Raw genomic sequence first — 42,564 nt, forward strand, 5'->3', positions numbered from 1 at the left:
TGCTGAATTTGGTCACATCAACTATCTTGTCGTTGGCATCGGCATCAACGTCTGCGTTCCCCAAAGCATGGTCCCTGAAGCCCTTCGGGAGTCTGCCGTTTCCATCGATGATGTGGCAGAAAAACCAACGGATCGGGTGGCCCTCTTGGCTAAGGTCCTCGATCATCTGGAGACTTGCTATGAGACGGTCCTCAAGGAAGGTTTTGGCCCCATTCTCGATGAATGGCGCCGCTATTCCGTGACCTTGGGACGTATGGTGAAGGTCATCGCCCCGGACACGACCTATACAGGAAAAGCTGAGGACATCGATGAAGAAGGGGCCCTTTTGGTGCGCCGCGAAAATGGGCATGTGGAACGGGTCCTAGCCGGTGATGTTTCCATTCGCCCCGCTCAAGGAAAGGGCAAGTATCAATAAGAGGTTAACAATGATAGGCAAAGCAAGTGCCGAAAGGCGCCGCTTTTGCCTATATTTTTGCCAAGGCACTGAATCGCTTCTTGCAAAGTTCCTTATCTTTGGTATAATGTAGTCGTTTATGCGGCAGGCGGTACGGCGCGAAGGACCCCTGCTGCCATATGCACAATTCCATCAAAACCCGCAACTTTCCAAGGAGGAAACTCATCTCATGTTAATGGTAATGGATATTGGCAACACAAACATCGTCGTTGGCGTGCACGACGGAAAGGAATGGATTGCTCACTGGAGACTGTCCAGCAGCCGTTCTCGGACAAGCGATGAATTCGGCATTATCCTGGGCAGCATGTTCCAGGCTGGCGGTGTCGATATGAAGGCCGTCAAGGACATCATCGTTTCCACCGTTGTTCCGCCCCTTCTGGTGCCTCTCTGCAATATGTGCAAACGCTATTTCGGCATTACGCCCTTTGTTGTTACCAGTAACTGCAACACGGGCCTTAAGCTTGACTATGACCATCCCAATGAAATTGGTGCGGACCGTATCGTCAATGCGGTGGCTGCCCACCATATGTATGGCGATAAAGGCAACCTCATCATTATTGACTTTGGTACGGCAACGACGTTCTGTGCCCTCCGTCCTGATGGGGAATATCTGGGCGGTGCCATTGCCCCGGGCATTGGCATTTCAACGGAAGCCCTTTTCCAAAAAGCGGCCAAGCTGCCCCGCATTGAACTGATCAAACCGAAAATGGCCATTTGCCATGATACGATCCATGCCATGCGCAGCGGTGTCATCTTTGGTTTTGTTGGCCAAATGGACGGCATCATTACGCGTATGAAAAAAGAATTGGGCGGGCAGGCCTTTGTCGTTGTCACGGGCGGCTTTGGCAAGCTCATGGCTTCCGAATCGGAACTTGTCGACGTCGTCGAACCATTCCTGACCTTGGAAGGACTCCTGATCCTTCACAAGATGAACCGCAAACAATAGAGCAAGTTCTGGCGGCGTTTTTCCATAAGCGGAAACGCCGCTTCTTTTATCCATGGAGGAAGGTATGTTTTCTTTCAAAGTGCCCCCTTTCCCTGTCGTCCTGGCGCCCATGGCAGGAGTGACGGACCTGCCCTTTCGCGTCATCTGCCGGGAAAATGGAGCGGACTATACGGTATCTGAGATGGTGAGTGCCAAGGCCCTTTTATATAAGAATCAAAAGACCTTTGCCATGCTCACCATCGATCCCAAGGAGCATCCGACGGCGATTCAGCTTTTTGGTTCCGTTCCGTCGGAACTTGCCGCCGCAGGAAAGATTGTTGAATCACGCGGTGCCGATATGATTGATGTCAATATGGGCTGCCCCGTCCATAAGATTGTTTCAAATGGCGAAGGGTCCGCTCTCATGAAGGACCCGGATAAGGTCTATGCCATTCTCGCCGCCCTTGTGGACGCCGTTTCGGTCCCCGTAACGGTTAAGTTCCGGGCCGGTTGGGATGAGGCCCATAAAAATGCCGTTGTGATTGCCCAAATGGCAGAAAAGGCCGGCGTCAGCGCTGTTTGTGTCCACGGCAGGACGCGGGCCCAGTTCTACCAAGGAAAGGCAGATTGGGACATCATCCGCGCCGTCAAGGAAAGTGTCGGAATTCCCGTCCTTGGCAACGGTGATATCTTCCACGCCGAAGATGCTCTGCGCATGAAGGAAGAAACGGGCTGCGACGGTGTCATGATTGCCCGTGGCGCCGAAGGCAATCCCTGGATCTTCCGGGACGTGAAGGCCCTTTTGCATGGAAAAGCGATTTCTCCTGTTTCCGTTCAGGAACGCTTTGCCATGATTCGCCGCCACCTCCACGACCTCATTCTTTTTAAAGGCGAGCGCGTCGGCGTCCGGGAAATGCGGCACCACGGTGCCATGTACCTAACAGGGCTGCCGCACAGCGCCTATTACCGCAATACCATCAATCAGGCCCAGACCGAGGAGGCACTGCTTGCCATCCTTGGGGAATATGAAGAAAAGCTCCTGCAGGCATGACCTGGCAGGACTTTTTCTTTTCCTTTTAGTTAGTCATGACAAATTTCTAGCAAAAAAGTAGTCTTTCCCATTGACAAATAGGGACCTGTCGAGTAAGATAAGGATGAAAACAATACCATGGTAGGGTATAGTGGATGAGAATCAAAGGAGGAATCCTCAATGAAACAATTCAAGGTCGAGGGCATGACCTGTGCTTCCTGTCAGGCCCACGTAGAAAAGGCCGTTGCCGGCGTGCCCGGCGTAACAAGTGTGTCTGTCTCCCTTTTAACAAACAGCATGGGCGTCGAAGGGGACGCGACGAATGAAGCCATCATCAAGGCTGTAGAAGATGCAGGGTATGGTGCGTCTCCCAAAGGGATGGACGGTACGAGCGCAAAGCCTGCTTCTGATGACGCCTTACAGGATACGGAAACGCCTAAACTGAAGCGGCGTCTCGTCTATTCCATTGGTTTTCTGCTCGTCCTCATGTATCTGACCATGGGGCACAATATGCTCCATTTTCCGCTGCCAGCCTTCCTTGATGGGAACCTTTACGGCATGGGCATTACGCAGCTGCTCCTTGCTCTCATCGTTATGTTCATCAACCGCGCCTTTTTCATCAGCGGTTTCAAGAGCATGAAGCATCTGGCCCCCAACATGGATACCCTTGTTGCCTTGGGCTCGGGTGTATCCTTCCTGTGGAGCCTCTATGTCCTGTATGATATCACGTACCTTGGCACGCATGGTGCGGCGCAGCAGGAACTCATGATGCGTTATATGCAGGACCTTTACTTCGAATCGGCCGCCATGATTCCTGCCCTCATTACGGTGGGCAAGACCTTGGAATCCATTTCCAAGGGCCGCACGACAGACGCTCTCAAGGGCCTCATGAAGATGGCGCCTAAGACAGCCACCTTGCTTATTGATGGCAAGGAAACGACCGTTCCCATCGAGACAGTGAAGATTGGCGATGTTTTTGTTGTTCGTCCGGGGGAAAACATCCCCGTTGATGGGGAAGTCATCAAAGGGACCAGTGCTGTCAACGAAGCGGCCCTGACGGGGGAAAGCCTGCCCGTTGACAAAAAGCCCGGTGATAAGGTGCAGACGGCCACAACAAACCAATCGGGCTACCTGGAATGCCGTGCCACTCGCGTCGGTGAGGACACGACCCTGTCCCAGATCATCAAGCTTGTGAGCGACGCGTCGGCGACGAAGGCACCTATAGCCCGTATTGCCGATACAGTTTCCATGTACTTTGTCCCGACCATCATTACCCTTGCCGTGATTGCCACCGCAGGCTGGCTTTTTGTCGGAGCTTCCTTTGGAGAGGCGATTGCCCGCGGCATCGCCATTCTCGTGGTGGCCTGTCCTTGTGCCCTGGGTCTTGCAACGCCGGTTGCCATCATGGTGGGAAATGGTGTCGGCGCCAAAAATGGCATCCTCTTTAAAACCAGTGAATCCCTTGAAATCGCGGGGAAAGTGAGCATTGTGGCTCTTGATAAGACGGGAACCATTACCAAGGGACAGCCGAAAGTCACAGACCTTGTTCCCGCTGCAGGCGTAACGGAAAGGACCCTCCTCCAGCTTGCCTATGACCTGGAACAAAAATCCGAACATCCCCTTGCCAAAGCCGTTGTGGAAGAAGCCCTTTCCCGGAAGCTTGCCGCAGAAGCCGTCGATGACTTTTCCATCCTCCCCGGCAATGGCCTGACGGCAAAAAAAGGAGACTCTGTCCTTCTTGGCGGCAGTCTTAGCTATATAAAAGGAAGTGCCCGTCTGGATCCATCTTTGGAAAGGCAGGCTGAAGCGCTGGCCGAAAAAGGCCGGACACCGCTTCTTTTTGCCCTTGATGGGACTGTTATCGGTATGATTGCTGTCGCTGACGTCATCAAGGAAGATTCTCCCAAGGCCATCAAGGAATTGCAGAAAATGGGCCTTACCGTAGTCATGCTAACAGGGGACAATGAAAAGACGGCAGAAAGTATTGGCCGCGAAGCCGGTGTGGACCGTGTCATTGCCGGTGTGCTGCCCGATGGAAAGGAAACGGTCATCCGTGAGCTCCAGAAATATGGCAGGGTTGCCATGGTGGGTGACGGCATCAACGACGCGCCGGCCCTTACCCGTGCTGATATTGGTATTGCCATCGGTGCCGGTGCCGATGTCGCCATTGATTCGGCCGATATCGTGCTCATGAACAGCAAACTGACCGACGTTTCCGCCGCCGTGCGTCTTAGCCGCAGTACCGTCAGGAACATCCACGAAAATCTTTTCTGGGCCTTCTTCTACAATGTCATCTGCATTCCTCTTGCCGCGGGTCTCATCCCCGGCATTAAGATGAACCCCATGGTGGGCGCCGCTGCTATGAGCCTGTCGAGCTTTACGGTCTGCATGAATGCCTTGCGCCTGAACCTTACGAAGATCCATGATGCTTCGGGAGATAAGGCAAAGTACCATGTAGAAGTGGGGCCTGTCTCCGTTCAAAAAGCCGCTTCCCAGAAGAAAAAAGCGGCGGAACAAGTGCCGAGCGCTGCCCTGAAAGAAGATCTTGTCGTGACAGGGATGACCTGCAGTCACTGTGAGGCTCATGTGAAAAAGGCTCTTGAAGCCCTGCCCGGCGTAGTAAGTGCTGTGGCGGACCATACGCAAAATAAGGTCCATATTGTACTTTCGGCGCCCCTTGACGAAAAAGCCGCCGAAGCAGCTGTAATAAAGGCCGGTTATCGCTATGGAGGAATCATGAGTGCAGGAGAGGAAAAAGAGACCCTTCATGTAACGGGCATGATGTGTGCCCACTGTGAAGGCCGGGTGAAAAAAGCCCTCGAAAGCCTGCCTTCTGTAGTAAGTGCCATGCCTTCCCATGAAACGGGTGAAGTTCAAGTTGTCCTTTCTGCTCCGCTTGACCATGAGGCTGCAAGGGCCGTCATCGAAAAAGCCGGATATGAACTGAAATAACGGATAGCTCGTAAGGAGCCGCCTCGTGCGGCTCTTTTTTTTCATCATTTCTTCATAAAAATGGTTGACGGAACGAAAAAGACACGCTATAGTATGCAAGGTTAGTTATAACTAACTATGAAGCTAGTAAAACGAGAGGAAACAAGGAGACTCTTATCGGCTTATATTAGTATAAACTAACTATGCCTTTTTGGTGTTCCCTATAAAGAGGGAACGAGCGCGACCTGCAGCGCTTTTTACAGATGATGGAAGATGGAGCAGGTAAGAACAATCATTCCAGGATGGAGGAGCCTTTGATGCAGAACCAGTATAAAATGAACCGGATACTCACCCTTGGCGTCTTATTTTCCTTGCTTTTTGGTACGTATCGTACGGCTTGTGCAAGTCAGTCCCTGCCGACCTATGACCTAGGAGAAACAGTTGTTACGGCGACCAAGACCAAACTTGAAGAAAAGAAAGTGCCTATGTCGACGGAAGTCATCACCCAGGAAGAAATGAAAGAAAAAGGGGCTTATAATGTCCGCGATGCGTTAAAGCTCGTAAACGGGCTTGACGTGCAGGAAGCCGCCATGGTCGGCAACAATGTTTCCCTGCGCGGCATGGGTACGAATGCCACCCTGATCCTTGTGGATGGGCGGCGCCTGGCAAGTGAGGATTCAGGGCAAACCATGAATGTCTATGAGCTGAACCGCATGAACATCCATGCCGTTGACCGCATTGAGATTGTCCGCGGCTCTGGCTCCGCTCTTTATGGGAGTGACGCCATGGGTGGCGTCATCAACATCATCACGAAGAAAAACCAGAAAGCCGGCGGTTATGTCGGAACGGACTTGGGCGGCCGGGAACAATCCGTTTATGGCGGCGTTTCCACGGGCAACGTGGGTAAGTTCAATATGAATGTGGACTTTAACGTGCGCGATGTACGCAAAATCGATACGGACGGCAGCACCAACATGTATGGTCCGCGCCGGTATCTCAATTTCAACAGCACCTATCGTTTTGACGACCATTCCGGGATTGAAGCAGGGGTTTCCTTCCTGAAGGAACAGTATCGCACCTTTACGTCGGGGACGCCTGATTCGACGACTTGGTACGACAATAACCGTCAGGACTATCATGTGAAATACTTTGGCTTTGATGATAAAAACGACTATGAATTCCAGGTCTACTATGACCGGCTGGGTAAGGAATCCCGCACGTCGCGGGGCGGCAACTGGACGGGCTTTGACCATGCCAAGTATGAAACGACCGTGACGGAAGCAAAGAACACCTACCGTCCCAATGAGGACCATGCCATCACCTTTGGCGGCGAATACCGCCATCAGAAAGTTGGCGGAACGCGTCTTGGCACCATTGAAGGTCACAACCGGGTAGAAAACTATTTGGGGCTTTCCAGTATCTACTCCGAACAGAGCATGGATTCCTATGCCGCCTACCTCCAGGATGAATGGCAGCTGACGGAGAAGCTCTTCTTCGTTCCTTCCGTGCGCTGGGATCATTTCGACAGCTTCGGCGCCCAACTTTCCCCGCGGGCCGGCCTAACTTATGAATTTAGTGATGCGGCACGGGTCAAACTGAACTATGGTCTCGGCTACCGCGCACCGACCATCTTCGAACTTTATTCCCGCATGGAACACAATTTCGGCCGCTTCTCCTATCAGGTCTGGGGGAATGATGCACTGGAACCGGAAAAATCCCGCACCTTTGATATTGGCATCGAAGCGGAAAAAGGCAAGAGCAGCGGGAAACTCTCTTACTTCCACAACAAGATTGATAACCTCATCGATACCCAGCTCATCGGGCGCTTTGGGTCGACCACGCGCTACCAATACGTCAACGTGAACAAGGTGGAAATGAATGGGATTGAAGGCGAATACAATTACCGTTTTGATGATCACTGGAGCGCCAGAGCAACCTATACCTACCTCGATGCGAAAAACAGTGAAACCAATACCCGCCTGACGGGCCGGGCCCGCAACAATGGCATTGTCGAACTGACCTATCTGTCGGGTAAGGAAAAACCCTGGAGTGCCACCCTCTACAATACGTGGTATCGGGATTATCTAAGCGGTGAAGGAAAGAACTATACCTACAGTACAACAAACTTTGTCGTTACCAAGGATCTTAATCGGAACACGCACCTTTATGCAGGTGTGGACAACATCTTTGACAAGCAGTTCCCTGATACGGATGCTTATTCCATCAATGGACGCACGTGGCGGGCCGGCGTGGAATTCACTTTCTAACAAGACCAAAGGACTGGGACTTTTCCCGGTCCTTTCCCTGTTTCTCATCGCGGTGAATGTTGACGAGCGTTGAATGACTATGCTATACTAGCTTAAGTTAGTTACAACTAATTTAAAATCAAGGTAGAATTTGATAATTAAAGAGCTAATTCATTTTATAGTTAGGAGAAACTAATTAATGAAACGAATCATAACCCTCATTTGCTGCCTCTGTACCTTTCTTTTTGCTGGCTGCTCCTTAAAGGAATCCGTTTCCGAATCCTCAAGCGGAAGAGCCCCCTTCGTCCTTTCCTATCCGGAAAGCCTGCAGAAACAAGGCTTTCCAGATGCCTTGTGCCTTGAAAAGAGGCCCAAACGGGTTGTGACGCTGACCAATTCTCCTGTCCTTGCCCTTTATGAACTGGGCGTAAACCAAGTTGGTGTCCCTGATACAAAGATCCTGGCTTGGCCCCAGGCAATCAAGGAAAAGGCCACGCTTTTCCAAACCGGTATGCGTTCCCAGATTGACCTAGAGTCTGTCATCGCCCTTTCACCAGATCTTGTCATTGTTGGCGTCCATGCTAAAGATACGTATGGAAAGCAGCTCGAAGCAGAAAAGATCCCTGTCTATTATGTCGATGCCGGGCCGACCGTCACCTATGAAGATGTGAAGGCCATGACCCTTATCCTGGCCAGTGCTTTTGACGATGGTTCAGGCAAGAAGGACGCCATCCGGAATCGCTTTGAAAAAGCAGAAGAAATGATGAAGGAAGCCCGCAGTCGCTATGACGGGAAAAAGGTCCTCATCCTCCAAGGGGCACCGCCTCGCTTTTACGTGCAGAACGAAGCCGGCACGGTGGGCTCCATGTTCTCCCTATTGGGCTTTAAGAATGTCGTCGGTAAGGGCGCCGGTCCCATGGTTCCGCTGAAGGAAGAAGAAGCCTTGAGCTATGAACCTGATCTCATTGTGTTTGTGAGCGGCATGGGCGGCGGAGACGAGACAAAAGTCCTCATGGAAAAAGAATTTGCGGCCCGACCCTTTTATTGGAACGAATTCCGTGCTGTCAAAAACGGTCAGCTGGTCTATTTACCACGCCGCTTTGCTGTTTCTGGCGGCCTTGAAGAAGTGGAACAGATCAAAGACCTTGTGAGTCTGCTGGATGCAGTTCCGGGAGCGGGCAAATGAAGAAACGGACTGGTTTCGTATTTTTGGCGCTTCTCATCGCACTTGGCATTCTTGCCGTTCTTGCCTTGGGAATTGGCAGCACCTATATTCCGCCTGGACAAATCCTCGAAGGCTTCTTTAAAGAAAATCGCATGGCCCGCGTCATTGTTGTTGGGCTGCGCCTGCCTCGTGTCCTTCTAGCCATCATGATTGGCATGGCCCTCTCCCTTGCTGGGGCCCTGCTTCAGGCTGTTATGAGAAACCCCTTGGCCGATCCAGGCATCATCGGGGTCTCTGCAGGGGCAGCAGCGGCTGCAACGTCGGTCATGCTCCTTTTCCCCCGTTGGCTTTCTCTTGTGCCGCTTGTAGCTTTTGTGGGCGCCCTTTTTGCCTGCGTCTTGATCTACCTTATGGCCTGGCGCCGCGGCATCGACCCGGTGCGCATTGTTCTTTCCGGCGTTGCCGTGAACACCGTTCTTGGTGCCTATACGTCTTTTCTGCAGCTCCTGAATTCCGATAACCTTGCAAACGTTCTGGGCTTTTTGAATGGGAGCCTTTCGGGACGCAGTTGGGGGCACGTGGAAACGGTGGTCATTTACGTGAGCATCGGCACCGTCCTTGCCTTTTTTGCCATACGCGGGGCCAACCTCCTGCAGCTTGGCGATGACGTGGCGCGAAGCCTTGGCGTCGATGTGAACAAGACCCGCATCCTGCTTTCCGCCTTAGGCGCCTTTTTGGCGGCGGCTACGGTTGCTGTCGCCGGTATGATTGGTTTTGTTGGCCTTGTCGTGCCTCATATGGCCCGCATGCTTGTCGGCCCGAACTATAAGGACCTTGTGCCAGTGGCGGCCGTCATGGGAAGCGTGACCTTGCTTTTGGCTGACACGGTGGGGCGCATGCTCGTGCCGGGCATGGAGATCCCTGTCGGGGTCATCATGGCCATGACAGGGGGACCCTTTTTCCTATACATGCTTCGGAGGAAACGTTTCTAATGTTTGCTATCAGTGGAACCAAACTTGATATTGGGTATGAAGAGCGCCTTGTTCTCAAGGACTTTGACATGACCGTAAGGAAGGGAGAAATCACAACTTTCGTTGGTCCTAATGGATCAGGCAAATCCACCCTTTTAAAGACCTTGACTCGCCTCATTTCTCCCCAAAAGGGCCGCATCACCTGCTGCGGCAAGAATCTTGATGAGATTCCAAACAGCGAATTTGCCCAGATGGTGGGCGTCCTGCCCCAGCACCATATCGCACCGCCAGGCTTTGTCGTAAAGGATCTCGTGAGTTTTGGCCGCGTGCCTTATCAGGCGTGGCACCAAACGATTACGGAAGAAGACGAGAAGGCCATCTGCCGCGCTATGGAAGCAACGGGCGTTTGGGACCTTCGGGATAAACCTCTTGTGAGCTGCTCCGGTGGGGAAGCCCAGCGCGTCTGGATTGCCATGGTCCTTGCCCAGGAACCGGATCTGCTTTTTTTGGATGAACCAACGACTTTCCTTGATATTTCCTACCAGCTTGAAATCCTGCGCCTTGTAAAGGAACTTAACAGGACCCTTGGCATGGGCGTCGTCATGGTTCTTCACGACCTGTCTCAGGCCATGAATGTCAGCGATCGCATCGTCGTGCTGAAGGATAGGAAAAAATACGCGGAAGGACCGCCCCAAAAAGTCATTACGGAAAAAATGATGAAGGACGTCTATGAAGTGGATTGCCGCCTTGTTCCCATCAAAGGAAAAGCCTGTCCCGTCCTCGTCTACGAAGATCTGCTGTAAGGAGTCTATCGTGATTGTCTATTTTATTCGCTCTCTTACGGCATATAAGGGCTGGTTTTTCTTCCTTGTCATTATTTCCGCTTTGGGCGGTCTTTTGGAACTTGTCTTTCCTCTGGGGGTTCGGGACCTTCTTGAAGAAGGGGTGTTCCTGCAAAGCTGGCCTGTTCTTTTTCGAAAGATTGGCTTTCTTGCCCTTGTGGAAGGGGCGGTCTTTCTCTTTTCCCTCCTTGGTTCCTATTATGGGGGAAAGCTCAGCGCCCGTGTGGAAAATGACCTGCGTATGACCCTCTTCCGACATCTGACGCACTTATCTTTTGCCTTTTTTGATTACAGCCGGACGGGAAAACTTATGGCAACCCTCATGGGAGACATCAGTGAAGCCGGTGACCTTGTAAGCCGCATTCCCGGCGATTTTGCCGTGAGCCTTGTGACGGCCGTAGGGACGATCATCCTTCTCTTATATCTCAATCGCCCCTTGGGCCTTGTCGTCATTGTCCTCATGGCCTTTAAGGTCGTCCATACCATCGTCATTAGCGGAAAGCTCCGGAACCAATATGGACGGAACCGAAGGGAATTTGGACACCTGTCCGCCTTGGGCGAAGAAAACCTGAGCGGTATCCGCATGATCCGCGCTTACAGTGCTGAGCATCATATCATCGAGGCTTTCCAAAAGGTGGCCGATGCCTACCTAAGGGCCCGGGAACAAACCTTTTTTCTTGGTGCTTATTTTGGTTCCAGCATCAGCCTCTTTACGCACCTCATCCAGTTTGCCATCCTCCTCATGGGCGTTTTTGAAATCCGCCGTGGTGCTATGACCATTGCCGACCTTGTGGCTTATTTCCTTTATGTGGGCGTGTTTATCAAGCCTGCCATGAAGCTCGTCTTTTTTGTTGAAGCGTATCAAAAGAGCATGGCTGGCTTCCGCCGCTTTTATGAGCTCATCAGGGTGGAAGAAGAAAGCGGCAAGGATCTCCCGCCCCTTGAAGCCCCGCATGGCACCATCGAGTTCCGCCATGTTTCCTTCCACTATAAAGGACTGCCCGATGTACTCCATGACTTGTCCTTTACGATCCGGAAAGGGGAGACCATCGCTTTTGTCGGTGAAACGGGCAGCGGAAAAACGACCCTCTTAAGTCTTCTCCTGCGCTTTTATGACCCTACCCAAGGGCATATCTATCTTGACGGCAAGGATGTGGCGGATTATTCCCGTGACAGCATTCGCAAGGCCATAGCCTTTGTCTCCCAGGATGTCTTCCTTTTTTCCGGAACCATTGCGGAAAATATTGCCTATGGGAACCTTTTTGCTGGTATGGAGGCCGTTCAAAAAGCGGCCGAAAGGGCCCATGCCGCATCCTTTATTGGGCGCTTTCCCCAAAGCTATGACACGGCTGTGGGGCAGCGGGGCGTCCGCCTTTCCGGCGGGCAGCGGCAGCGCATTGCCCTTGCCCGGGCGTTTCTTCGCGCGTCGCCCATCCTCATTCTTGACGAAGCAACGAGCGCTCTTGACAACGTGACAGAAGCCCAGGTCCAACGGGCCATGGAGAGTCTTCAGCGCGGGCGTACCACCCTCATTGTGGCTCATCGCCTGAGCACGATCCGCCATGCAGACCGGATCTTTGTCATGAAACGCGGGCGCATTGCGGAAGAAGGTACACTGGAGAACCTAATCGAGAAAAAAGGACTTTTTTGGAAACTTTGGACAAAGGAACAGAACCAGCCGCAGCCAAAGCGGCGGAACCGTTCCCGTCAGCATCTTGGAAAGAAGGGATGAAACGATGCAGCCATTTGCATCCGGTTTAAGTTATTTTGTTCGCGGAGGCTGGGTCATGTACCCGCTCCTTGTCTGTTCCATTGCAGCCGTAACCGTTGGCATCAACCGCTATCTGTTCTTTAAGAAAAAAGACAGCGGAAAGGTTTTTACGGAAAAATTTTGTACCCTCGTTGAAAATAACGACTGGGAAGGGGCCAAGAAGCTTGCCGATAGTACGGAAGGAGAAATCGCAAAACTTGCTACCATCGTCATGGATAAGCATGAAAATTACGAGTACCTGGAAAACTTCATTTCTTACCGGGCAGAACGTGCCATGGATAAATTTGAGAAGAACTTGGCTTTGCTCAATATCATCATCACTTTGGCCCCTGTCCTAGGCCTTTTGGGAACGGTCACGGGCATGATGGGGTCCTTTTCCAAACTTGTTGAACGCGGTCAAGATCCCATGGCCGTAACGGCAGGTCTTGCTGAGGCCCTCATTACGACGGTCTTTGGCCTTGTCATTTCCATCATTGCTGTCTGCATTCTCGGTTATTTCGAACGGCGCATGAAGAGCATTACGCTGAGCATCGAAGAAATGAGCAACACCCTTTTGGAGGCTGTACGCAAGAAATGTGAATGTCCCTGCGTGCTGCGAAAAGAGGAGAGGTCCCTATGATCCGTCTGAAAAAAAGAAAGAACCTTTCTGTGGGCATCATGATCAGCCCCATGATTGATATGAGTTTTCTACTCCTCGTCTTTTTTATCGTCAGTACCATGAACATGAACGAAGTGAAGACCCTCCCTGTGAAGCTGCCCCAAGCTTCCCAGGTCGAAGTCGATACAAAGAGCCTTTACCATGTGACGGTCCTGCCCGATGGCAGACTTTTCCTTGAAGATAAGACCCTTACGAAGGAAGCCTTTCTCCTGTGGGGGCGCAAGGCCGTAATCAAGGACCGCAATGTGTCCGTTGTGGTCTACGGGGACGGAAAAACGAATTACCAAAAGATCCTTGATGTGCTCGACCTCTTGAAAGAAGCGGGCATTACCCGTGTTGGCATGGCGGCAGAAAGGAGATAAGCATGGTGCTTTATGCAAAGGACCGAAGCCTCATGGCGTCAATCCTGATTCACCTTTTTTGTTTTGGCATTTTTAGCGTCCTTTCCTATCAAGGCCTCATGACTCATGTAAAAGGAAAAGGTCCCATCTACATGGTAGGCCTAAGCGGTGGGAGAAAGGGCGGGGCGCCTCCAGCGGCTGCCCCTTTTCGCACGAAGAACCTTCCGCCCCTGCCGGCAAGAAGTGATGACATGGTGACAGAAAAAAGTACCGCCCTTCCTTCTGCAAAGATCCTGCAGCCGTCCATTTCCAAGGATGCTTCTGCCTCTTTTGATGTATCCAATGACAGAGCGGAAAGCGGCGAAGGTTCGGAGAAGGGTTCCGGTGCAGGAACGGGTATGGGAGAAGGCACGGGTGACGGCGCAGGCGAAGCGGGCGGTTCTGGTTCCGGTGGACCTTCCTTTGATACGGACGCCATCCAGCCCGATGTATCACCGACGCTTCTTTCCGGAAGCGCCCCCAACTATCCCGAGGCCATGCGCAGCCGCGGCATCGAAGGACGCGTCACTGTCCAGATGGTGGTCGGAAAAGATGGCGCTGTCGAAGCGGCATCGGTCATCCAAAGTTCCGGCTATGGCGTTATGGATAAGGCGGCCCTGTCGGCAGCCTACACTTATGCCTTTGCCCCGGCTTATAAGGAAGGCTATGCCGTCCGCTGTTATGCCTCGAAGACCTTTGTCTTTGCCCTACACTAAGGAGAACCCTATGAAAAGAAAATGGATGATGGTCCTTGGCTTTCTGCCGCTCCTTATGGGGATTCCCCCAAGTCACCACCTCGACGCTGCGCCTGGTCTTTACCTTTCCAAGGCGGGCATGGCCCTGCCGGCTGGCACGGTGGCCCAGGAAGCTGCCCAAAGCGGGATCATATTTTTTGGCGAAGAACATACAAATGCCCTTTCCCACAAACGGGAATTTGAACTTTTGACGGAACTTTACCGCCTTGTTCCGGATCGCTTGGTCCTATCGTTGGAAATGTTTGAAAAGGACGTGCAGGCATCTCTTGATGCCTACCTTGCCGGTCGTATGACGGAAATGGAGTTCCTGAAAGTCAGCCGGCCGTGGCCCAACTATGAGCGGGATTACAGGCATCTTGTGGAATTTGCCAAAAAGAAGGGGCTTCCCGTCCTTGCGGCCAATGTGCCGCGCCGCGTCGCTTCCCATGTGGTCCAACATGGCAGTGCAACCGGCCTGGTTCTGGAAGACGCCCAGTACCTGCCCAAAGACCTTGAACCGTTAACGGGGGAATACCGGGAAAAGTTCCGCCGTGTTATGAAGCAAAACGCGGGCGTTATGCCCCTTGGCACGACAAGAAAGGAGGCTTTTTACAAAGCCCAGTGCATCAAGGATGCCGTGATGGCCGAAGCGCTCATGACTTACCTTGACGCCCATCCTGATGCTGTTATGTTCCATGTGACAGGCTCCTTCCATATGGAAGACGGCCTAGGAACGGCAGCCTATGTCAGGAAGCACCGGCCCGGGGTGCGTCTTTACCTTGTGTCGCCGCAGCACGAAGGGCAGCCCAAGGATAAAACAAGCACACTTCATGAAGTGTATTATGATTTGAAATGATACATACTTGAGGAGAAAGGATTTTTGAATTATAGATATGGGAAAAAACAAACAGAACCAGGTTTATGCAGGCGTTCTCCTGGCCCTTTTCATGGGCATTACACCGAATGCCTTTGCAGGCGGGGAGCCCCTTTCCACGTACGACCTTGGGGAAACGGTCGTTACAGCGACAAAAACTAAGCTTGAGTGCCCATGACGACATCGGTCATCAAGGAAGAAGACATCAAAAAGGGCGGTGCTTACAATGTGCGTGACGCGCTAAAGCCCCTTACCAGGCTCAATGTCATGGAAGCGGGCATGACCGGAAACCAGGTCTCCATTCGCGGCATGGGAACCTCGTCCACCCTCATCCTTATTGACGGCAGACGCCTTGCCGGAGAGGATTCGGGAAGTACCATGAATGTGTATGAGCTCAATCGCATGAGCCTTGATGAGGTGGAGTGCATCGAAGTCATGCGCGGCGCTGGATCCGGCCTTTACGGCAGCAATGCTATGGGCGGCGTCATCAATATCATCATCAAAAAGAACAAAAAAGCCGGCGGTTATGTCGGCACTTGGTTGGGCGGTCGGGAACAAGCTTTGTACGGCGGTGTGTTGACGGGCAAGGTGGGGAAATTGAACCTTGACGTCAATTACAATCTTACAGAAGTAAGAAAAGCGGACCGGGACGGCGACTCCAACATGTATGGACCGCGGCGCTATGTCGATTTCAAGGGCCGCTGCCAGTTTGATGAAACGCGGGGCCTTTCTTTTGGGGCGTCCTATATGAAGGAACAGTATGGGAGCTTTTCCGAAGGTGATCCTACGGCGATGAGCGCGTCCGCCCGCGATGATATGACGGAATGGTATGATAACAATCGCCAAAGTTATTTCGTCAAATACGACGGCTATCACAGCAAAAATGATTATGAGTTCCAGAACGACTACAACCGCTTGGGCAAGAAATCCCGAAAAAAGACGCCCGGCGTCTGGCAGGACTTTGACCACAGCAAATACGAAACATACGTTGTTGAAGTAAAGAATACCTATCATGTCGATGAGCATCATACCGTGACCTATGGCGGTGAGTACCGCAAACAAAAGGCCGGCGGCACGCGCCTTGGCACAGGTGCCGGGAACCGGACAGAAGAAACCTATCTAGGCATGACCAAGCCATATGGCTCGGCCGATGTGAAAAGCTATGCCTTCTACGTACAGGACGAATGGAACCTGACGGATATACTGTTCTTTGTCCCGTCCCTTCGCTATGACCATCACGACAGCTTTGGCGGGGAACTTTCTCCGCGGACGGGCCTTACCTATGCCATGAGCAAAAACAGCCGGATCAAGACAAACTATGGCGCCGGCTACCGGGCTCCGTCCATCATTGAGCTGTACTCCCATATGGACCGCAACATGGGCCGCATGCAGATCCAGGTTTGGGGCAATGAACATCTTGACCCGGAAAAATCAGGACCTTCGATATCGGGTTTGAGGCAGAAAAAGATAAGGCGGGGGCGAAGGTCACCTATTTCCACAACAAGATCGATGACCCTATCTCCTCGCAGTACCAGGGCCGCTTCGGACGGACTGTCCGCTACCAGTACATCAATATTGACAAGGCCGCCATGAAGGGACTTGAAAGTGAAGTGACCTACCGCTTCGATGATCATTGGCATGCCAAGCTTTCCATGACCTATCTGGATGCTAAAAATAAGCTCACCCAAGCGCCTTACAGGCAATGCCCGCATGAACGGTCTCGCCGAACTTTCCTATACGACGGGCAAGGATAATCCTTGGACCATGACACGTTATAACCAGTGGTACAGGATTATCTCAACGGCGATGGGTAAAATTACACCTACAGCACGACGAACTTCGTCGTCACCAAGGACCTTGGCAAGAATACCCACCTTTATGCCGGTGTGGACAACATTTTTGATAAACACTTCTCCAATGATGACAACTTCTCCATCTGCGGCCGTATCTGGAGAGCGGGCGTAGAATTGACCTTCTGATGAAAAGGAGTTTTACCATGAACTATCTTGTACTTTATTCTTCCCGCACAGGAAATACGCGCATGGTGGCCCGAGCCATCCAAAAGGCCCTGCCGGAAGGCACGCCCTGCGTTGATATCAAGGACCTCAAGGAAAGCCTGCCCGAGGGCACCACTTCCTATGACTGCGTCTTCATGGGCTATTGGGTCGATAAGGGAACCGCCGATGAAGCAAGCCGCACTGTCCTAAAAAGTCTTGATAATCCCTATATTGCCCTTTTTGCAACCTTGGGCGCCGACCCTAAGAGCCCCCATGCTATGAAAAGTTTGGAACAGGGTGCCGCCTGTCTGCCGGATGGGAAAAAACCCCTAGGCGCATTCATCTGTCAGGGCAAAGTAGATCCCAAGCTTATTGAAGCGATGTACCGCATGTTCCCCAGTGACAATATCCATGGGAAGAATCCCAAAAATGAAGCCCGTCACAAGGCCGCCTCCACCCATCCTGATGAAAAGGATTTGAGCGATGCCGCTCATTTTGCCCATGAAATCCAGCTCATGGTGGAAGAGGGACGGAAATGACGGTCAAAGACCTAGCTGCTTATATAGCAGCCCTGCCGGAAGAGGAACGGATCCTGCAGTTTGGTAAAAAGGCGGCAGATCCCCTGCAAGGGGCTTTCCGCCATAAGCGTGTCGTCCACGCCGGCCTCAAGGGGCGCATGATTCCACCCGATAAGGCTCAGGCGCGTTGGAATGCCCTCATGAAGCGTCCCGTAGAAGGAAATCCGCTGCAAATGGCCTATCTTCACATCCCCTTCTGCAAGACCAAATGCCTGTACTGCGGCTTCTTTCAAAACGGGACGGATACGTCCGTCGAAGATCGTTATGTGGACCATCTCCTTATGGAACTTGCTCAGGATGCCGATAAACCGAGGCTTCAAAGTGCGCCCATCCAGGCCGTCTTCATTGGCGGCGGCACACCGACAAGTCTATCTCCCTCCAACATCCGGCGTTTATTGCGCGCTATCCGTAAGACCCTGCCCCTTGCCAACGACTATGAACTTACCCTCGAAGGGCGCGTCCATGACCTTGTGGAAGAAAAAATGGATGTCTGGATGGAAGAAGGCGTCAACCGCATCTCCCTGGGTGTCCAGTCCTTTGACACGAAGGTTCGTCAGCAAGTGGGCCGCATCGATACGGGAGAAGAAGTCATGAAGCGGCTCCAGAAGCTCAGCGCCTACAATCAGTGCGCCGTCATCATTGACCTCATGTATGGCCTGCCGGACCAAACCCTTGACGTGTGGCAGGAAGACCTGCACCATCTTGTGGAAAGCGGTGTCGATGGGGCGGACCTCTACCAGCTTGACGTCTTTGAAAATAGCGACCTTCATAAGCGCATTGAAGAAGGTCGCCTTTCGCCGGCGGCCACAACCCTCATGCAGACGGAAATGTTCCGTATAGGAAGACGCTATATGGCCCAATGGGGCTGCAAGCGGATCAGTCACTGCCACTGGGCTAAAAACAATCGGGAACGGAGCCTGTACAATACCCTTGCCCGCAGCGGAACCCATCTGTTTCCTTTTGGCTGCGGCGCTGGCGGTCATGTGGACGGCGTATCGACCATGCTTCACCGCGTATTGGAACCTTATGAAGGTATGGTGGCAAGGGGAGTGAAACCTTTTATGTTCCTTTCTGAAGTTTCCCCTTTTGCGGCCTATGAAGCCCGCGTCCAAGGAGAGATGAATCAGTGCCATCTAAATCTCGATGCCCTCATGGCGCTTGATTCGCGTCTTGTGAGCCTCTCCCACTTGGGAGACCTGTGGGAAGAATACGGATTATGGCACTTTAATGGAATCCAATATGACCTGACGGAAGCAGGCGAATTTTGGGTTGTGAATATGACCCAAACCCTCCTGGAATGTATCCAGTGGCTTCTGGGAGGAGAAAAAATCATGAACCATGCGCCGGTTGCAGCACAAGGATAATGCATCAAAAAGGACGGGGAATGCCTTTCTTCCCGTCCTTTTTCTGTGTCTTAGGGGAAAGCCCCATAGGGAAAGAAAAATGTGAAATTTTTGTGAAAAATTTCAATCTGTTTCATCCTTATCATTTCTTGATAAAAACAATGACTGTCTTCATAGAACATTTATTAATAAAGAATTTTCAAGAAAATAGTCTTATTTTTTGTACTCTATCCAGGGAGGTCCCCATTATATGGGAAAGAGTCCGTTTCATCCCAAATCAGAAAAAATTCCGCCAATAAGAATTGGTCTTTATCAAAAATTTCCACTTAATAATGATTATAAATGTAACCTATGATGGAACGGATTATCTTGGCAGCGTCTAGATGAGCCTTATTGTCATAAGGATATTTCATCATGTATAATACGACTATATTGCTTGTTTTTAATGGGAATGAGAGGGAAATATTGGCAACAAACAGCAACTGATTAGGTTATTTACCCTCATTGTGGGGGAGAAAGCGAGGAAAACGGCATCATGGCTTCACAAAACCACATATGGTCACCTTATGGCGTCAGTATCAATCAGGATCCCTTCTATGATGATGGAAATAGTCCGGAGGAATCCTTCCAAAACTTGATGGCCCAATTCAGTCAGCATCTTGATGGAAAACGGGTCTATATTTTGGAAAAGATTGGTCCTGACAGTTTTATTATGACCTATGAATGGAAGGTTTCCGCTGTTTCAGAGCGGGAAATGCATCAAGTCTTCACGGCCTCCCAGATTGAAGCCCGTTTTCCCCATATTTGGACACAAGAGGTCGTAGAGACGGAAAAGGCCTATGCGGCCCCTTTGAAGCGTCATGGCAACATCATTGGCATCATCGGGTTTGATAAGGACCCGGATAAGCCGCACCATGACAGTTCACAATCGGTTCGGCTGCTTGGTTTTTTTGTCTCGACCCTTCTTTACAATTGGAAGCTCATTGAACGGCTCCAGGTCCTCGGTTATACAGATCCTCTGACCGGGGTAGGCAATTTCAATCGGCTTCTTTCCGCCCTCGACCATTTATCGGATGAAACAAGCTTGGGCGTCATTTTCGCTGATGTTTCGGGGCTTAAGAAGATCAATGATAATTATGGCCATGAGGCGGGCAATGACCTTTTGACCCGGGTTACGGGAACCTTGATTCAGGTCTTTGATAAAAAGCAGGTGTTTCGCGTTGGTGGGGATGAATTCATCATTCTCGATGATGGCATCAAGGAAGCGTCCTTTCTGGAAAAGGTCAGGGAAATCCGTATGCTCATGGCGTCCCGGAGCATCAATCTTGCCGTGGGCGTTGTATGGGTTCCGCAGTTTTCGATGGATTTTTCCGTCTTGAAAGAAAAAGCCGACCGCCGTATGTACGAGGAAAAAAGGGCATTCTATGAAAAAATGGGACAGGAGGCGCCTGTATACCATCAAAACAGCGCGGAGGAACTGTCCCTTCGCATCAACTGCGATACCGTGCCTTCGCCATTTTTTGTCTTCGCCGTGGAACGTGATAGCGTGGGGGCAATTAAAAACATTCGCATCAAGGTCGTGAACCAGGCCTTTGCCGACCTTTTTAACATGCGTCCTGAACGCTGGACCAATCGTTCCATCATGCCGCTGCTCAAGGCTCCGGATCAGCCCCTGTGGGCGTATATCCATAAAATGGCCAATGAAAAGGAAAATGTAACCTTTCGCATCAAGAGCCAGTTTCTCCAGGAAGAGATGTTGATTTCCATGAAGATGACGTCTCCTTATTATGGAACCCTCGTCATGATGCCCCTCGGCCAGAAATCGCAAGTGCCGTGTCTTTGAAGAAGAAGGTGTTCTTATGAATGTTCAAGCATACGACATTGCCAAATTAAAGGAAGCGCAGGGAAATCGTCTGGACAGCACCAGTGATTTCTGGATGCAGGCCGAACAGCTCCAAAAGGAACTTCTCCAGCAGGGGAAGAAGGCCTGCTACATTTTCCTTGATCTTGAAAATTTTCGATTCATCAATATGCAGGGGGATATCAGTGAAGGGGCCCATTTGCTCACGGAAGTGTCTGCCCTGATCCATCAGACCTTTCCCGATGCCCTGATTACGCGCGGTGCCTCCATACAGTTTGCGGTTGTGACCGGGGTCCCGGATGTGCGGGAGCGGCTGATCCATCTCCATAAGAAGGCGCTTTCCCTGCGCAGCAACAATCAGCTTGACTTAAAGGCAGGCATATTCATTGTTTCCAATCCCCAGATCAGCCCCATTACCGCTTCGGATTATGCCAAAGCAGCCTGTGCCCATATCAAAAAGGACTATCAGGCGGTTTACCGGGAATATGACGAAGACCTTCAAAAACATTTGGCCATCGATCACTATGTGGTGACCCATTTGGAAGAGGCCCTGAAAAACCACGATATCAAGGTTTTCTTCCAGCCCATTGTCCGGACCTTGACCTGTAAGGCCTGTGCGGCAGAAGCCTTGGCTCGTTGGGATGACCCCCAGTATGGCCATTTGTTGCCCTCTATCTTCATCAAACCGCTTGAGGCTACGCAGCTGATCACTAAATTGGATCTTTATGTTGCCGAAGAAGTCTGCCGTCTTTATGAGGACCTTCAGCTCCGGCCTGATGTCAATTTGCCCATTTCCATCAATTTTTCCCGCAGTGATTTCCAGAATTGTGAGATCCGCAGGGAGCTCGACCGGCTCCGAGCACAATATCACGTGCCGGACCATGCTCTGTGCGTGGAGGTTACGGAACGTGATTTCTGTGATGATGTATCAGTCCTCAAGGACCAGATCAAGGATCTGCGGGATCATGGCTATGAAGTCTGGATGGATGATTTTGGAAGCGGTTTTTCCTCTTTGAGTCTCCTCAAGGATCTGGATGTGGATCTGGTCAAGTTTGACTTGCGCTTTCTTGTGGGCAGTGCCCATATCAACCGGGGAAACTTCATCATCGGGGCCCTCATTGCCATGGTCAAGCAGCTGGGGATGAAGACTCTTGTAGAAGGGGTTGAAACCGAAGCGCAGTTGGAGTATCTCCAAAGCGTGGGCTGTGAACGGATGCAGGGATATCTCTACAGCCGGCCCATCCCGTTTGCCCAACTGTTGGATCTTGCCATCTGGGATACGGATGAAACGGCATCCAATTGCCGGTATTACAATGCCGTGGGCTGCTGCAACATGGTGCAGGCCATGCCGGAACCGGTTTCCCATGGCAAGGACGAACGGCTGGTCCTTCCCTCCCTGCCTGCCTGCATCGTCGAATATCAGGCGGGGAAGCTGAGCCTTCTTGAAACGAACGCGGCCTTTACGGCGCGGGAAGGGCAGCTGGCATTTCGTGATTCCGCGGCTTTCAATGAATATATGGGACAGGCAGGGACTTTTTACCGTAGGAACCTTCTGCAGGCCATCAAGCAGTGTCAGGATACGCAAATGGGCATCACCATTGAGGTCCTCAGTCATAATGAAGTCTGTACCCTGCGCATTGACCCCATTGCCCGAAATGAGTCAAATGGCGCGGAAGCTTTTCTCATCATTCTGACCGGTGTCCGCACGTCGGCTTTCAAGGACCGAAAGGCGGCTGTCCAGAGCATCATGAATGGGATTTTTTCTCTTTTTGATAGCTTCTTTGCCCTTAACCTGACAAACCAGACCGTCCATCGGATCAAGGTGGGAATGAGCGTGATCGATGAAATCGAACGGCTGCCCCTGCCTTTGTTTTTGCGGGAATGGGCAAGGCGGCACGTTTTCTCGGAAGACTGGAAGCGCTTTCTGCAGTTTTATGATTTAGCCACCTTGGTCACTCGCATCAATGAATCAGGATGTGGCTATCTTTCCACTTTTTTCAGGGTCACGAGCAGTGAACAGGAAAATCGCAATGGCTGGCAGCTCCATTTGGTCTGGCTCTCAGGGGAGCCTTCTGATGTCAAGGTCTATTGCGGAACGGTCAACCTGCGCCATTTCATGGGGGCCCAGATGCCTCGGCCCATGGAACCTATTTTGGCGCGAAACAAGCTGGTTCCGTCTCCCCAGCTGGATAAGACGGACGCCATTTTGCCAGAGGTCCTCTGGGAAGCCATGATCCATTTACCGGAAATGAACGTGTACTGGAAAGATGTCAGGGGCCGCTTCCTGGGGGCCAATGATGCTTTTTTGCATTATTTCAACCTTTCTTCCCTGGATGATATCCTCGGTCAGTCGGAAGAGGAACTGGGCTGGAATGTAGAATTTGACCCCACCTACCGGGAAGAGGAAATGCTCCTTGGGCAGATTCCGGTCATTTCGGAGGAAAAGGTCCACTGCATGGCCAAAGGTATGATCCGCACGGTCATGATGAACAAGATTCCCCTCATTGAAGGCGGACGAATTGTCGGCAGTCTTTCTTGGTTCCGCGATGTGACCCGTTTTACCCAGATCCAGGCAGAACTCAAGAAAAAAAGCGTTATAGATGCCTTGACAGGCGCATTGAACTACCAAGGGTTCAAGGAAACACAGTCCCATTTTGTGGATAATTATCAAAAGTGGGACCTTGACTTCATCTTGATCTATATGGACCTGGATGATTTTAAACACTGCAATGATGCCTATGGTCATGGGTTTGGCGATATGGTCCTTCAGGAAGGGGTCAAACGTCTGCAGAAGATCTTTAACCATTATGGGGTCGTCGCCCGTGTGGGAGGCGATGAGTTCATTGCCCTCCTGCCTATTGTTGGATCCGAAGACATCCGCCGGATCAAGCAGGAAATCCAGCAGTCCCTCAAAGCGCCCCTGTCCATTGACGGTAGGTCCTACCTGGGTGGAATATCCGTGGGCATTGCCCGCTATTCCGAAACAGAGGACATGGATGCCCTGCAGGAACTTGCTGATCAGCGGATGTACGAAGATAAGAAAAAACGTAAGAAAATGCAGGATCTTACGTATGGATACCTAGCGACCACGGAAGGAAATTAACGTGAGGTTATATCGAATTGATTATCCTAAAATCCTTTGGGGGATTGTGCTCCTAAGCCTCCCTTTTGCGATGCCCCGTGCTGCCGAAGCTGAACCGACTCGAAAAGAGACGGCACGGCAAGTGGGACTGGCCCTTTCTCAGGCGGATGCCCCGACCCGTCAGGAAGCGGTGAAAAAACAGCTGGCAGCCTTTTCTGAACTGTCGCGCCTTACGGCCCGGGAAGCGGCCATGGTAAGCGTCCTTGAAAAGGAATACAAACGAGCCTATTCAGCCTATGAAAAAGCTCAGCAAGCGCTTGAAGAGACGGAAAAAAAGAAGATCTACGCGTCCCTTCAAAGCGGCGATGAAGCAGTGATGGCCCCCCTTGAAAAAGAAGCTTCGCATCGGGAAAAAATCCTTACAGATGCCAGCGTCCGTCTTGCTCTTATCAAAAGAAGGCTCGAGCCGGCAAGAAGCCAACTTGCAGCCTTGACGGCAAGAAGGGATGGGGTGCTGGATGAAATGGCAGGCCTTGTGTCGCCAAAAAAAGCGCCTTCGGGAGTTCTTCCTCCTGCATCAACTGACGCGGCAATCTTGAAAGAAGGGAAAAATTTGGCAGAAGCCCCGTCCGTCCCGACGGAAACCTTGACGGACCTACCCCGCAAACAGGCTGAATATGCCGAAGAACTGGCAGACCTTGGCTATTATGAGGAAAAACGCGCTCAGGACCTCGCCGTCCTTGAAACGCCGGAACCGGCCGTCGATCTATCCAAAAGATTCAAGATTGATGGGGAACTTCGGATTGATAACAATGATACGTCCAACCATCATGCCGTCGATCCGGAACGGAAGCGGATCCAGTTCCCTGATGACCGGCTGCGGCTGCGCGCCAGGATCTACATGGATTACAACCTGGATAATAACTGGCATGCTATCGGGATGCTTGAAAGCGAGAAGGCCCTCCATGGCGATGACAGCATGAACGGGACCATTGATCTTGATCGGTACTACCTGAAAGGGGCTGTCGGAAAAGTCATGGTCATGGCCGGTGCTTTCGGTAAGACCTTGGCAGAGGGAAATATCTATGACAGCCGGTTCAAGGGCATACAAGTCGCCTATGGCGATCATCATCCCTGGTACTACGAAGGGGCTTTCGGCAAGGTCAATGAGGCCGATGAAGTTACGGCACTTACTGCCATTTACCAAAAAGGAGAGCACAAACTCTCTTTAGGGGCCTACGGGTTCCGCATGGATGGGGGCAACAACCGGAACATCGGCATGCTTGGTTATGAGATGCCTCTTGGTGGCTGGTGGCGTGTGGGAGCCCAGTATCTTTTGGGACACGATGAAACAGAGCCCGGCGGCAGCGGCGGTGTCTTTTCCTTGAGCCGCGGCGAGGAAAACAGCTGGGAAAAGGGCAACCTCTATACCTATGCCAAGTATTACTACCAGCCGCGGGCAACTTACGTGGAACATACCATGAATGGGGTGGCTGATTATATGCATGGATTCAAGGGCTATGGACTGGGTCTGTCCTACACGCTGACCCGCGACTGGGTCCTGAGCCTTGAGTACGATGATTTGGAAGACCTTCAGTACGGGACGCGCAGCCGCACCCTCTGGGCAGGCCTTTCCTACTATTTCAAGAATTACGGGAATGAGGAACCTGAAGATCAGGATAAGACGGAAGGAACGAAATGAATGTCTTTGGCGGCCTTGTCTGTCAAAGTGAAAGGAAAAAGAGGAAATAAGGATGAATGCTATTGATCTATGCAGCGATCTGACCGCCAGAAAATCAAAACTGGCTGTCGTCGGATTGGGTTATGTGGGGCTGCCGCTGGCTGTCCAATTTGCCAAACACTATGACGTCATCGGTTTTGACACCAATGAAAAAAAGGTGGCCCGCTACAAGGCGGGCGTTGACGTGACAGGGGAGGCAGGGGACGCAGCCCTTAAGGAAACGGACTGCCAGTTTACGGCCCAGGAAGAAGCGCTGAAAGATGCGCGTTTTTTTGTCATCGCTGTCCCAACCCCACTCAATGGGGACAATACACCGGACCTGACGGCGGTCAAAGAGGCAACGGCCCTTGTGGCCCGCCATCTTTCCCGGGGCAGTATCGTCGTTTATGAATCAACTGTCTATCCCGGCGTGACAGAAGATATCTGCCGTCCTATCCTGGAGCGAGAAAGCGGATTTGCCTGCGGGCCTGATTTTAAGATTGGCTATTCACCGGAACGCATCAATCCGGGCGACCGCCAGCACCGGCTTTTCAACATTGTCAAGATTGTCTCCGGAATGGACGGGGAAACGTTGGATGCAGTGGCTGACGTCTATGGATCCATCATTGAAGCTGGAATCTATCGCGCTCCCACCATTAAGGTCGCCGAAGCCGCCAAACTGGTCGAAAATTCCCAGCGGGATATCAATATTGCCCTCGTCAATGAATTTGCCATGGTCTTTAGCCAAATGGGCATTGAGACCAAGGAAGTCATCAAGGCCATGAATACCAAATGGAATGCCCTGGGTTTTTATCCCGGTCTTGTAGGGGGACACTGCATCGGCATCGATCCCTACTATTTTGTCTACCAGGCCGAAACCTTGGGCTATCATTCCCAGGTCGTTTCTGCCGGACGCCGCATCAACAATGGCATGTCAAGTTTTGTGGTGCGCCAGGTCCAGACCCGGCTTCTGCAGGCCAAGATCGATATCTGCAGGGCCAATCTTTTCCTTTTTGGCATGACCTTCAAGGAAGACTGCCCTGATGTCCGAAATTCCCGGTCCTACGATGTTTATGAGGAATTCCGCAAGTGCGGCCTTTCTCCCAAAATGGTCGATCCCTGTGCCGATAAAGAAGAAGTCAGCCGTCTTTATGGGCTCGAACTGACGCCCTTGGAAGCTGTTCATGATGCGGACTGCATTGTTTTTTTGGTCCAGCATGAAGTCTTCCGAAAGCTGCAGATCGACGAGGCGGCAAGCTTGTTCCGCCGGCCAAAACCAGGACAGAAACAGGTCCTCATTGACGTCAAGGGCATGTTTGAACGGAAAGCTTTTGAAGAAAAAGGATTTCTTTACTGGAGTCTATAAAAGGAAGTGCCCATGAAAAGTGAAACCAAACTAAAAGTGGGACTGGTCCTTATCTTTTGTCTTTTCCTTGGGGGCGGAATGTATGTCATCAAGGGAATGGTAAAAGACCTCAATGCCCGGGACATCACGCGGTTCATGGCTGAACCGGCTGCTTCCTACGAGGCTTCGGAAGACGCCGTCAAAAAGGCGGTTGAACGCTATCAACAGGGCATTGGACCGGCCCGTCTCCTTGCTCGTCCTGACTCTTCTTCGGTACTCCTTGTTTTTGATGGACTGCCCTCCAAGACGGATACCGAGCGGCTTCTTGCGGTTCTTCGCAGCCATCAGGTGAAGGCCTTGTTCTTTGTAGAAGGGGAAAATGCGGCCATGGACAAGGAGCTTGTGCGCAAGATCAAAGGAGAAGGTCATTTGCTGGGAAACTTTACCTTCCATGGACAGGCCCAGGCAGAGACCCTGCCGATTGCTAAGTTTATGGCGGAAGCTGTGGCTGCCCAGACGGCCCTAACGGATCTTACCGGGTCAGCTCCGCAATATATGCGGGCCCCAAGAACGAAGGTTACGGCCGACCTTCTGGTAAGGACAGCCGCGGCTGGTCTTCCCGTATATGTAGATACACCCCTCCTGTTTTACCCCAGTCAGATGGCAACCAAAGACAACGTCAAAACATTTGCCCTTGGCGTGGGTGGGGGGAGCATCCTTGCCGTGGAAAGCGGCGTTCCCGTCGTGGGCGGACCTAAAAAGCCCAAGGTCCAAACCGGGAAAAATGGGCCCATCGAGCACCCGCCCACAGTCAAGGACCGTCCCGAAAAAGCGGCTTCGGACGGGGCCAGTTTAGCGGAAAAAGTAGAGGTCTTGATTGAGTCCCTTCAACAGCGGGGCCTTAAGATTGTTGGATTGTAGGAGAAGGATTGTGAAAGAACATTGTGATGTCCTCACGAGGGAGAAAAAAGACCGTCGATTGTTATCCCATGTGCCGGATGCATCGGGCGTGCGCAGCCATCGGGACCGCCGCAGAGGAAACGGCGGCGGACGGGGCCCTGAGGATTTTGGTGCCTATATCAGGGAAGATGCTGCGGGACGGCGCTATCTCGTGGATTATGAAGTTACCGTCCGTGTAGAAAAGGACCGTATCAAGGCACGGGCCCTTGACATCTCAACAACGGGCATGCTTCTTCATGCCGAGCTAGGCTGTGACGAATCCTTGCTGACTGAAGGAACAACGCTTTCCCTTTCTTTTGAAATAACCCCGGGAACCCTGCCTGAAGGATACGAAATGAAAATCAAGGACCTAGGGGCCACGGTTGTTAGATCGTTCCATAAAGAGAATGCGGAGGGCCTTTTTATTGGCGTGCAGTTTGCGGACACGCTTGCCGAGTTTGCCAATAAAAAACGCGGCCGCTATATGCTGGGGCTTGCTTCGTTTTTCCTTTTTGTGGTTGTCTTTGTCATCATCATGATGCGGGCTGAATCGGTCCTTTATTTCCGGTTCAACAAGACTCTTTATTTATATAGCATCATTGCCGCTACCCTGCTGTTATCACGCTACCTTTTTGGCGCGCTCTACCGGCCTATGAAGGTGGATCCCGATTTTACGCCGGGGGTCACCATCATCATTCCTTGTTTTAACGAAGAGACGTGGATCGATCGGACCATCCTTTGCGCCATCAACCAAGATTATCCTCCTGAGCAGCTGGAAGTCATCGTTGTCGATGATCATTCCACGGACCATTCCTGTGAAGTGATCCAAAAGACCATTGATTCCCTGACCGCATCGGATCAGCTTTTCCACACGGACCAGCGGATCCGCTGGATCCGTCAGCCTCAGAATATGGGCAAGAGGGAAGCCATGGCCCGCGGAGCTGAGCTTTCCACAAAGCCCCTCCTCGTCTTTGTGGATTCAGACTCCTTTCTTGACCCTTATGCCGTCAGGAATCTTGTCCAACCCTTCAAGGACGAAAAGATGGGCGGCGTTTCGGGCAGGACTGACGTGGCCAATACCTATACCAATTCCCTGACCAAGATGCAGTCTGTCCGCTATTATATTGCCTTTCGCATCATGAAAGCGGCGGAAGGCTACTTTGATGCCGTGACCTGCCTGTCGGGACCGCTTTCGTGCTATCGCAAGGATCTTGTCCTTGCCCATAAGGAGGCGTGGCTGCACCAGACGTTCCTGGGACAGAAAGCGACCTTTGGGGACGACCGGAGCATGACGAACTTTATTCTCCGCGGACATCGCACAACTTATCAGGATACGGCTATCTGTTCCACCATTGTCCCCAATACCCACCGCATGTTCCTCCGGCAGCAGATGCGCTGGAAACGGTCCTGGCTGCGGGAATCCCTGATTGCGGCTCGTTATATGTGGAAAAAGGAACCGTTTGCCGCCATTTTCTTCTATATGGGATTTTTGGTTCCCATTATTGCTCCCATCATTGTGCTCTATAATGTCTTCTATGTCCCCATCATGTACCGAATTGTCCCCTTGGGCTTTTTTGTCGGGATGTTCCTGATGGCGGCCCTGATGAGTCTTGCCCAGCTTTTTTTGCGGCGGAGTACAACCTGGATTTATGGTCTGTGGTTCTGTATCTATTACGAGCTGGTCCTGCTCTGGCAGATGCCCGTGGCTTGGTTCACCTTCTGGAAATCCAATTGGGGGACCCGTCCCACACCTGCTGACGTAGGACCCCAAAAAGGAGGGAAGATGAAGCCATGAGCCTTGGAGATCATGCCTATACGGTGCTCAAGGACCGCCGCAAGAAACGGCGTGTCCTGATCCAGTTTATTATCCTCCTTTTGGTCTTATTGGGGATCTTTTATGCCTTCTTTTTCCTTAAATCCTATACGCCCTATGCTGAGGATGAGGAAAGTTCCACTCTCAATACGGGATTCATTGCCCTTTCCTATGGCGGCGTTGACCGGACGGGGCGAACCTCGGACCTTATTGGGGAACCTCTTTTAAATGACCATTTGGCGGCCCTTCGGAAAGCCGGCTATGTCACAGTCACCAGTAAAGACGTGGCCGCCTATTATCATGAAGGAAAACGCCTTCCGCCGCGGGCTTTGTATTTGATGTTTGAGGATGGGCGCCGGGATACGGCTATTTTTGCCCAAAAGAGCTTGGAAAAATATAATTTCCATGCCACCATGTTTTCCTATGCGGAAAAACTGGAATCCAAGGATCCCAAGTTCCTTAGCAAGCGGGACATGCAGTCCCTCATGGATTCGTCCTTCTGGGATATGGGAAGTGATGGGTACCGGCTGCACTTCATCAACGTCTTTGACCGCTACCACAATTATCTGGGCGAGCTGACGCCGCTGCAGTTTTCCATGCTGCGTTCCAGCCTGGGACGCAATTACAATCATTACCTCATGGATTATCTCCGCGATAAGGATGGCTATGCAAGGGAAAGCTACCAGCATATGGTGCGGCGGATCGATTTTGATTATATGAACCTTCGCGATACGTACCAGCGAGAATTAGGATTTGTCCCGGAAGCCTACGCCCTCATGCATGCCAACACCACCCAATTTGGCAACCAGGACGATGTGAGCGCGGTCAATGAAAAGTGGATCCGCCGGCTCTTTACCATCAATTTCAATCGGGAAGGCAGTTCATTCAATGCCCATAACAGCAGCCCTTACGACCTGACCCGCCTGGAACCGGGTACAAAATGGCCTGTCAATCACCTTTTGATGCGCGTTGCCGCCGATACGAAAAGCATGGGGAAGATTCCCTTTGAAGAAGGTGACGAAAAGCGCCAAAAAGCGTGGAAACACTATTCTGGCGCCTCGGAAATCACGGGCAATTCCCTTATCCTTACGACGGCTCCCTATGGCATTGGGCTGACCGAACTATTGGGCAGCAAAGCGTATCAAAATTTCAGCTTATCCGTTCGTCTTACGGGCAACACCTTTGGCCGTCAGCAGCTGTTCCTGCGGGCAAGTGAAGACCTTTCACGATGCCTTATCGTGGAACTAAGCGGCGGCAGGCTCATCGTCACGGAACGGCGCCATGGGAAAGATACACCGCTCCTGCAGGAAAATGTGGATGTGCTCCTTGATAGGCCCCGTCTTTCTGTTGAAGAAGCTCAGAAGGAAGCGGAAGTCAAGGACTATGAGACACTTGCCCGTTATGCCCCGACTAGACAGGCTGCTGAGCGGTATGCCCAAAAAGCAGCGGCACGAAAGGCGAAACCAGCCCGTTCTGTCAAGGAGGGGGCTGCTCCCTATGAACCGAAGCTGGAACGAAATGCCCGGGAAAGCCACAGCCTCACCCTTTCCCTTCAGGATGATCAGCTGCTCATCACCCTCGATGGGAAAGCCCTTGATCCGCTATCCGTCCTGATCCTTGATCCGGGTTGTCTATTTTTGGGGGCGGACATGGGGAAAAATGAAAGCTGGAGCCAAAAGAACCAGGCTGAAAGTGTGTATGACGCGACTTTTGAAGACCTTGTTATCCATTCCCAAACGGGCCTTGATCCCGAAAAGGAGCAGGTCCTTTATTCTCTTAAGCTGTCTGGCCTTGACCGGTTCCGGTATGAAGCCGGGCAATACTGGGAAGACATCTTGAATTGGTTCCTTCGTTATATCTAAAAGAAAGGGGAATTTGCTGCCCTATGATCACTTTTCATCGACACCGCTGGGCTTTCTTTCTGGTCTTCATGGTCTTTTTGAGTCTAGTAGGTCCCACCCGGGAAGGCATGAGTGCTCACTTGTCCCTTTCGGCATGGATTCCCTATTGGAACCGGGCAGAAGGGGAAAAAGAAGCCCAGGTCCTTCAGGACCGCCTCCAGGACATTTCATATTTTGCCGCGTATTTTAATGACCGAAAGGAATTGGTTTTCCCTGAAAGGTTCCAAAAACCAGCGATTTCTGCAGACGGGGCCTATCTTACCATTGTCAATGATGTGGTTTTCCCAGATGGAACGAGCCGCTTAAAGGATACGGAACAATTAGCCAGCCTTCTTGCAACCGGAAAGAGCCGCAAAAAGCATGCTGTATCCATTCTTGATCTTGCGGAAAAGCACGGCTTTTCAGGCGTCGAAATCGACTATGAAACCCTTTGGAAAAAGGGCGATACCCGTCTTCAGGAACACTTCCTGCGTTTTCTTTCTGAACTGGAAACGCAGGCTGCACGGCGCCATCTCAAGGTCCGCGTCATCCTGGAACCGTCGGCGCCATTTGGTGCCCCTTTCCCGAAGAACATTGAATATGTCGTCATGGCCTATAACCTCCATGGTCCCCATAATGGCCCCGGCCCCAAGGCCGATCTGGCCTTTATTCGCAGAACGATGAAGAAGATGGATGCCCTCAGGGGGGAGGCCGCCCTTGCCTTTTCGATGGGTGGCGCAATCTGGAAGGACGGAAAAGAAGGCCGTTTCCTTTCTGAACAGGCGGCAGCGGCCCTTGCTGAACAATATGGAAAGGTTCCCCAGCGGGATGAAGCCAGCGCGGCCCTCCATTTTTCCTATGAAGCCGATGGACACACCATGACTGTTTGGTATGCTGACGTTACGACCCTTGAAGCCTGGAGCCAAGCGGCCCTGGAAGCTGGCTATCCCCACGTGTTCCTCTGGTCCCTCGGGGGCAGCGGCAATCTTTCACAGCTTGCTTCCCGTACAGGGGAAGGAGGGAAGGAGTAAACCGTGAAGAAACTCATCTTGCTGTACCTTTTCTGTCTGTGCGTTGGCTTTTCTTCCCTAAGCGAAGCCGGAAAGGCACTAACCATCATTCCAACAACCAAACAGGCCGTCATCTTTACCTTTGGCGGTCTGCAAAACGCCCAAACCGTAGCCGATGTACTCCAGCGAATGGATGAAGAAAAGCTGCGGGGCACCTTCTTTGTGACGGAGCGTGAACTGCGGGAAAATCAAGGAACCATTCGCCTCATCAAGAACCATGGCCAGGAAATTGGCATAGGTCTGCGCCCTGGGGACGCTCCTACACGGGACGCGGTCAAAGGGCAGCTGGAGCGCATAAGGACGCGTCTTCAAAAAGAATATGGCGTGACACCGACCGTGGTGCGGCAAATGTATGGCCCTTCCTCAACCATTGTTGAGGACGTCGCTCGTGAAATGAACCTCACCTTGGTGGGACAGACACGCAATGTGGTCCTGACCCGGCTCAAAGACGCCATGTCAACGGATGAAATCATGAACGCTGTCTTCAAAAAATGGGACTTTTCCTTGGGACGGGGACAGATTCTCTATTTCCGTCTGGATTTTCTTTCGGATCCCACCCTTATCGGCAAAGTCATGACAAGGATCCATAAGGAAAAGGTCGACGTCAATACATACCGAACCTTCCAGGACCAACCGGAAGCAAATCCCCGGAACGATTCGTCCTACGAAGTCCTTTCCGTCAGCGATGTTCTCCGCGATACGGCAAAGCGCTGGACCTATCCCGTTCCTAAGGAGCGGATTCCCGAGGCCCTCCAGCCGGGAACCATTGCTTACCCTGTGGACCAGCATAATTTTTCCAAGGTCTTTTTGTCCCACTATATCGGCGCGCCGCAAGTTGACGATAAGGACCGGATGTACGGCCTCGATCAGGATGTGATCCGCAAAGCCGATAAAAGCGGCGTCATCAAGACGGCTCCTGAAAGGACCATTTTCCTGACCTTTGATGATTGGGGGACGGACAATACCATCAATCAGCTGCTTTATGTCCTTCGCAAACATAAGGTGCCGGCCACCTTTTTCATCATTACGCGCTACATGCCGAGCAATCCGAATCTATTACGGGCCATTGCAGAGGAAGGGCATACCATTGGAAGCCATACGGACCTTCATGCCGCCATGGCCTTTCGGGATAAAAAGGGAAAAATCGTAGAATCCCAAAATCCAGAAGCCTATGCGGAAAATGTGGCTGAGGCCTATCGAAAATTGGCAGAAACCGTAGGAGATGTCAAGGTCGGCGGCCGCTATAGCCTTTCCCGTCTTTTTCGTCCGCCCACCCTTGCCATAAGCGAGAACGGAGCCAAGGCGCTTTTCAACACAGGCTATACCTATTTGGTCTCTGGCTATGAAAGTACCGAGGATTATGCCGCCCACAGCCTTTCCCAATTGGTGGGGGCCATCAAGGCAGGAATCTATACGCCTCGGCAAAGGGTCCGCAAGGGTTCCATCATCATCATGCACATGAGCGGTACAGCCCGTTTCACTCCGCAGGCGCTGGATATCGTCCTCACCCAGAATGAACTGCTGCGGGAAGACGACCCCCGAAAATTCAAGGTGGGGTACCTGACCGATTATTTGGTCCCTGGATATGATCAAATGAAATAAAAAAAGACCGTGAAAAAAGCGAAAAGTCGCTTCTTTTCACGGTCTTTTCTGCGCTTAGGGGAAAAGATAGCTTGTCATGGAGATGCTGCCCAGGTTGCGGATGTGGTTAAAGACTTCCGGTGTTTCCCCTTTGGATGCCCCTAAAAGATACAGAAGGGGCAAAAAATGGTCCGGCGTGGGTGCCGCGTAGGAAGCAAGGGGGTGGTCCCGATAGGTGAGAACTGCTTCATCATCGCGTTCCTGGACCTTTTCCGTAATAAAGGCGTCGAATTCGTCCGCCTCTTTGGAACCGTGGGGGTTATTCCAGTCCGTCTGCATCAGGTTATGGACGATGTTTCCGCTTCCTGCGACGACAATGCCTTCCTCCCGCAGGGCGGCCAGTTTTTCTCCAAAGGCGTACTGATCATGAGGGGAAAGGGTCCCATCGACACTGAGGGGAACAACCGGAAGTGATGCATCAGGGAACATATGGACGAAAAGCGTCCATACCCCGTGGTCGATGCCCCAGTCTTCCGTCATGACGGCCCCTGTAAGATCATGGATGCGGCGGGCTGTCTGCGGGTCGCCCAAAGCTGGATAGCTGACTTCATAAAGGGCTTGGGGGAACCCGTACATATCGTAGATCTGTTCCGGTTTTTGCGCGGCGTTGACGTAGCTGCCTCGGCTGTACCAATGGGCGGAAACGACGGCAATCGCTTTGGGCCGGCCATAGTCCGTGATGATCCTTTTGCCTAGTTCAGTCAAGGTTTTTGTCATTTCATTATGATCCAAAGCCAACATGGGACTGCCGTGGCCAATAAATAATGCAGGCATTCTTTTCATAGGGGAGACCTCCTTTATCATTTCGATAAAACGCTATTTTTTGAACTTGCTCTGATTATAATCCCGCTCTATAATGAAAACAAGAACGGTTTCTTGACTGACTTAGTATGAATTGCTTGACCTTTGGGAGGAAATGCCATGGAACACGATGATTTTGGGGTCTGTCCCTTTGTGACTGCCCAGCGGCTCCTGCAGGGCAAATGGGCCATTATCCTGCTCCATCAGCTCTATGATGGAACAAAACGCTTTGGCGAGCTGGAACGAGCAACGGGCATTACCCACGCAACCCTTGCTTCTCAGTTAAAGGCCCTGGAAAAGGACGGTCTTATTACGCGTCATGTCTATGCCGAGGTCCCGCCCCGAGTGGAGTACACTCTCACGGATATGGGCCGCCGTTTTGGCCCCGTGCTTAGCAGTATCGAGACCTGGGGAAATGAATACATCGCCTATTTGAGGACGCAAAAATAGAGGAGCCGGACACCGGCGTTTTTGAAGCGAAAAGTGTTCCTTGTGGTATAATGATAACAGTATACTTTACTGTATGGGGGTTATTTTCATGGATTATAAAGAACTTGTTGAAAATGCACGGAAATGCCTTGGCAAATGCCATGGCTGCCCAATCTGCAATGGCGTTGCCTGCCGCAATACCATCCCTGGACCTGGCGCGAAGGGGGTAGGGGACACAGCCATCCGCAATTATCAGGCTTGGCAGACAGTCCGCGTCGTCATGGATACGCTGTGCGAAAAAAGGGAAACGGATACCCGTCTGTCCCTGTTTGGACATTCTTTTGCCTATCCTTTTTTTGCCGGTCCTGTTGGTGCGGTTGCCATGCACTACAGTGATAAATATAATGATGTGACCTATAACGCCCAGCTCGTCCCGGGCTGTGCTGAGTCAGGTATCCTTGCTTTTACGGGCGACGGCATGGACGCGGAAGTCATGCGCGGGGCCACGGACGCCATCAAGGACTGCCAAGGTGTGGGCATTCCGACGGTGAAACCTTGGAACATGCAGATGATCAGGGAAAAAATGGACCTTGTCAAGGCTTCGGGAGCCCTTGCGGTTGCTATGGACGTAGATGCAGCTGGCCTTCCCTTCCTTAAAAAATTTGTGCCGCCTGCTGGCAGCAAATCGGTGGAAGAAATGAAAGAAATCATTGCCCTCACGGACGTGCCTTTCATCGTCAAGGGCATCATGAGCGTCAAAGGAGCCGTCAAGGCCGCCCAAGCGGGCGCTGCGGCTATCGTCGTTTCCAACCACGGGGGACGCGTCCTGGACCAGAGCCCTGCTACGGCCGAAGTCCTGCCGGAAATCGCGGCTGCTGTGGGCGGCAAGGTCAAAATCTTTGTTGACGGCGGGATCCGTACCGGCGTTGATGTTTTCAAGGCTCTTGCCCTGGGCGCCGATGCCGTCCTTATTGCCAGACCTTTTGTCAATGCTGTTTATGGCGGTGGCAAGGAAGGCGTACGCTGCCTTGTTGATAAATTGGGGGCTGAACTCAAGGATACGATGGAAATGTGCGGGGCAGCTACGCTCCGTGAAATTACGGGCGAGATGATTCGGAGGTAACCTTCTTTGCTGAAAGGAAAACATTTTTCTCCTAATCAAGTGGTTGCCCTGACGTTTTTGGGGCTGATCCTTGCAGGCGCTTTCCTTTTGATGCTGCCCATTTCCCATAGGGATGGGATGTGGATGCCTTTTCTTGATGCCTTATTTACTGCGACTTCTGCTTCCTGTGTCACAGGTCTTGTTGTCTGTGATACAGGAAAGGTTTTTTCTCTTTTTGGTCAGTTGGTCATCATTGGTCTCATTCAATTGGGCGGACTGGGCCTGATGCTTTTTGCCACGCTTTTTTCCGTTGCCCTGGGGCGGCGCATCAATCTTCAGGACCGCATGCTGATCCAGGCCTCACTCAACCAGAATGATATGAGCGGCGTGGTCCGCATGAGCCTGCGCGTGGCCAAATATACGGCTGTTGTGGAAGGGGTCCTTGGAACGGCCCTGGCCCTGCGTTTTTATCAGCAGTTTGGCCTCAAGGGCATCTATTATGGGTATTGGCATGCCATTTCCGCCTTCTGCAATGCTGGCTTCGACCTTTTTGGCAATTATCAGAGCCTTGTGGGCTATGTCCATGATCCGGTGGTCAACGGCCTCATTGCCCTGCTCATCATTTTGGGCGGCATAGGCTTTGCCGTCATGAGTGACGTGGTCCATACCCGGCACTTTCGGAACTACCGGCTCCATACAAAGCTCGTCCTTGTTTCGACAGTGGCCCTGATCGCTCTTGGGACGCTCCTCATCCAGGTCATGGAATTTGACAATGGAAGGACCCTTGGAACCCTATCGGTCGGTGACCAATGGATGGCCAGTTTCTTCCAGTCCGTTTCTGCCCGTACGGCAGGCTTCAATACCTTTGACCTGATGCAGATGCGCACTTCAACGATCCTTGTTATGGTGCTCCTCATGGTCATTGGAGCTTCCCCGGCATCAACGGGCGGCGGCATCAAGACGACAACGGCTGCCTTGCTGATCCTTTCCGCGCATCAAGTGCTTTTTCAGAAGCCGGAGTGTGTCATTTTTGGGCGGCGCATTGACCAGGAGACTATCCATCGGGCCTTTGCCATTACCACGCTGTCCATCATCTGGATCTTTCTTGCCATCATTGGCATTACGTATCTAGAGGAGACAAGCCTTGTGGAGGCCCTATTTGAAGTGGTTTCAGCCTATGCGACGGTGGGACTTTCCAGCGGACTTAGCCAGCATCTTACGGCAGGCGGGAAGATCATCATGATCCTTTCCATGTATGCCGGACGTGTAGGCATCATGACGTTTGTCATGGCCCTTACGGCTCGCCGCAGGGAAGCCTTGATCCGGTATCCTGAAGAAAAGATCATCATTGGCTAGGAGCATAACTATGAACAAAAAGAAACAGTTTGTTGTCTGGGGCCTGGGGCGTTTTGGCGCGTCCGTTGCGGAAACCCTGGTCGGAATGGGCCATGAGGTCCTGGGCATTGATCATGACGAAGAAGTAGTCCAAGAAATGGCCGATAAGCTGACCCATGTTGTTGTCAGTGAGGCCATTGATGAAACGGTGGTCAAGAGTCTGGGCCTGCGGAACTTTGACGCAGCCATCATTGCCATCGGGGACCTGGAACCAAGCCTTCTGTGCTGCATGATCCTTAAGGAAGCCGGTATGGCGACCATTCTTGCCAAGGCTTCCTCCGAAATCCACGGAAAGATGCTCAAAAAAATCGGCGCCACGTCCGTCATCTTCCCGGAACGGGACATGGGGCGGCGGGTTGGTCACAGTTTGGGCTTTACCAACATCCTCGACTTTGTGGAACTGTCCGACAACATTTGCCTTGTTGAACTGGATGCTCCTGTTGGGGCTGTCGGCAAGAGCTTGGTCGACCTTGATGTAAGACGTCGTTTTGGCGTCAATGTCGTAGCCGTCAAGCACCCTGATAAAAAGACGGAAATCAGCATGGATCCGCAAAAACCGCTTATTGCGAGAGACATCTTGGTGCTCATCGGCACCCAGAAAGATATTGAAAAGCTGAGGGAGGAACTATGATCAAACGTCTCACATCCCTCCAGAACGAAACGGTGAAGAAGGCCGCCAGCCTGCAGCAAAAAAAGTACCGCCTTAGGGAAGGCCTATTTCTCGTCGAAGGGGTCCGTGCTGTACGGGAAGTCCGGTCGTCTTCGTGGACCGTGACGGCTTACTTTTTTACGGATCTTCCTGAGGATTTCCAAAAAGAGGCTCAAGGGTCAGACATTCCCTATTATGAAGTGACTGGGGACATCATGAAAAAACTGACGGCAACGGAAGAGCCCCAATCGTTGGCCGCTTTGGTCCGCCTTAAGGAAAGGAGCCTTGAAACGGTCCATCCTGAAAGGGGGCTGATCCTGGTTCTTGACGAAATCCATGATCCTGGAAATGTCGGAACCATGATCCGTACCGCACGGGCCATGAATGCCCAAGGCGTTATCCTGCTTTCTGGCAGTGCCGACCTTTATAACCCCAAGGTAGTGCGTGCAGCCATGGGAAACCTCTTCCATATCCCGGTCTTTACGGGAATCACGGAAGACGCCCTTATGACCTTTGCCCAAAAGGCAGGTTGGACCTTGGTGGCAACAGCCCTAGATGGCGCCGCTGACTTGCGGGATTTCACATATCCCCAAAAGACGCTGCTCATCATGGGCAGTGAAGCTGAAGGGGTTTCTCACAGTCTCTTGGAAAAAAGTGCCGCCCGCGTCAAGATTCCCATGCTGGGGGAAGCGGAAAGCCTTAACGTCGGCGTTGCTGCAGGCATCCTGCTCTATGAAGCCATGGTGCAGCAGGATCCGGGACGGAACTGATTTTCTCCTTTCCCAAATGATTGACGTACCCAGACCGTGAGTGTATAATATCAGCGTATATCGACAATGCAATGAGGGAGACAGTACTTCCCATTTCTGGCAGAGCGATCCGGGGAGGGTGTGAGCCTGGACAGAAGGAAATGAGAAAGAAGATCACTCCGGAGCTGGTCATCGAAATCACAGTAGAATGACCCGTCTTATGGCCGTTATCCCATACAAAGTGGCAGGATAAGCCTGTCATGAGGGTGGTACCACGGGTTAAACCTCGTCCCTTAGGGGACGGGGTCTTATTTTTTGGAGGTGGAGCAAGTGTCAAAAGAAAATGAAGGGTATGGAAGCACGCTGAACCTTCCTGCCACAGATTTCCCTATGCGCGCAGGGCTTCCCAAAAGGGAACCGGACTTTTTAACATTCTGGAAGGAGAAGGGTATCTATCAAAAGAAACTGAAGGCCCACGCAGGACATAAAAAGTTCATTCTTCACGATGGCCCTCCTTATGCCAATGGCAAGATCCATTTAGGCCATGCCCTCAATAAGATCCTCAAGGACATCATCCTGAAGTATAAATATGCCCGCGGTTTTGATACCCCCTATACACCGGGCTGGGATACGCATGGGATGCCGATTGAGCATGCCTGCCTCAAGGAAGTGGGCGTTGACCGTCATAAACTCAGCGCCCTTGAACTGCGCAGGATGTGCCATGACTATGCCTTGAAATGGATCAATATTCAGCGCGAAGGGTTCAAACGGCTTGGCGTCCAAGGCGATTGGGATCATCCTTACATCACCATGAAGCCGGCTTTTGAAGCCGAACAGATCCGCGTCTTTGGGGAAATGGCCCACAAAGGCTATATCTATAAAGGCAAGAAGACCGTTTATTGGTGTCCGCACTGCGAAACAGCCCTGGCGGAAGCTGAAATCGAATATGCAGACCAAAAGACTCCGACCATCTACGTGAAGATTCCTCTTGTAGATGCAAAGGACAAGGCACCGGAAGGCGCACAGGGCAAGAAGACATCCATGGTCATTTGGACGACGACACCGTGGACCATCCCAGCAAATGTCGCTGTTACGGTCAATCCTGATTTTGAATATGCTTGGGTTGAATACGGGGATGAAGTCCTCATCATGGCAAGTGAACTTGTCGGGAAAGTTGCTGAGGAATGCGGCATCATCTTTGGTAAGGTCCTTGGAACAACGAAGGGCCGGGATATGGAATTCATGGAATGTGAACATCCTTTCCCGGAATATAACCATCGTAAATCCCTCGTCTGCCTGGGTGACTATGTTGACCTGGAAACTGGTACGGGCTGCGTCCATACCGCTCCTGGTCATGGTGATGTTGACTATCTGACAGGCCTTAAATATCACCTTGATATCCTTTGCCCTGTTGATGAAAAGGGCTGTTATACCGATGAAGCCGGGGAAGCCTTCAAAGGTCATTTTGTCTTTGATAGCAATGGTCTTGTCATCAAGCATCTGGCGGAAACGGGCCATCTGTTGGGCAAGAAAAGTATCCATCACCAATATGCCCACTGCTGGCGCTGCAAGAACCCCATCATCTACCGCGCGTCGGAACAGTGGTTCTGCTCTGTTGATGGGTTCCGTGAAGATGCATTGAAGGCCATTGACAATGATGTCCAGTGGATCCCGAGCTGGGGTAAAGCCCGTATCCACAATATGGTCCGTGACCGTCATGACTGGTGTATTTCCCGTCAGCGCGTCTGGGGCGTGCCTATTCCTATCTTCTACTGTGAAGACTGCGGAGAACCGCTCATCACCCCTGATACAATCAGTCATCTGGCTGCCATCTTCGAAAAGGAAGGCAGCGACGCTTGGTGGGCCCATACGGCAGAAGAACTGCTGCCGGAAGGTACGAAGTGCGCCAAATGCGGCGGTACCCACTTCCGTAAGGAATCGGACATCATGGATGTTTGGTTCGACTCCGGGTCTTCCCATCGCGCTGTCCTCAACCATTTCCCCGGTCTTACCTGGCCGGCTGACCTGTACCTTGAAGGCAGCGACCAGCATCGTGGCTGGTTCCAGTCTTCCCTTCTGACAAGCGTTGCCACGACGGGTAAGGCTCCGTACCGTGCCGTCCTGACCCACGGCTATACCCTTGATGGGGAAGGCCGCAAGATGAGCAAGTCTCTCGGAAATACCGTTGCCCCGCAGGACATCATCAAGGATTATGGTGCCGATATCGTTCGTCTCTGGGTTTCTTCCACGGACTATAAAGGCGATGTCCGCGTCTCTAAGGAAATCATCAAACACGTTTCCGAAGTGTACCGCAAGATCCGCAACACCATCCGCTACATCTTGGGCAATACGTCTGATTTCGACGCTGAAACCATGAAGGTTCCTTTTGCCGAAATGGAAGAACTTGACCAGTGGGCCCTCATGCGTCTCCAGGAACTCAAAAAAGACGTCGAGAAAGCCTATGAAAATTATGATTTCCATGTCGTCCACCATGCTATCCATGATTTCTGCACTGTCGACATGAGCTCTTTCTACCTTGATATCATCAAGGACCGCCTCTATGCCAGCAAGAAGGATGATAAGAAGCGCCGCAGTGCACAGACGGCCATGTACGAGATTCTCAGCGACCTCATCGTCATGCTCGCTCCGATTCTGAGCTTTACCATGGAAGAAGTGTACCAGTTCATGAAAAAACCGGCAGGCGCTCCGGAAAGTGTGCTTATGCTGGAATGGCCGAAACTCCATGAAGAATATCTGGACAAAGCCAAGATGGAAAAATGGGAACACTTCATTGCTATTCGCGGCGAAATCACGAAGGTCCTTGAAAATGCACGCCGGGAAAAGACCATCGGCCACTCCCTTGATGCCAAGGTCGACCTTTATGCCACGGGTGAAGCTTATGAGCTCTTGAAGCCCTTGGAAAAGGACCTGCCAACCCTGCTCATTGTTTCCCAGGCTGCTATCCATGAAGGCACAGATAGCGGGATGAAGACTGAGCGCGACGACCTGACCGTGGCTGTCGCAGCCGCTGAAGGTGAAAAATGCGAACGCTGCTGGAACTATGATCCCACCGTTGGCAAGGATCCGGACCATCCGACCTTATGCCATCGCTGCATCGAAGTCCTCAGCGACTAAGAAAAAGGGTTCTTTGTCAAATGTTGGGGTGCCCCACAACTAAATCGCCTTTTA

General features: G+C 51.9%; 32 protein-coding genes, 1 pseudogene and 1 other annotated feature (1 of these 34 running past the window's edge). Of the genes and pseudogenes, 32 read left to right on the forward strand and 1 reads right to left on the reverse strand.

Going from position 1 to position 42,564, the window contains the following annotated elements:
- The 26 genes and pseudogenes from DW817_RS04635 to DW817_RS04765 all read left to right on the forward strand — a co-directional run.
- Positions 1-415 carry the 3' portion of a biotin--[acetyl-CoA-carboxylase] ligase gene (locus DW817_RS04635; protein WP_021736392.1) on the forward strand. It extends 581 nt beyond the left edge of the window, so the window shows 415 of its 996 coding nt (coding positions 582-996); its start codon lies off the left edge, out of view; it ends in the stop codon at positions 413-415.
- Positions 416-623: 208 nt separating this feature from the next.
- Positions 624-1,400, forward strand: a complete 777-nt coding sequence (locus DW817_RS04640) for a type III pantothenate kinase (RefSeq protein ID WP_009016044.1) — start codon at positions 624-626, stop codon at positions 1,398-1,400.
- A gap of 64 nt (positions 1,401-1,464) precedes the next feature.
- Positions 1,465-2,430: a tRNA dihydrouridine synthase DusB gene (gene dusB, locus DW817_RS04645; RefSeq protein WP_021736391.1), complete on the forward strand. Its 966-nt coding sequence runs from the start codon at positions 1,465-1,467 to the stop codon at positions 2,428-2,430.
- A gap of 159 nt (positions 2,431-2,589) precedes the next feature.
- Complete coding sequence (locus DW817_RS04650) at positions 2,590-5,361, forward strand: heavy metal translocating P-type ATPase (RefSeq protein WP_021736359.1); 2,772 nt, start codon at positions 2,590-2,592, stop codon at positions 5,359-5,361.
- A 296-nt stretch (positions 5,362-5,657) separates the two neighbouring features.
- Positions 5,658-7,607 carry a TonB-dependent siderophore receptor gene (locus tag DW817_RS04655; protein WP_021736396.1) on the forward strand — a complete coding sequence of 650 codons (1,950 nt, stop codon included), beginning with the start codon at positions 5,658-5,660 and terminating at the stop codon, positions 7,605-7,607.
- A gap of 178 nt (positions 7,608-7,785) precedes the next feature.
- A complete protein-coding gene (locus DW817_RS04660; RefSeq protein WP_021736387.1) occupies positions 7,786-8,772 on the forward strand; it encodes an ABC transporter substrate-binding protein in 987 nt (328 codons plus the stop codon).
- Positions 8,769-9,743 carry an iron ABC transporter permease gene (locus DW817_RS04665; protein WP_021736384.1) on the forward strand — a complete coding sequence of 325 codons (975 nt, stop codon included), beginning with the start codon at positions 8,769-8,771 and terminating at the stop codon, positions 9,741-9,743. Before DW817_RS04660 ends, DW817_RS04665 begins: the two co-directional genes overlap by 4 nt.
- Entirely contained in the window at positions 9,743-10,525 is a 783-nt protein-coding gene (locus DW817_RS04670) for an ABC transporter ATP-binding protein (RefSeq protein ID WP_021736394.1), read from the forward strand. Before DW817_RS04665 ends, DW817_RS04670 begins: the two co-directional genes overlap by 1 nt.
- A gap of 10 nt (positions 10,526-10,535) precedes the next feature.
- Positions 10,536-12,296 carry an ABC transporter ATP-binding protein gene (locus DW817_RS04675; RefSeq protein WP_021736388.1) on the forward strand — a complete coding sequence of 587 codons (1,761 nt, stop codon included), beginning with the start codon at positions 10,536-10,538 and terminating at the stop codon, positions 12,294-12,296.
- A gap of 4 nt (positions 12,297-12,300) precedes the next feature.
- Positions 12,301-12,954: a MotA/TolQ/ExbB proton channel family protein gene (locus DW817_RS04680; protein WP_009016351.1), complete on the forward strand. Its 654-nt coding sequence runs from the start codon at positions 12,301-12,303 to the stop codon at positions 12,952-12,954.
- Positions 12,951-13,355, forward strand: a complete 405-nt coding sequence (locus tag DW817_RS04685) for a biopolymer transporter ExbD (RefSeq protein ID WP_021736393.1) — start codon at positions 12,951-12,953, stop codon at positions 13,353-13,355. Before DW817_RS04680 ends, DW817_RS04685 begins: the two co-directional genes overlap by 4 nt.
- A gap of 2 nt (positions 13,356-13,357) precedes the next feature.
- The gene (locus tag DW817_RS04690; protein WP_021736365.1) at positions 13,358-14,089 is read left to right on the forward strand and encodes an energy transducer TonB; all 732 of its coding nucleotides are present in this window, start codon (positions 13,358-13,360) and stop codon (positions 14,087-14,089) included.
- A 10-nt stretch (positions 14,090-14,099) separates the two neighbouring features.
- Positions 14,100-14,963 (forward strand): ChaN family lipoprotein, encoded by an 864-nt coding sequence (locus DW817_RS04695; protein WP_021736360.1) that lies wholly within the window; start codon positions 14,100-14,102, stop codon positions 14,961-14,963.
- A gap of 37 nt (positions 14,964-15,000) precedes the next feature.
- Positions 15,001-15,159 carry a hypothetical protein gene (locus tag DW817_RS10595; RefSeq protein WP_021736402.1) on the forward strand — a complete coding sequence of 53 codons (159 nt, stop codon included), beginning with the start codon at positions 15,001-15,003 and terminating at the stop codon, positions 15,157-15,159.
- Positions 15,156-16,735 (forward strand): annotated as a pseudogene (locus DW817_RS04700) (TonB-dependent receptor plug domain-containing protein). The gene DW817_RS10595 and the pseudogene DW817_RS04700 overlap by 4 nt, the downstream one beginning before the upstream one ends.
- Before the next feature lie 242 nt (positions 16,736-16,977).
- On the forward strand, positions 16,978-17,517 hold the full coding sequence (locus DW817_RS04710; RefSeq protein WP_120111221.1) for a flavodoxin family protein: 540 nt from the start codon (positions 16,978-16,980) through the stop codon (positions 17,515-17,517).
- Entirely contained in the window at positions 17,514-18,920 is a 1,407-nt protein-coding gene (gene hutW / locus DW817_RS04715) for a heme anaerobic degradation radical SAM methyltransferase ChuW/HutW (protein WP_021736399.1), read from the forward strand. The genes DW817_RS04710 and hutW overlap by 4 nt, the downstream gene beginning before the upstream one ends.
- Positions 18,921-19,434: 514 nt before the next feature.
- On the forward strand, positions 19,435-20,742 hold the full coding sequence (locus DW817_RS04725; RefSeq protein WP_021736398.1) for a GGDEF domain-containing protein: 1,308 nt from the start codon (positions 19,435-19,437) through the stop codon (positions 20,740-20,742).
- 16 nt (positions 20,743-20,758) lie between these two features.
- A complete protein-coding gene (locus DW817_RS04730; protein ID WP_021736407.1) occupies positions 20,759-23,863 on the forward strand; it encodes an EAL domain-containing protein in 3,105 nt (1,034 codons plus the stop codon).
- A gap of 1 nt (position 23,864) precedes the next feature.
- The gene (locus DW817_RS04735; protein WP_021736368.1) at positions 23,865-25,544 is read left to right on the forward strand and encodes a hypothetical protein; all 1,680 of its coding nucleotides are present in this window, start codon (positions 23,865-23,867) and stop codon (positions 25,542-25,544) included.
- A gap of 52 nt (positions 25,545-25,596) precedes the next feature.
- The gene (locus DW817_RS04740; RefSeq protein WP_120111228.1) at positions 25,597-26,928 is read left to right on the forward strand and encodes a nucleotide sugar dehydrogenase; all 1,332 of its coding nucleotides are present in this window, start codon (positions 25,597-25,599) and stop codon (positions 26,926-26,928) included.
- Positions 26,929-26,940: 12 nt separating this feature from the next.
- Complete coding sequence (locus DW817_RS04745) at positions 26,941-27,828, forward strand: polysaccharide deacetylase family protein (protein WP_021736358.1); 888 nt, start codon at positions 26,941-26,943, stop codon at positions 27,826-27,828.
- Positions 27,829-27,838: 10 nt separating this feature from the next.
- Positions 27,839-29,641 (forward strand): glycosyltransferase, encoded by a 1,803-nt coding sequence (locus DW817_RS04750; RefSeq protein WP_016459607.1) that lies wholly within the window; start codon positions 27,839-27,841, stop codon positions 29,639-29,641.
- Positions 29,638-31,521, forward strand: coding sequence for a hypothetical protein (locus DW817_RS04755; protein WP_021736939.1), 1,884 nt, complete (start codon positions 29,638-29,640; stop codon positions 31,519-31,521). The genes DW817_RS04750 and DW817_RS04755 overlap by 4 nt, the downstream gene beginning before the upstream one ends.
- A 23-nt stretch (positions 31,522-31,544) precedes the next feature.
- Entirely contained in the window at positions 31,545-32,570 is a 1,026-nt protein-coding gene (locus DW817_RS04760; RefSeq protein ID WP_009014835.1) for a glycosyl hydrolase family 18 protein, read from the forward strand.
- A gap of 3 nt (positions 32,571-32,573) precedes the next feature.
- A complete protein-coding gene (locus DW817_RS04765; protein ID WP_021736940.1) occupies positions 32,574-34,211 on the forward strand; it encodes a polysaccharide deacetylase family protein in 1,638 nt (545 codons plus the stop codon).
- A 54-nt stretch (positions 34,212-34,265) separates the two neighbouring features.
- On the opposite strand, the gene ygiD is transcribed toward DW817_RS04765, so the two are convergent.
- On the reverse strand, positions 34,266-35,033 hold the full coding sequence (gene ygiD, locus DW817_RS04770) for a 4,5-DOPA dioxygenase extradiol (protein WP_021736936.1): 768 nt from the start codon (positions 35,031-35,033) through the stop codon (positions 34,266-34,268).
- Between the two features lie 138 nt (positions 35,034-35,171).
- Here ygiD and DW817_RS04775 point away from each other — a divergent pair, with 138 nt between their 5' ends.
- From DW817_RS04775 to ileS, 6 genes are all read left to right on the forward strand, one after another.
- Positions 35,172-35,501, forward strand: coding sequence for a helix-turn-helix domain-containing protein (locus DW817_RS04775; protein ID WP_016459604.1), 330 nt, complete (start codon positions 35,172-35,174; stop codon positions 35,499-35,501).
- An 88-nt stretch (positions 35,502-35,589) separates the two neighbouring features.
- Positions 35,590-36,603, forward strand: a complete 1,014-nt coding sequence (locus DW817_RS04780; RefSeq protein WP_009014831.1) for an alpha-hydroxy-acid oxidizing protein — start codon at positions 35,590-35,592, stop codon at positions 36,601-36,603.
- Between the two features lie 6 nt (positions 36,604-36,609).
- Positions 36,610-37,938: a TrkH family potassium uptake protein gene (locus tag DW817_RS04785; RefSeq protein ID WP_009014830.1), complete on the forward strand. Its 1,329-nt coding sequence runs from the start codon at positions 36,610-36,612 to the stop codon at positions 37,936-37,938.
- Between the two features lie 10 nt (positions 37,939-37,948).
- A complete protein-coding gene (locus DW817_RS04790; protein WP_009014829.1) occupies positions 37,949-38,608 on the forward strand; it encodes a TrkA family potassium uptake protein in 660 nt (219 codons plus the stop codon).
- Positions 38,605-39,396, forward strand: a complete 792-nt coding sequence (locus tag DW817_RS04795) for an RNA methyltransferase (protein WP_009014828.1) — start codon at positions 38,605-38,607, stop codon at positions 39,394-39,396. The genes DW817_RS04790 and DW817_RS04795 overlap by 4 nt, the downstream gene beginning before the upstream one ends.
- A gap of 62 nt (positions 39,397-39,458) precedes the next feature.
- Positions 39,459-39,672 (forward strand) — a binding site (T-box leader).
- A 93-nt stretch (positions 39,673-39,765) separates the two neighbouring features.
- Positions 39,766-42,510: an isoleucine--tRNA ligase gene (ileS, locus tag DW817_RS04800; protein ID WP_045171805.1), complete on the forward strand. Its 2,745-nt coding sequence runs from the start codon at positions 39,766-39,768 to the stop codon at positions 42,508-42,510.
- Positions 42,511-42,564 lie beyond the last annotated feature (54 nt).

The sequence above is a fragment of the Acidaminococcus sp. AM33-14BH genome, assembly GCF_003603525.1.
Classification (GTDB): domain Bacteria; phylum Bacillota; class Negativicutes; order Acidaminococcales; family Acidaminococcaceae; genus Acidaminococcus; species Acidaminococcus intestini.

What these genes read in the sequence shown, in the direction of transcription:
- DW817_RS04660 (WP_021736387.1), top strand. Translation starts at nt 7,786, where the DNA reads ATGAAACGAATCATAACCCTCATTTGCTGCCTCTGTACCTTTCTTTTT.
- DW817_RS04755 (WP_021736939.1), top strand. Translation starts at nt 29,638, where the DNA reads ATGAGCCTTGGAGATCATGCCTATACGGTGCTCAAGGACCGCCGCAAG.
- dusB (WP_021736391.1), top strand. Translation starts at nt 1,465, where the DNA reads ATGTTTTCTTTCAAAGTGCCCCCTTTCCCTGTCGTCCTGGCGCCCATG.
- DW817_RS04730 (WP_021736407.1), top strand. Translation starts at nt 20,759, where the DNA reads ATGAATGTTCAAGCATACGACATTGCCAAATTAAAGGAAGCGCAGGGA.
- DW817_RS04670 (WP_021736394.1), top strand. Translation starts at nt 9,743, where the DNA reads ATGTTTGCTATCAGTGGAACCAAACTTGATATTGGGTATGAAGAGCGC.
- hutW (WP_021736399.1), top strand. Translation starts at nt 17,514, where the DNA reads ATGACGGTCAAAGACCTAGCTGCTTATATAGCAGCCCTGCCGGAAGAG.
- DW817_RS04795 (WP_009014828.1), top strand. Translation starts at nt 38,605, where the DNA reads ATGATCAAACGTCTCACATCCCTCCAGAACGAAACGGTGAAGAAGGCC.
- DW817_RS04740 (WP_120111228.1), top strand. Translation starts at nt 25,597, where the DNA reads ATGAATGCTATTGATCTATGCAGCGATCTGACCGCCAGAAAATCAAAA.
- DW817_RS04655 (WP_021736396.1), top strand. Translation starts at nt 5,658, where the DNA reads ATGCAGAACCAGTATAAAATGAACCGGATACTCACCCTTGGCGTCTTA.
- DW817_RS04745 (WP_021736358.1), top strand. Translation starts at nt 26,941, where the DNA reads ATGAAAAGTGAAACCAAACTAAAAGTGGGACTGGTCCTTATCTTTTGT.
- DW817_RS04775 (WP_016459604.1), top strand. Translation starts at nt 35,172, where the DNA reads ATGGAACACGATGATTTTGGGGTCTGTCCCTTTGTGACTGCCCAGCGG.
- DW817_RS04760 (WP_009014835.1), top strand. Translation starts at nt 31,545, where the DNA reads ATGATCACTTTTCATCGACACCGCTGGGCTTTCTTTCTGGTCTTCATG.
- DW817_RS04685 (WP_021736393.1), top strand. Translation starts at nt 12,951, where the DNA reads ATGATCCGTCTGAAAAAAAGAAAGAACCTTTCTGTGGGCATCATGATC.
- DW817_RS04725 (WP_021736398.1), top strand. Translation starts at nt 19,435, where the DNA reads ATGGCTTCACAAAACCACATATGGTCACCTTATGGCGTCAGTATCAAT.
- DW817_RS04650 (WP_021736359.1), top strand. Translation starts at nt 2,590, where the DNA reads ATGAAACAATTCAAGGTCGAGGGCATGACCTGTGCTTCCTGTCAGGCC.
- DW817_RS04665 (WP_021736384.1), top strand. Translation starts at nt 8,769, where the DNA reads ATGAAGAAACGGACTGGTTTCGTATTTTTGGCGCTTCTCATCGCACTT.
- DW817_RS04680 (WP_009016351.1), top strand. Translation starts at nt 12,301, where the DNA reads ATGCAGCCATTTGCATCCGGTTTAAGTTATTTTGTTCGCGGAGGCTGG.
- DW817_RS04780 (WP_009014831.1), top strand. Translation starts at nt 35,590, where the DNA reads ATGGATTATAAAGAACTTGTTGAAAATGCACGGAAATGCCTTGGCAAA.
- DW817_RS04790 (WP_009014829.1), top strand. Translation starts at nt 37,949, where the DNA reads ATGAACAAAAAGAAACAGTTTGTTGTCTGGGGCCTGGGGCGTTTTGGC.
- DW817_RS10595 (WP_021736402.1), top strand. Translation starts at nt 15,001, where the DNA reads ATGGGAAAAAACAAACAGAACCAGGTTTATGCAGGCGTTCTCCTGGCC.
- DW817_RS04710 (WP_120111221.1), top strand. Translation starts at nt 16,978, where the DNA reads ATGAACTATCTTGTACTTTATTCTTCCCGCACAGGAAATACGCGCATG.
- DW817_RS04690 (WP_021736365.1), top strand. Translation starts at nt 13,358, where the DNA reads ATGGTGCTTTATGCAAAGGACCGAAGCCTCATGGCGTCAATCCTGATT.
- ygiD (WP_021736936.1), bottom strand. Translation starts at nt 35,033, where the DNA reads ATGAAAAGAATGCCTGCATTATTTATTGGCCACGGCAGTCCCATGTTG.
- DW817_RS04695 (WP_021736360.1), top strand. Translation starts at nt 14,100, where the DNA reads ATGAAAAGAAAATGGATGATGGTCCTTGGCTTTCTGCCGCTCCTTATG.
- DW817_RS04640 (WP_009016044.1), top strand. Translation starts at nt 624, where the DNA reads ATGTTAATGGTAATGGATATTGGCAACACAAACATCGTCGTTGGCGTG.
- ileS (WP_045171805.1), top strand. Translation starts at nt 39,766, where the DNA reads ATGCGCGCAGGGCTTCCCAAAAGGGAACCGGACTTTTTAACATTCTGG.